Genomic DNA, 47,383 nt, shown 5'->3' on the forward strand with positions numbered 1-47,383 from the left:
CGTTTCGCGCCGAAGGGTGCGCCGCGCGGCCGTGTCGCCATGCTCTCCGGCTGCGCCCAGCCGGTGCTGAAACCGGAAATCAATGAGGCTACGATCAAACTGCTCAACGGTCTCGGCGTCGAGGTCGTCATTGCCGAGGGCGAAAGCTGCTGCGGCTCGCTGACCCATCACATGGGCCGCGAGGAACAGGCGCTCGCCTCCGTGCGCAACAATGTCGATGTTTGGACCCGCGAGATCGAAAAGGGCGGTCTCGATGCCATCATCATCACCGCGTCGGGCTGCGGCACGACGGTCAAGGATTATGGCCACATGCTCGCCCGCGACCCCGCCTATGCCGCCAAGGCCGCGCGCGTCGCATCGCTGGCGAAGGACATCACCGAATATCTGTCGACCCTCGACTTACCCCAGCTGCCTGCCAATGGCCGCACGGTCGCCTATCATTCCGCCTGCTCCATGCAGCACGGCCAGAAGATCACCATGCTGCCGAAACTGTTGTTGCAGAAGGCCGGCTACAAGGTGAAGGAGCCCGCCGAAGGCCATCTCTGCTGCGGCTCCGCCGGCACCTACAACATGCTGCAACCGGAGATTTCGGCCGAGCTGAAGGCCCGTAAGGTGAAGAATATCGAAGCGACGAGGCCCGACCTGATTGCGACCGGCAACATCGGCTGCATGACTCAGATCGGCAGAGGCACACGCATCCCGATCCGCCATACGGTTGAGTTGCTGGCGGAGGCGTATGGGTGAGGTGGCGGTGCAGCTCTTGTCGCCAGTGTGATATTATCCTACTATACGGGCCTGAATCAAACGCGGGAGCTCATCTTGCAAACGGCCGAAAAAATCAGCATCACCATGACGCCGGAAATGATGCGTCATATTCGTGAGAGCGTTGAGGCGGGCGAATATGCTTCGACAAGCGAGGTGCTACGCGACGCGATGCGTGCATGGCTGCGCGAACGTCGCGAAAACGAGGAGCGTCTGGAGGCTATTCGTGCCCGTATACGCAGGTCGGCGGAAGATCCGCGCCCTAGCCTGGACGCCGACGAAGCTGAGGCGGAAATGGCTCGCTTCATGAGCAGCCAGAGCTGATATCTGTGATGCGGCGCCATCCTGTCCGCTACAAGCCGGAAGCGGTGGACGATCTTCAGTCCATCTATCGTTACGTTGCTGCGGCGAGCGGCAGCAACGCTGTCGCACAAGCTTATGTTCAGCGTATCATGGCGCGTTGCCGGAGGATTGGCGATGTTCCCAATGGCGGCAGACCCAGAAATGACCTTTTACCCGGACTTCGCACAGTTCCGTTCGAAAGAGCGGTCGTGATCACCTATCGGGTATCCGATATGGTCGAGATATTGAACGTCTTCTACGGCGGACGTGATTTCGAGGCTCTTTATCTCGGATATGCCATCAAAGAAGAAAACGCCCCGGAGTAACCGGAGCGCTTCACTCTAACAATTGTCTCTTCCGGCGATCAGCCGCCGAGCGCCGTGAAAAGCGTCTTGAGAATATCCGTGCCGCGATCTTCCAGCACGACATTGCCCTGGCGGTTGCCGGGGCCGATGACGATGACCTTCGAGCCGACCGGCACACGCTTGTAGAGATCGGTCACGTCCTCGTTCATCATGCGGATGCACCCCGAGGAGAGATTGAGGCCGATCGACCAGGGCTGGTTGGTGCCGTGGATGCGGTAGCCGGAATCGCCCTTCTTACCGAAGAGATAGAGGGCGCGGGCGCCGAGCGGATTGTCCTTGCCGCCATCCATGCGGGCGGGCAGATAGTGCCCCTTCTTGGCCTCGCGGGCGATCATTTCCTTCGGCGGAACCCAGTCCGGCCATTCCGCCTTGCGGGCAACCTTGACGACACCGGACCAGCCGAAGCCCTCGCGGCCAACGCCGATGCCGTAGCGGATCGCGCTGGAGCCATCGAGAACATAGTAGAGGAACTTGTTGTTCGTATCGACGATGACCGTGCCGGGACGCTCACTCGTTCTCAGCGTCACGACATGTCGCTTGAATTTTTCCGGAACCTCCCGGTTGATCTTGCTGAGATAGATGACGTCTTCGCTCTGCTGCGCCTTGCGGTGCTTCGCTTCTGCGCTGGCGGAGCCAGCCGGAATGATGACGGCGGCAGCCAAAAGCGCGCCTACGAGATACTTTGTGCTCGACATGATGAAATCCCCATTCAGTGAGAGCGAAGCTATCGCAGATTTGGCAGTTGGCAAGACTAAAATAGGCTTTGCATCTATCAGGAGCGCATTAAAAAGGCCCCCGTTGCACAACGGAGGCCGAATTTTTTTGGGTCTTTCGACCACAGCCGGATTTTGTTCTTACTTGACGATGACGTTCGTCCCGACCTTGACGCGACCGTAGAGGTCCACGACGTCTTCATTGCGCATGCGGATGCAGCCGGAAGAGACGGCATAGCCGATGGTCCAGGGCGCATTCGTCCCGTGGATGCGGTATTCGGTGGAGCCGAGATACATGGCGCGCGCGCCGAGCGGATTGGCCTCGCCGCCTTCCATATGTGCAGGCAGGATGTGGCCTTTCTTGGCTTCGCGCGAGATCATTTCCTTCGGCGGCGTCCAGTCCGGCCACTCGGCCTTGCGGGTGATCTTGTGCTTGCCGGCCCATTCGAAGCCGGGTTTGCCGACGCCCACGCCATAACGCCGCGCGCTGCCGTTTTCGCCGACGAGATAGAGAAAGCGGTTGTTCGTATCGATGACGATCGTGCCGGGCTTTTCCTTGCCCTCATAGGCAACCCGCTGTGGCAGGAACATGGGATCGAGCTTCGTGGCGGCCGGGCGTTCGGCGCTCTGGTAATTGACGTTGACGGTCGAGGGGGCAGCATTGATGACCGCCGGCCCGAACAGCGGCTGGCGCGCCGGTCTCGTGATATAGATCGGCTGCGGCGCGCGCGGGGCGCTGCCAATCCGCGTATCAGATGTGGCGACGGGCGTGACGACACGGTAGCGTTCATCGGCAGAGGCGCCCTGCGCCAAGCCGGCGAGCGCGGAGGCCAACGCGGTCAGGAGAAGAAGCTTTTTCATCATGGACGGACTCGCAACAAAATGCCATTAGCTGGTGAGTATTGGTTGGGTCGAGATTGCCGCAAATGCGCGTTAGAATGGTAAACGTCCATTCATGAAAAGGCCGCGTTTTCGGGAAAGCTTTCGTCAGGGTTAGCACCCTGTTAGAAAAGACCGTTAATCCATCGTGAATTGGTTGAACGAGGGCATGCACGTGGCGACAGAAGGCATCATCGAAGGCCCGGACGGACGCGGGCGATGCTTCTGGCATCAGAACCTCCCCGATTATCTGGCCTATCATGACGCCGAATGGGGCCGCCCCGTCACCAGCGACCACCGGCTTTTCGAGAAGATTTGCCTTGAAGGTTTCCAGTCCGGCCTGTCCTGGCTGACCATCCTGCGCAAGCGCGAGAATTTCCGCGCCGCCTTCGCCGCTTTCGATTTCGACAAGGTCGCTCAGTTTGGCGAAGACGATATCGAGCGACTGGTTCAGGATGCCGGCATCATCCGGCATCGCGGCAAGATCGTCTCCACGATCAACAATGCCCGTCGGGCGGTGGCGCTGCGCGATGAATTCGGCTCTCTCGCCCGCTATTTCTGGTCGTGGGAGCCAAAGCCGGAAGAGCGGCCGGCCGTGTTCGACCTCGCAACGCTCCGCGCCAATCCGACAACACCCGCCTCGGTTCGGCTCTCGAAGGATCTGAAGAAGCGCGGCTGGACCTTTGTCGGGCCGACCACGGTCTATGCCTTCATGCAGGCCATGGGAATGGTCAACGATCATATCGAGGGCTGCTGCTGCCGGCAGAGCGTCGAAGAGGCCCGCAAGGCTTTCGTGCGCCCATGAAGACAATCTTCGCAGCCCTGACAACTCTCCTTCTCGGCGCCCTGCCGGCAGCGGCGGTCGAGCCTGTGCTTTATCGGGGTGAAAAGCTCGTCAAACTGACGCTTCCCGATGACGGACATCTGACGGAATCCGGCTGGACCCGGGCCGGGAAGGCGGTTGCCTATCGCTTGAAGGTGCCGGCCGGCGCGGAAATGACCGTCAACATGACCGCCTCTTCCGCGCGCTTCACCTACCTCGTCATCTTCGACCTCAACGATCCAGTGCCTGAAGATGCCATTTATTCTTCGGACAGCCGCCGCCTGCCCGCCCATATCTTCGCCGATGCCGAAAAGGACATGGACCTCCTGATCCGCCCCTTCTTCGCCAAACAGGCCCCGCGCCGGGGCCTGGGCTCGCATTTCGTGCTGGAATTCAAGCGGACGAAGTGATCAGTCTATGCTCATCCCGAGCACCCGGCTGATCTCGTTGAACGACCGGCCCGACTCCGCTTTCCATTGGTTGAACGCCGCCTGTACGGCATCCTTTTCCTTCTTCGAGCCCGGCGCCTTGTCGACGATGCCTTCGGCAATCAGCCGGTTCGTCACGCTCTGCGACAGGATGAAACTGTCGACGCCAGCAAAACGCAGGAAATACTGCCCCGTATTCCCGCCCAGCCGCGTGCCCCGCTTCTTCAGCACCTCCAGCAGCCCCATATAGTCGGAGGATGGCCAGCCGGCGAGGAAGGCCCCGACGGAGCCATGCTCTTCTGTCAGATCCGCAAAGAACCGCGCATTTTCCTGCACCGCGCGGATTTTTGGCCCGTGGCGCACGATCCGCGTGTCCGACACCAGCCGCCCGAAATCCTCGTCGTGCAGCATCAGGCAATGGCCGATGTCGAAACCTTCGAAGGCCGCCTCGAAACCCGGCCACATCGCCTCGACGACCTTCCAGTTGAACCCGGCCTGGAAAATGCATTTCGTGGCGAGTGACAGGATACCGGTCATCCGGCGTTGCCTTCAGTTCGTCTTGCGACTTCGGCTTCGAAAGCTGCGCCTCGAGGGCGGCGTCGCCGCCCTTGCGGCCGGAGGCTATGGTCCAGATTTCATCGAACGTTCGCATGTCAGCCTCAGTCGAATGTTTCGATTAGCGGGATCAGGTGGCTGAGATCGGGTATCTCGCGGAAGCGCGGGGCCTCGCGCGGCGGCTCCACCTGCTCATAGGCCCAGGTCAGCGGATGCGGCACATAAACGCCCCAGCTTCCCGCCGCAATCGCCGGCACGATGTCGGATTTCAGCGAATTGCCGACCATCACCGCGCGCTCCGGCCCGCCGGTCGCGTGATGGAAGATTCGGCGATAGGTGGTGGCGGATTTGTCCGAAACAATCTCGACCTGCGCGAAGAAATCGCCAAGGCCCGATTGCGCGAGCTTTCGTTCCTGGTCGAAGAGGTCGCCCTTGGTGATCAGCACAAGGCGGTAATCCGAGGCCAGCGCCTCCAGCGTATCCTGAACATGCGGCAGCGTCTCGACCGGATGCGACAGCATCTCGCGCCCGACACTCAGGATCTTCTCGATCGTCGCCGCCGGAACCTTGCCTTCGGTAATCTCGATCGCAGTCTCGATCATCGACAGGGTGAAACCCTTAATGCCGAAACCGTATTGACCGAGATTGCGCTTTTCCACCTCCAGCAGATGCTTGGAAATGTGCTCGGCCTCCGCATAATCTGCCAGCATCTCGCCGAACTGCGTTTCCGTGAAGCGAAAGAACTGCTCGTTCTGCCAGAGCGTGTCATCGGCATCGAAACCGATTGTCGTGATGGCGCGCGGGGTCATGCTTTTCTCCCAATCTCAAAGGCCCCTCCCCAACCCTCCCCACAAGGGGGAGGGGGAGTGGCTGTTGTGCCCGCTTGTGTTCCGTGCATTGCGACGCTGACTAAGTCGCAACAGCCAAGAGGGGCGAGCGGCGCGCCACGAATCGTCTCCCCCCTTGTGGGGGAGATGGCCGGCAGGCCAGAGGGGGTTTTCATCCGCCGAAAACCTACCCGCCCCAACCTCAAACCGCAATCACCCGATGCACCGTTTCCGTTTCCCGCGCCGCCTCCCCAAAAGGCGCCACCGTCCACTCCCACGCCCGAAACGCGGGAGGAGGGGGCTCGCCGCCGAGAAGGTCGCCTGTCCCGATTACCTCGCCTTGCCGGTTGCGCAGTTCAAACCCCGTATCGGTGATCAGACAGGGCACCCAAGGCCCGCCAAGCAGATCGGCCAGATGCCGACGCACGACCGTGCCCGGCTCCGGCGCATGAAGCGCCATCTGCGAAAGCAGGCAGGCGGAAATGACGAGATCCGGCGGCTCCGCCTTCAGGAAATCCAGCCCGTCCGACAGGTCGCGCTCAATGAGCCGCACATTCTCCCGCCCCAGCCGCCTTACCTTCAGCCGCGCGGAGGGGAGATGCACCAGATCGTAAAGCGTCACCGTCTGTAAGCTCTTCGCGAGATAATCCAGCGGCACATCGCGCAGCAGCCCAGAACCCAGCACGGTAACGCGTCTGCGCTCGATCACCTGCCCGACCTTCTCCTCGATAAAGGCCTGGCAATTCTCCTCATGCGGCGCCCACGCCTTGGCGCACCGCCGCGCCCGCGACCAGAGGCCGACAGAACCGGCAATCTCACGCGGCTTGCGGCGCGAGGAGGTGGCGAGGGCGGCGGTGAAATGGAGGGCTTCGAGGATCATGATCCTAACGATAGACCTGTTTGCGATGGTCAACATCGACGACGAGGACGACAAGCTTCTTGTCCTGAATGTCGCAAAGAACGCGATAGTCACCAACGCGGTAGCGCCAGAGGTGCCCGAGTTTCGGACCTTGAAGAGGAGTGCCCATGATCCTCGCATTGTCCGAAGGCTTTATACGCGTCGCGAGAAAGTCGCGGATCCGTCTCGCTTCGACGGTGCCAAGCTTCTTAAGTTGTTTGATGACTGCGGGTTCGAACTCAATCGTCCAAGCCAAGTTCCCGCTCCATCTCCTCCCAACTCACCACCTTGCTCTCGCCCGTGCGAATGCGCTCCAATGCAGCTTCCGCAAGGGCGATATCGTGCAGGTCTTCGAGCTTCTGGACGACGAGGTCGAGCACATAGGCGTCCGGCTCCACGCCACCGCGCGCGGCTTCCGCCGCCAACAGTTCGTGGATTTCCTCCGGCATTTCGATCGTGACGCGCTTGTTCATGGACGTGTTCCGTTGAAGTGGCCGCAGAGTAGCACTTTGATGCGTCTTTCGCCAGTCTGCGAAGACTTGCCGCAAGGCCCCCGATCCTCTAAGACACCGCCACTCCTTGATAAGATCAGAAAACGCAGGCAGACCCATGAGCGACAACAAGAAAAAGCCCCAAAAGCTGAAGGCCCGGCTGCCGCGTGGCTTTGTCGACCGCGAGGCCGCCGATATCCGCGCCGTCAACGAGATGACCGGCAAAATCCGCGAGGTCTATGAGCGCTACGGCTTCGACCCGGTCGAAACGCCGCTCTTCGAATACACCGATGCGCTCGGCAAGTTCCTGCCCGACAGCGACCGCCCCAACGAAGGCGTCTTCTCGCTGCAGGACGATGACGAGCAGTGGATGAGCCTGCGCTACGATCTCACCGCGCCGCTTGCGCGCCATGTGGCCGAGAACTTTCAGGAAATCCAGCTTCCCTACCGCACCTATCGCGCCGGCTACGTCTTCCGCAACGAAAAGCCCGGCCCCGGCCGCTTCCGCCAGTTCATGCAGTTCGACGCCGACACCGTCGGCGCACCGGGCGTACAGGCCGATGCCGAAATGTGCATGATGATGGCCGACACGCTCGAAGCGCTTGGCATCCAGCGCGGCGATTACGTGATACGGGTGAACAACCGCAAGGTTTTGGACGGTGTGATGGAAGCCATCGGGCTTAGCGGTGAGGAAAATGCGGGACGGCGGCTGAACGTGCTGCGGGCCATCGACAAGCTGGACAAGTTTGGTGTTGAAGGCGTTAAACTTCTGCTTGGGGAAGGCCGCAAGGATGAAAGCGGCGACTTCACCAAGGGTGCCGGCTTGAACAGTGAGCAAATTGCATGGGTTGAGAGGTTTTTGCGCGCCGACGAGATTGATAATGCTCTTCGCGCTGGTTTTTCTGCGCCTCAATGCACGCCGCGGGAATGGGAGCTCATACAGGCTCTGCCGAGCGACTATTTTGATCGCGACCCCACATTTTTTTGGGCAGCGCTTGAAGGAACGCCATTCCTGGGAAATGAAAAGTTTTGTGAAGGAAGAGCGGAGCTGCGCTTCATGCGTGACTTGTTTTTCCGGAGTACCGACAGTCACTACCACAATATACGAATTGATCCGTCCTGCGTCCGCGGCCTCGAATACTACACCGGCCCCGTCTACGAAGCCGAACTGACCTTCGACGTCACCAACGAAAAGGGTGAAAAGGTTGTCTTCGGCTCGGTCGGCGGTGGCGGGCGGTATGATGGTCTCGTCTCGCGCTTCATGGGCCAGCCAGTTCCGGCCACCGGCTTCTCCATCGGCGTCTCGCGCCTGATGACGGCGCTGAAGAACCTCGGCAAGCTCGGCGCTGATGACGTCATCGCCCCCGTTCTCGTCACCGTCATGGATGGCGATGCGGAGGCCATGGGGCGCTACCAGCGCTTCACGCAAGACTTGCGCAAAGCCGGCATCCGCGCCGAAATGTATCAGGGCAACTGGAAGAAATTCGGCAACCAGCTGAAATATGCCGACCGCCGCAACTGCCCCATCGCCATCATCCAGGGCGGCGACGAGCGCGCTGAGGGCGTCGTCCAGATCAAGGACCTGATCGAAGGCAAGCGCCTCTCCGGCGAAATCACCGACAACACCGAATGGCGCGAAGCCCGCGTGGCGCAGGAAGTCGTGCCGGAGGCCGAACTGGTCGCCAAGGTCAAGGCGATGCTGGCCGCGCAGGCGGAAGACAGGGCGCGCGGGAAGTGATGTTCAGCGTGCGGGATACCCCCCTCTGGCCTGCCGGCCATCTCCCCCTCAAGGGGGGAGATTGGATGCGGCGCGGCTCCTTGCTCCCCTCTCCCCCCTTGGGGGGGGGATGTCACGAAGTGACAGAGAGGGGGGGGCGACGCTTGCTCGCCGTTGACCCCTCATCCGGCGCTGCGCGCCACCTTCTCCCCAAGGGGAGAAGGGGAGGGCTCCGCTAATGCCCGTCGCCAAACTCCCAACCTTCGCGCCCGACCTGATCGCGCTTTTCGAAAAGCGCGGCACCAGCCGCATCGACACGCCGGTCATCCAGCCGGCAGCGCCCTTTCTCGACATGGCGGGCGAAGACCTTCGCCGGCGCATTTTCCTGACGGAGAGCGACACGGGCGCGAGCCTCTGCCTGCGCCCGGAATTCACCATTCCGGTCTGCCTCCAGCATATCGAAAGCGCCACCGGCACGCCGAAGCGCTATGCCTATCTCGGCCAGGTGTTCCGCCAGCGCCGCGAAGGGGCCAATGAATTCTATCAGGCCGGGATCGAAGACCTCGGCGATCGCGACGTGGCGAGCGCCGATGCCCGCGCCATCTCAGATGCCTTTGCAAGCCTGAAGCTGGCGCTGCCCGGCCGCGCCTTCACCGCCACGCTGGGCGACCAATCGGTGTTCGAGGCCGTCGTCAAGGCGCTCGGCCTGCCGAGCGGCTGGCAGAAGCGGCTGATCCATGCCTTCGGCAATGCCATGCAGCTGGAGATGCTGCTGGGCGAACTCGACGAGCCGCAGGCCGTTCAGCCGCTGGCGGCTGATATCGAGGCTATGTTGGCGAGCGGTAATCTCGATGCGCTCGCCGCCCATGTCGAAGAGACGATGCACGCGACCGGCTATCTCACCAATGCCAGCCGCACGCCGCGCGAAATCGCCGCCCGGCTTGCCGAAAAGCGAGCGCTCGCCGCCACCCGGCTCGACCCCAAGGCGCTCGATGTGCTGGAGGAATTCCTCTCGCTCGATCTGCCTTTTTCCGAAGCGGCTGCCGCCTTGGCAGGCTTCGCGGATGCGGCAGGCCTGAAGCTCGATGGCGCGCTCTCGCGCTTCGATGCGCGCGCCGCAGCGCTTGCAAATGCCGGCGTCGACCTCACGTCCATCACCTATCGCGCCGCCTTCGGCCGTCCGCTCGATTATTACACTGGCCTCGTCTTCGAGATCGCCGAAGTCGGCAAGCCGGCGGTGCTGGCTGGCGGCGGCCGCTATGACCGCATGCTGACGCTGCTGGGCGCCAAGGATCATATCCCTGCCGTGGGCTTCTCGCTCTGGCTGGACCGCATCGAGGCAACGAAGGGAGAGGCCGCATGACCATCACCATCGCGCTGCCCTCCAAGGGCCGGATGAAGGAAGATGCCTCTGCCATCTTCGCCCGCGCCGGCATGAACATCGTCAGCGTCGGCAATGACCGCTCCTATCGCGGTCGCGTCGAAGGCTGGGACGATGTCGAGATCGCTTTTCTCTCGGCGTCCGAAATCTCCCGCGAAGTCGGCAGCGGCCTCGTCGATTTCGGCGTCACGGGTGAAGACCTGATGCGCGAGGAATGGGCAGAAGTGGACCAGCGGGTGGAATTCGCCGCCCGTCTCGGCTTCGGACACGCCGATGTCATCGTCGCGGTGCCGGAAATCTGGCTGGATGTTGACACCATGGCCGATCTTGGCGATGTCGCGGCCGACTTCCGCGCCCGCCATGGCCGCCGCCTGGAAATCGCCACCAAATACTGGCGCCTCACGCAGCAGCATTTCTCCGCCACACACGGCATCCAGCTTTACCGCATTGTCGAGAGCCTGGGTGCCACCGAGGGCGCGCCGGCGGCGGGTCAGGCCGACATCATCGTCGACATCACCTCGACCGGCTCGACGCTGCGCGCCAACCATCTCAAGATCCTCTCCGACGGCGTGATCCTCAAGTCGGAAGCCTGTCTCGTGCGTGCCCGCAAGCCCGAGCATGAGGGCAACGAAACGGTCGCGAAGATCATCGCCGCCGTCCGCGCAGCGCTCTGAACAAACGCACATTCCCAGCCACGAAAAAACCCGCCGGATCGCTCCGGCGGGTTTTTCATCATGGGTGTCTTGGGAGACTTGACTTGATCAAGCGGATTTGAAGCCGTCGATGGAGAAGCGGCCAGCGCCAGCCACCATCAGGGAGAGGAAGCCACCGGCCATCGCCAGGTTCTTCATGAAATTGATCTGCTGGTTCATGTCCGCCATGGCCTGGGCCGGGTCATGCGTGATCGACATCAGGTGGAAGAGAACGCCCGAAACGACGCAGAAGCCGGCGAGCAGGAAGGCAACGATCTTCGTCTGGAAGCCGAAGAGAATGGCGAGACCGCCACCGAATTCGGTCAGGATGACCAGCGGCAGAAGGAAGCCGGGAACATGCATGGCTTCCATATAGGCGACCGTGCCGGCATAGCCGGTGATCTTGCCAAAGCCGGAGATGATGAAGATGACGGAAAGCAGGACTCGTGATACCAGGCTAATGTAATTGTTCATGATTTCGTTACCGTGGGGGTTGAAGTTGACAACGAGGTAACAGTTTTCATTGTAGCTAGAAAGATGAAAAATAATACACTGATTGTTCAATATTGATGAACGAATGCACCATCAAACTTTTGTGAGCGGCGATTGAATTTTAGGCGGTCCGGCTCCACATTGCGGCTCCCGCCGCATCAAAACTCCCCATGACCTCTCAGGAGATATCCATGACAAGCCTTGCCGATTTTCCCATCACCAAGCGCTGGCCGGCCACCAATCCCGATGCCGTCCAGCTCTATTCGCTGCCGACGCCGAACGGCATCAAGGTCTCTGCCATGCTCGAAGAAACGGGTCTTGTCTACGAACCGCATCTCGTCGATTTCGGCAAGAACGACCAGATGACGCCGGAATTCCTGTCGCTCAATCCCAACAATAAGATCCCCGCCATCATCGATCCGCATGGCCCGGGCGATAAGCCGCTCGGCTTGTTCGAATCCGGCGCGATCCTCGAATACCTCGCCGACAAGTCGGGCAAGTTCCTTCCTGCCGATCCGACGCTGAAATGGGAGACGATCGGCTGGCTGCATTTTCAGATGGGTGGCGTCGGGCCCATGTTCGGCCAGCTCGGCTTCTTCACGAAATTCGCCGGCAAGGAGATCGAGGATCCGCGCCCGCGCGAGCGCTATGTGGGCGAGGCCAAGCGTCTTCTCGCGGTGCTGGACAAGCGCCTCACGGGTCGGGACTGGATCATGGGTAGCGAATACACCATCGCCGACATTGCCAGCCTGCCGTGGCTGCGCGCGCTGACGGGCTTCTATGAGGCCGGAGAACTGGTCGGCATCGATAGCTTCCCGGCGGTCAAGGCGTGGATGGAGCGCGGCCTTGCGCGCCCCGCGATGGTCAAGGCCTTTAACATTCCGGCGCGTCCAGCGTGATCAGTCGCGGGAGGGATTGCGGCGAACCTCGTTCTCCAAAATCCCTTCCGGCTTTACTGATAGATCAGGCCGGGACCCGCCACGGCATCCTGATCGAGCGTAAAATACGGAAACAGGAAAACGCCGTAGATGGTGCCGGCATATTTCCGCTCCAGCCCGGTGGATTCGCCGATGCAGAAAACCGGCTGCCGGCGTCCGTTCAGCGGATTGTGGATGGTCGTTGAAAAGCAGAAGGACGATGAATGCGTCGTCGCCTGCTCGAAAAGTTCGAGCAGCTTGCTGCGGTCATTGGGGTCGTAGCGGCGCACGAGATTGAGAAGACCGCATTCGCTTCCGTCGAGGCCATGAATGGCAACCGCGCGCTCTCCAAGCCTCAGGAGCCCGGTGGACAGATCTCCCGACCAGGCTTCCGAAACACAAAACTGCGACAGCATCGGCAGGTCGTCCTTGCCCGGACCGGGTGACCGGGGGGCGGTGGACCTTGCGATCTTGAACACTGGGAGTTCTCCCGACAAAAGCAAATTGATTAAATGCAGATCTGATATCTGCCGTCATCCCGGTCTCAGGCAAGGACATGTCCGGGCATTCCAAAAACTCGTTTTCTCACCTTTGGCTATATCCGCGTGAGATCAGAAATGTGGTGTTGCCGGATTCGCCTCTATCCAGCGTTGAGCTGCCACATTCGTTCCTGTTTAAAATCTAATGAAGCAATTAAAGATGGCAAAAAAGTTAAATTTCGTTATCCGGGAAAAATTCTGATCCAAATCGGCACATTTTTGATCAGGAACCACTTATAAAATGCCGGTTGTCAGAAATTCGCGAGCCCCGATGGGTTCTGGCGCTCGTTCCGCTCGTCGTTGCCTCCTCCTGGCAATGACAACGAGACCGCCCGTCAGTCCGCTTGCCGCGCACAAGCAGCAAGGAAGCGCAGGCGGTCGGTAAACGTAAAAAGGGCGACCGTGAGGCCGCCCTTTCGTCAATCCCTTGGATGGGATGGATCACATCATGTCCATGCCGCCTGTTCAGCGCGCTTGACGCGCTGAACCAACAAGAGCCATTCGCGCGCTTGACGCGCTGAACCATCTTTGTTGATGGGCGGCTTTATGGACCTGTCGTGACCGGCCTTTGGCCGATCACATCATGTCCATGCCGCCCATGCCGCCCATGCCGCCAGGCATGCCGCCAGCAGCTTCCTTCTTCGGCAGTTCGGCAATCATCGCTTCCGTCGTGATGAGGAGCGAGGCAACCGAAGCAGCGTTCTGGAGAGCGGTGCGAACAACCTTGACCGGGTCAACGATGCCCATGGCGATCATGTCGCCATATTCGGACGTCTGAGCGTTGTAGCCGAAGTTGTCGTTGTCCTTGTCGAGGATCTTGCCGACAACGATCGAAGCTTCGTCGCCAGCGTTTTCAGCGATCTGGCGAACCAGAGCCTGAAGCGAACGGCGAACGATGTTGATGCCAGCTTCCTGGTCGTCGTTTGCACCCTTGACGGTGATCTTCGTGGACGAACGCAGCAGGGCGGTACCGCCGCCGGGGACGATGCCTTCCTGGACAGCAGCGCGCGTTGCGTTGAGCGCGTCGTCGATGCGGTCCTTGCGTTCCTTCACTTCAACTTCCGTTGCACCGCCGACGCGGATGACGGCAACGCCGCCAGCGAGCTTGGCGAGGCGTTCCTGCAGCTTTTCGCGGTCGTAGTCCGAAGAGGTTTCTTCGATCTGCGCCTTGATCTGGGCAACGCGGCCTTCGATTTCAGCCTTGGCGCCAGCGCCGTCGACGATCGTCGTGTTTTCCTTGGAGATCGAAACCTTCTTGGAACGGCCGAGCATGTCGAGCGTGACGTTTTCGAGCTTGATGCCGAGGTCTTCGGAGATGACAGTGCCGCCCGTCAGGATGGCGATGTCTTCCAGCATGGCCTTGCGGCGGTCGCCGAAGCCCGGAGCCTTGACGGCAGCGATCTTCAGGCCGCCACGCAGCTTGTTGACGACCAGCGTAGCAAGAGCTTCGCCTTCGACGTCTTCAGCGATGATGAGGAGCGGCTTGCCGGTCTGAACGACGGCTTCGAGAACCGGGAGCATGGCCTGGAGGTTCGAGAGCTTCTTCTCGTGGAGGAGAATGAAAGCGTCTTCGAGGTCGGCGACCATCTTTTCCGGGTTTGTGACGAAGTAGGGCGACAGGTAGCCGCGGTCGAACTGCATGCCTTCGACGACTTCGAGTTCGGTTTCGGCGGTCTTGGCTTCTTCAACCGTGATGACGCCTTCGTTGCCGACCTTCTGCATGGCTTCCGCGATGTCGCGGCCAACCTGCGTGTCGCCGTTTGCGGAGATCGTGCCGACCTGAGCAACTTCTTCCGACGTGTTGATCTTCTTGGCCTTGGCCTGGAGATCCTTCACGACTTCAGCCACAGCGAGGTCGATACCGCGCTTCAGGTCCATCGGGTTCATGCCGGCAGCAACAGCCTTCTGGCCTTCGCGAACGATAGCCTGGGCAAGAACCGTTGCCGTCGTGGTGCCGTCGCCGGCGATGTCGTTGGTCTTCGAAGCAACTTCGCGGACCATCTGGGCGCCCATGTTTTCGAACTTGTCTTCGAGTTCGATTTCCTTGGCGACCGATACGCCGTCCTTGGTGATGCGCGGAGCGCCGAAGGACTTGTCGATAACAACGTTACGACCCTTCGGGCCGAGCGTGACCTTTACGGCATCAGCGAGGATGTCGACGCCGCGCAGCATCTTCTCGCGTGCGGTGCGGCCGAATTTGACTTCTTTAGCAGCCATTTGAAAAACTCCCGGGCTTCCTGCCCAATTTCAAGACTTCTGGAAAGGGTGAAAGAGCTTCGGCCAGATCAGCCGATAACGCCCATGATGTCGGCTTCCTTCATGATCAGAAGGTCTTCGCCGTTCACCTTGACTTCAGTGCCGGACCACTTGCCGAACAGAACGCGGTCGCCAACCTTGACGTCGAGAGCGACGATGTCGCCATTGTCCTTGCGGGCGCCCGAACCGACGGCGACGATTTCGCCTTCAGCCGGCTTTTCCTTGGCGGTGTCCGGAATGATGATGCCGCCACGGGTCTTTTCTTCAGATTCGACGCGACGAACAACGACGCGGTCGTGGAGCGGACGGAAAGAGATGCTTGCCATTCTTGAATCCCTCGATCAAATGACAGAGAAGGTGTGTTACCTACCCGAATGTTATTAGCACTCGCACTCGGCGAGTGCTAGCGAGGGAGAAATAGGAAAGGGCCATCCTCGAGTCAAGGACAGCCCTTCCGAAATTTTCGCGAATTTTTGATGAAGGTTAAGGCATCGCCGACAGCGGGCGCGCCTTACTTCTTTTCGATCGAAACGCCCTGTTCGCCGATCTTCAGCTGAACGGTGTCCTCTTTCTGCTTCTCGTTATAGATGTAGGCACCCATGCCCACAACGGCGACAATAAGCGCGCCAACGATGACGTAGAGGAAGCTGTTTCTGTTCTGCAAGGGCAATGTCCTCATCAATATGTTGAACTTGATGCGCCTTAAATGATCCACGCGCCGATTTGTTCCTACCGATCCTTCGCGCTGCAGCGATAGGCCCTTGCCAAGTCTGCCCCGGTTTGCGATTTGACCGGGGGAGAATATTTGAGGTTTTACGAATGGCCGAACGGATTGGCGGGCTCGCGGACATCTCCGCCCGATATGATGTGATCCTCAGCGACGTCTGGGGCGTCCTGCATAATGGGGTCGATGCGTTTCCGGCTGCCGGCATTGCCCTGTCAGAGGCGCGCGCCCGCGGAACATCCGTGGTGTTGATTACCAACGCGTCGCGACCATCGGAGCGCGTCAAGCATATGCTGGATCAGCTTGGCGTTCCTGACACGGCTTACGACGCCATCGTGTCTTCCGGCGATGTCACGCGAAAGCTGATCGAAAAAGCGCCGCCGCGGGCTTTTCTGATCGGGCAGAGCCAGGATCTTTCGCTGTTTGCAGGGCTTGATGTCGAACTGGTTGCCGCTGAGGACGCAGATGTGATCGTTTGCACCGGCCTTTTCAACGACGAAGAGGAGCAGCCGGAAGACTATCGCAGCATGTTGGAGCGGCTCAGCCAACGGGCGCTGCCAATGATCGTCGCCAATCCGGATCTCATTGTCGAGCGTGGTCATAAGCTGGTCCCTTGTGCAGGTGCTCTGGCCGCCATCTATGCGGAAATGGGCGGCGAAACGCGCTATGCCGGCAAGCCGCATCGCCCGATCTACGAGGCGGCGCTTGCCGAGGCGAAGGCCCTGCGCGGCGATTTTGACAAAGCCCGCGTTCTCGCCATCGGCGACGGCATGCCGACCGACGTGCGCGGCGCGCTTTCCGCCGGCTTCGATCTCCTCTATATCAGCGACGGAATCCATGCGGGCGAATATGCCAAGGCCGGTCGTACCGACGAGGCCGCGATGCATGCCTATTTTGAACGCGAACAGGTATCGCCGACATGGTGGATGCCGAGACTGGCTTGACGCGCATGACAGTGTTCCATCGCAACGAGAAACGCGAACCCTTGCCCGATGCGCTGAAGGGCGGCGTTGTGGCGATCGGCAATTTCGATGGCGTTCATCGCGGCCATCAGGCCGTTCTAGGACGCGCGCTGGAAGAGGCGGAAAAGCGCGGCGTGCCTGCGCTGGTGCTCACCTTCGAACCGCATCCGCGCACCGTCTTCAATCCGGACAAGCCGCTCTTCCGCATCACGCCGGCGCCGCTCAAGGCGCGGCTGATCGAAATGCTCGGCTTCCGCTCGGTGGTCGAATATCCTTTCGACCACGCCTTTTCGCAGCGCTCGGCGGAGGACTTCGTGACCTCCATTTTGCAGGAGTGGCTGCATGCCTCGCATGTTGTCACCGGCTTCGATTTCCATTTCGGCAAGGGCAGGGAAGGCGGTCCGGCTTTCCTGATGGAAGCCGGCAAGCGTCATGGTTTCGATGTCACGCTGGTCGATGCTTTCCGCGATGAAAACACCGACATCGTCTCCTCGACGCGCATTCGCGATCTGCTGTCCAATGGCGATGTCGTCGAGGCTGCCGGTCTGCTCGGCTTCCGTTACACGGTCGAGGCGGAGGTCTGCCATGGCCAGAAGCTCGGCCGCACGCTGGGTTTCCCGACCGCCAACATGGAACTGCCGCTCGAAAATCCGTTGAAGCCCGGTATCTATGCCGTGCGCTATCGCCGCCCGAATGGTCAGCTGTATGACGGCGTCGCGAGCTACGGTTTCCGCCCGACGGTGACGAGTAATGGCCGGGCCCTGCTCGAGACCTTCCTGTTCGACTTCGAAGGCGATCTCTACGGCGAAGTCGCCTCTGTCTCGCTCTTCGGCTTCCAGCGGCCGGAACTGAAATTCGATGGCCTCGACCCGCTCGTCGAGCAGATGAAACGCGACAAGGAAGAGGCCAAGGCGCTGCTGTCGGGTGTGCGTCCTCTCAGCGAGCTCGATCTCAAGCTCTGTTTCTGAAAAGGGAATGGCCGCCCTGCGAAAGTGGCGGCCAACGGAAAAGCATTCCTGAAACAGGATCCAGAACATAATCAAAAATCTATGTTTTGTCGGCTGCCGGACTATCCTTTGATAATTGGTTTTTAAGCTTCGGAAACGCCCATGACCGAGTTCACCCCCATCATGTCCTTTGCAGGCGGTCTGCTGATCGGACTTTCTGCCGTCACGCTCATGCTGTTCTGGGGACGCATCGCCGGCATGACGGCGATCCTCGGGGGCATCCTGCCCCCGCTTGACCGCGACTGGGCGTGGAAGGCGACCTTCCTGGCGGGCGCCATTCTCGCCCCGGCGGCGCTGGCCGTCTCCGGCGTCAAGGTGGAGTTCGACGTTCCCGTTCCGCTCGCCGCCCTCATCGTCGGCGGTGTCGTCACCGGTATCGGCGTCACATTTGGCTCCGGTTGCACGTCTGGCCATGGCATCTGCGGGCTTGCGCGCTTCTCGAAGCGCTCGGCGGTCGCGACGGTCACGTTCATGGCCTTCGCCTTCGCCACCACCTTTGTTATTCGCCACGTTTGGGGAGGCTTCTGATGCGCTACGTCACGGTCTTTCTGATCGGTGCAGTCTTCGGAACGGGCATTGTCCTGTCCGGCATGGCCAATCCCGCCAAGGTGCTGAACTTCTTCGACCTCGCGGGAACTTTCGATCCGAGCCTCATCTTCGTGATGGCGGGCGCGCTTTCCGTCGCGGTTCCGGGCTACGCGCTGATCTTCCACCGCCGGCAGAAGCCGGTCTTCGGCGAAACCTTCGTCCTGCCCAAGGCCAAGCTCGTTGATCGCAAGCTAGTGGGCGGCTCGGCTGTCTTCGGTATCGGTTGGGGCATTGTAGGTTTCTGCCCGGGTGCAGCCATTCCCGCGCTGGGTCTCGGTCATTCGAGCGCGCTCATCTTCGTCGTTGCGATGCTCGCTGGCATCTTGGTGGCGCGGTTTGTCAGCCAAGCCGATTTCTTCGCCGCCCCTGCAAAGCCGACCCCGGGGAGCACGCCTTGATGTGAGCATTTTGTTCACTCTGCGGGTGGTAATCGCGAAAGCATAGAGAGATAGAGATTGTTTTAAGCCGTCGATGGTTGTCTACTGGCAATAATCAGGGGGCTGATCGATTAGATGCTCGATTTCACAACCGTTTTTGTTTTCTCGACAGCCATTTCCGTGTTCGTATGCATCGTCTGCGGACTCGCCTGGTGGAACGACGCGACCGGGCTGGAAACGCGCCACTGGTTCATCGCCAGCCTGTTGCAGCTCACAAGTGGTTTGCTGATCATCTTGAACGATGTGATCCCGCTGGACATTGGCGGTTACATTGGCGCCATCATATCCAATGCTGCGAGCGGCTATCTCGCCCTGGGCTACCGCCAGCTTTATGGGCAGGACGCACGTGCGCGAGGAATTCTGTTTGTATCCTTCTGGACAGGGACTGCGGTTTATCTGACGAAGTTCCTCTCTGGCGGGCACCAAGACGGCATATGGCTGCTCTATCTGGGCGGGTCCGTCAATCTGATCGTCGCGGCGCAGGCCGTCTGTCGGGGGCTGCGTACGGAAAAGCTGCGGGGAGAAAATCAACGATGCCGTTATGGTCGCTTCGCGGCCTACATCCTGATCGGCTACGCTTCCGCTTATATCATCATCTCGCCGCTCGCATTTTTTGATCCCGTCCAGTTCGTGGACGGGAAGCCGGTTTCTCTATGGCTGCAGGTCACGACGATTCCGCTCGTGCTGCTCAATATGGCGGCTTATCTGGTGACGCTCGTGGTCAAGCTGGAACGCGCGACAGAGCGGCAGCGGCATCTGGCGAGCCATGACGGCCTGACCGGGGCGCTTAATCGCAAGGCCTTCTACGATGCATGGTCGCACCGCGCCGGGCAAAGCGGCGTACTCGTCGTGATCGACATCGATCATTTCAAGTCGGTCAACGACAGCTATGGCCACCATGCGGGCGACGATGCTTTGAAGGCCTTCTCCGAGGCGGTAAAACAGGCCTTGCCGCCCGGCGCCGTGTTCGGCCGGGTCGGCGGCGAAGAGTTCGCACTTCTTCTGACCAGTTCTGATGCCCGCGAAGCGGAGAATCTGCTCCAGGACTTGCGGAACGTCGTAACTGGTATGTCCGTCAAAGCCCGTGACGATCGCGCCTTCTCCATCAGCTTTTCAGCAGGCTATGTCGGCTTCGATCCGAGCGAGACTGACATGGACCGGATTTTTGCCGCCGCCGACCGCGCGCTCTATGCCGCCAAGAACGGTGGCCGCGACCGTGTCGTGGGCATTGATCCGGGCTCGCTTCTGTGGCGTGATGTCGGTCATCTGCGCTCGGGAGAAGGATCGCCTGCCAATCCCGCTCAGATGAGTGCCTGAGCGGATCTCAACGACGCCCGATATTCTTCGCCGCCGCCCCTTTCATTTTCCGCCAAAAACGCCTAGAAAGCGCCCGCTATGATGCCGCGCCGGTGGAACTTGATCATCCGAATTATTGGCCCGGCCCTTTGAGGCGCTCGTGACGCGAGCCTGCCCGAGGGTCCGGGATTTCGGCGCTTCTCTCCCGCGCCAGACTTTCACACCACCCGCAGATTTCATGCGTGGGCTGCTCCCGCGCTACTCAATGAGTGACAGACGTCCATGACCGACACCGCTGAAAAAGTTGACTATTCCTCGACCCTCTATCTGCCGCAGACGGAATTCCCGATGCGCGCCGGCCTGCCCCAGAAGGAGCCGGAAATCGTTGCCCGCTGGCAGAAAATGGAGCTCTACAAGCGCCTGCGCGCCTCCGCCGCCGGCCGCGAAAAGTTCGTCCTCCATGATGGCCCGCCCTATGCGAACGGCAACATCCATATCGGCCACGCGCTAAACAAGATCCTCAAGGATGTCATCACGCGCTCGTTCCAGATGCGCGGCTATGACTCGAACTACGTTCCCGGCTGGGACTGCCACGGCCTGCCGATCGAATGGAAGATCGAGGAAGCCTATCGCGCCAAGGGCAAGAACAAGGACGAAGTCGACATCAACGAATTCCGCCGCGAATGCCGCGAATTCGCTCAAGGGTGGATCGACGTGCAGTCGGCCGAGTTCAAGCGCCTCGGCATCGAGGGCGACTTCGAAAACCCCTATACGACCATGGCCTATCACGCCGAGTCCCGCATCGCCGGCGAACTCCTGAAGATCGCCAAGTCCGGCCAGCTCTATCGCGGCTCCAAGCCGATCATGTGGTCGGTCGTCGAGCGCACGGCGCTCGCTGAGGCGGAAGTGGAATATGCCGAGGTCGAGAGCGACACGATCTGGGTGAAGTTCCCGATTGTTGATGTTGCTTCCGTAATGCTGAACGAGGGGCCGACTTACGGCGCGGGTCCTGCTTCGGATCAGGCGTTCGAAGACGCTAAGAAGCGGACGGAACAGTATCGTTCCGATCTCGAGTCGGCCTTCGTCGTTATCTGGACGACCACCCCATGGACCATCCCCGGCAACCGCGCCATCTCCTTCTCCTCGCGCTTCGCCTATGGCCTTTATGAGGTGGAAACCGCGCAAAACGATTTTGGACCGCAGCCGGGTGAAAAGCTGATCTTTGCTAAGCGCCTTGCCGGCGAGTGTTTTGCAAAAGCAAAGCTGACATATCGCGAGGTTCGCGATGTCGAGGCCGAAGAACTCGCGGCCATCACCTGCGCCCACCCGCTCGCAGCCCTCGGCTACGACTTCGATGTCCCGCTTCTCGATGGCGATCACGTCACCGACGATGCCGGTACGGGTTTCGTCCACACCGCCCCCGGCCACGGTCGCGAGGACTTTGACGCCTGGATGGCGTCCGCGCGCGAACTGGAAGCGCGCGGCATCTCGACCAAGATCCCCTTCACCGTCGACGACGCCGGCTTCTACACCGAGGACGCCCCTGGCTTCGGCCCCTCCGCACCGGAAGGTCCGGCTCGCGTCATGGACGATAACGGCAAGAAGGGCGACGCGAACAATCGTGTCATCAAGGCGCTGATCGACGCGAACAACCTCTTCGCCCGTGGCCGCATCAAGCATGACTATCCGCATTCCTGGCGCTCCAAGAAGCCGGTCATCTTCCGCAATACGCCGCAATGGTTCGTCTACATGGACAAGGACCTCGGCGATGCCTCGACGCTGCGTTCGCGCGCGCTGAAGGCCATCGACGAGACCCGTTTCGTCCCCGCCGGCGGCCAGAACCGCCTGCGCGGCATGATCGAGCAGCGTCCGGACTGGGTTCTTTCCCGTCAAAGAGCATGGGGCGTGCCGATCGCCATCTTCGCGAAGGAAGACGGCACGGTTCTGGTCGATGACGAGGTCAACGCCCGCATTCTTGACGCCTTCGAAAAGGAAGGCGCCGATGCCTGGTTCGCACCCGGTGCCGCAGAGCGCTTCCTCGGCAGCAAGTATGATCCGTCCGAGTGGAAGCAGGTCCGCGACATTCTCGACGTCTGGTTTGACTCGGGCTCGACGCATACCTTCACGCTGGAAGACCGTCCGGACCTGAAATGGCCGGCCGATGTCTATCTGGAAGGCTCCGACCAGCATCGCGGCTGGTTCCATTCCTCGCTGCTCGAAAGCTGCGCCACGCGCGGTCGTGCGCCCTATAACGCCGTCGTGACGCATGGCTTCACGATGGCCGAAGACGGCCGCAAGATGTCGAAGTCGCTCGGCAACCAGGTCTTCCCGCAGGACGTCATGGCGCAATCGGGTGCGGATATCCTGCGCCTCTGGGTCATGAACACCGACTATTGGGAAGATCAGCGCCTCGGCAAGACGATCATCCAGACCAATATCGACGCCTATCGCAAGATCCGCAACACGATCCGCTGGATGCTCGGCACGCTCGCCCACGACAAGGGCGAAGAGATCGCCTATGCCGATCTGCCGGCGCTCGAAAAGCTGATGCTGCATCGTCTGGCCGAACTGGATGAGATCGTCCGCAAGGGGTACGACGAATTCGACTTCAAGCGTGTCGTGCGCTCGCTGTCGGACTTTGCAAACGTCGAACTCTCGGCCTTCTACTTCGACGTCCGCAAGGATGCGCTCTACTGCGACGCCCCGTCGTCGCTGCGCCGCCGCGCGGCGCTGCATGTCATCCGCAAGCTCTTCGAAAGCCTTGTGCTGTGGTTCGCGCCCATGCTGCCCTTCACGATGGAAGAGGCATGGCTGTCGCGCAAGCCGGACGCCGAGTCGGTTCACCTCGAACAGTTCCCGGAGATCCCGGCCGACTGGAAGAACGAGGCGCTGGCCGCCAAGTGGGCGAAGATCCGCGAAGTCCGCAAGGTCGTCACCGGTGCACTCGAAATCGAGCGCCGCGAGAAGCGCATCGGCTCTTCGCTGGAGGCAGCTCCGGTCGTGCATGTCACGAATGCCGAGCTGCTTGAGGCGCTGAAGGGCGAGGACTTCGCCGAGATCTGCATCACCTCGGATATCTTGGTGGACGGCTCGGAAGGCCCCGCTGAGGCGTTCCGTCTCGATGACGTCTCGGGCGTCTCCGTGGAGCCGAAGCTGGCCGAAGGCAAGAAATGCGCGCGTTCCTGGAAGGTCACTAAGGATGTCGGGTCCGACCCGGATTATCCCGAAGTTTCCGCCCGCGATGCCGCCGCTCTGCGCGAGCTGGGCGTAAAGGCCTGAACGATCTTGGTATAAATACCGGATGAGGTTTGCCTTTTGGCGATCCATCCGGTATTTTCCGCCCGAAATTGGCCGGAATTTCGGTTAATGGCTTTTAAATTCAGGTGACAAGCCGTAGTAAAGGCCGTGTGAACTATACGCCTCAGGCATCAGGGACAATCAGCAACATGACCTCTTGGTTTCGAGTAGCAGTCGGTATTCTTGGCATGACGGTCTGCGGGACAGTGCTGACCGGCTGCATCAGCAGCCCGACTTACGGGACCAACAAGACGGCTGCTGAGCATCTGGTGGACGACGTCGGCAGCGTTCTCGATGTCACGCCCGACACAAAGAACGACAAGATCGCCTATCAGCCGAACCCCAAGCTGGTCGTGCCGGCGCGCAAGGATCAGCTGATCCCGCCGCAGCAGTCCGTCACCGACGGCCAGAACTGGGTGGAAAGCCCGGAACAGACACGTCAGCGCCTGCGCGCCGAAGCGGATCAGGGCGGGCAGGGCTATCGCTCGCCGCTTCTGGGGCAGACCGCAGCGAACCAGACGCAGACTCTGGCCGAGCAGCGTCAGGCCTACCGCGAAGGCCGCAAGATCCAGCAGGGCATTGCATCCGACAAGCGCCGCTTCCTCAGCGACCCGCCGCTCGACTATCGCAAGGTCGATCAGAGCGAGCTGGGCGATCTCGGGACGCCCGAGAAGGTCAAGGAGCGCGAGCGCAAGAAGGAAGCAACCGCTGCCAAGCAGACCAAGGGCAACTGGTGGGACATTTTCGACTGATCCTGTCAACGCAGATAAAAAGAAAGCCCGGAGCGTCCACGTTCCGGGCTTTTTTGTTGGCCGAACCTCTGCGGCGATTGCCGCCGGGTTCTTTGTTGGGCATATCTTGAGTCGCATCTAATATTTGCGAGCGCCGCCCCATGCCTGGTCTTTATCGGTTCGTAATCGCGCGCGCAGCGCTGACGGCGTTTCTGTCGCTCGTCGCCTCCTTCTGCATTTCCTATCTCGTCGTGCCGTTGCTCGGCGGGCGGCTGGAAGGCGCCGGCTTGATCATGACGCTGGTTCTGCCGGTCGTCATCGCCTTTCCCGCCAGTGCCGTGCATTTCTGGCAGTTCGAAACCACACGTCGGCTCAAGAACAGTCTCTGCGCCGCCCTGAAGGAAATCGACGAGGTGAACGCGAAACTGATCAGCGCCAATGTGGCGCTGATCGCCGAGCGCAGCCATGATCCGCTGACGCGTCTGCTGACCGAGGATGTCTTTCGGGCGCGGATGCAGGATCAGACGGAGCAGGCGGATATCGGTCAACTGGTGAAGCTGCGCGTCGACGGTGTGGCGCTCCTGCGCAAGAGCCACGGCATTGCGCTGGCTGAAACGGCGATCTTTGCCGTCGCCGCTGCCATTCGCCGCGCCCTGCGTCCATCTGCCGGGTGTGGGCGAAGCGGCCATGCCGGTGACGATTTCTGCCGGCGGCGTCGAATGTGCGCCCAGTTTCGCCATCGATGCCGCCTTTGCCGCGGCCCAGGCCGAGCTTGAACAGTCGCTGGCTCAGGGCGGCAATTGCAGCCACTGGGGCAGCCTGCGCCATTCCGTCGGCCTGCCGCGCAAAGCCTGACTCCCATCAAAACCAGGAGACCTCGATGCCCGCCACGATTCGAACGGCGACGATTGCCGATACGCCGACCATCTTCCGTTTCATCTCAGAACTGGCCGAATTCGAGAAGGCCGCCGATCAGGTCGAAACCAGCGTGGAGCAACTGGAGCTGACTGTCTTCGGCCCCGATGCGGTCGTCGATACGCTGATCTGCGAAGAGGATGGCAACCCGCTCGCCTTCGCGCTCTGGTACTACACCTTCTCCACCTGGCAGGGTCGGCCGGGCATCTATCTCGAAGACCTCTATGTCACGCCCGCCGCGCGCGGCCGTGGCATCGGCACGATGGTCCTGAAACATCTCGCCAATTTCGCGCTGGAGAACGGCTATGGCCGTTTCGAATGGAGCGTGCTCGACTGGAATACGCCGGCCATCCGCACCTATGATGCAACCGGTGCAAAGCCGCAAAGCGAATGGATTCGCTATCGTCTGTCGGGCGACGAGCTTGAGAGTTTTGCTAGGCGCTGAGCCTCAGCGCCTCCCGGCGAAGAAGTCTCTGAGAATGGTCGCAGCTTCCTGTTCCGCAATCCCTGAATAGACTTCCGGCGCATGATGGCAGGTCGGCTGCGCATAGAAGCGCCCGCCATGATCCACGCCGCCGCCCTTCGGGTCCTCGGCCCCGTAATAGAGCCGGCGGATGCGGGCAAAGGAAATGGCCGCCGCGCACATGGCGCAGGGCTCCAGCGTCACATAGAGGTCGGCATCGATCAGACGCTCGGACCCGAGCTTGGCGGAGGCCTCGCGGATCGCCAGGATCTCGGCATGCGCCGTCACGTCATTGAGCTCGCGCGTGCGGTTTCCGGCGCTCGCGATGACCTCTCCGTCGAGGACAATGACCGCGCCGACGGGCACTTCGCCGCGCGAAGCCGCTGCCCGCGCCTCTTCAAGCGCCCTGTCCATGATGCGTTTTGACCCGTTCACGCGAGAAACCTCTTAACGTCGTGATTGCGACCTGATAAGGGACGCCAAACGAATAGGCAAATTCAGGATCAAGTCCAGCGAAAGCGTTTGTGCTTTCAGTGCGGATTTGGGTGTCGGGTGACACGAGACAGCCTGTTTGCGGCTCAAGAATAAGTGGACAGCCTCTCATGGCATTCGATGACGAAAAGAAGCGCCCGGCCCGCAAGCCGGCCGGCGGCGCAGGCAAACGAGATTCCGCAGCGGGCGGCCCGAGCAGCAAGGGCGGAAAGCCTTATGGCAAGCCCGCAGGCAAGAGCTTTGGCAAGCCCGGCGAAGGCCGGAGCTTCTCCAAGGGGGCCGAAGGCGGCGCGGAGAAGCGTTTCGGCAAACCGGCTGGCAAGAGCTTCGCGAGAAGCGATGAGACTGTCGGCGAAAAGCGTTTCGGCAAGTCCGAAGGACGCTCCTTCGACAAGCCAAAATATGACAAGCCCGCTGGCAAGTCGTTTGGCAAACCGGGTGGCAAACCCGCGTTCAAGTCCGACCGTCCAAAGACTGACGGCAAGTTTGCAGCTCCCAAGCCGGCCACCGAAACCGCAGGCCTCGAGCCCGAGCGCGTTTCCAAGCTGCTTGCCCGCGCGGGCGTCGCCTCGCGCCGCGATGTCGAGCGCATGATCATGGAAGGCCGCATTCGCCTCAATGGCGAAGTGCTCACCGCGCCGGCCGTCAACGCCACCTATGCCGACAATATCGAAGTCGACGGCGAGCGCATCCGTGGGCCGGAGCGCACACGCCTCTGGCTCTACCACAAGCCGGCTGGCCTCGTGACCACGAATGCCGACCCGGAAGGCCGCCCGACGGTGTTTGACAACCTGCCGGAAGGCCTGCCGCGCGTCATGTCCATCGGCCGCCTCGACATCAACACCGAAGGCCTGCTGCTGCTCACCAATGACGGCGGTCTCGCCCGTGTGCTCGAACTGCCCTCGACCGGGTGGCTGCGCCGCTATCGCGTCCGCGCCCACGGTTCCGTCGATCAGGCCAAGCTCGACCAGCTGAAGGACGGCATCGCCGTCGACGGTGTCCTCTATGGCGGCATCGACGCGATCCTCGACCGCGAGCAGGGCCATAATGCCTGGATTACGATGGGTCTGCGCGAAGGCAAGAACCGCGAAATCAAGAACGTGCTCGGCGCCATCGGCCTCGACGTGAACCGCCTGATCCGCATTTCCTACGGCCCCTTCCAGCTCGGCAACCTGCCGGAAGGCCAGGTGATGGAAATCAAGGGCCGCATGCTACGCGACCAGCTCGGCCCGCGCCTGATCGAAGAGGCCAAGGCCAATTTCGATGCGCCGATCTTCGACCACACAGGCGCGCTCGTCGCCGACGAAGACGATGCCCGTCCGGCCGTCCGCAAGCCGCGCGACCAGCAGGACCGTGCGCCACGTGCCGACTGGAGCGATCGTGGCGATCGCCCGCAGCGCGACCGCTCCTTCGGCGACAAGCCCTTTGGCGGAAAGCCAGCGCGCAGCGGCGACCGCAAGACTGGCGACCGCGAAGAGCGTTCCGACAAGAAGATCCCGCCGCGCAATGTCCGCAACGCCAATGTCTGGATGGCGCCCGGCGCCCGTCCGCTCGGCGAAAAGGAAGCCGCCAAGGTTGCCAAGGTAACCGCCAAGCGCGGCCCGCGTCCGGAACCACGCAAGCCCGAAGCCACGGTTTCCGACCGCGTCGTGCGTCCGACGGTCCTCAAGGTCCGCGACGATGAGGGCCAGTGGATCCGTGCCACCGGCGATGCCGACAAGAAGCGGGAAGGCGAGGGTGGACGCGACCGCAAGCGCGGCTTCGGCGACCGTCCCCGTGATGATCGTCGTGATGACAGGCCCCGCGGCGAGCGCTCCTTCGGTGACCGCCCGTTTGGCGACCGTCCGCCGCGCGAACCCCGCGAAGGCGGCCGCGACGCGGCGCGTCCCGCTCGCGCCTTCTCCGGAAAGCCACGCTCCGATCGCGATGGTGCCGACCGTCCCTTCGGCGACAAGCCGAGAGGCAAACCCTTCGGCAAGCCTTCGGGTGACAAGCCCTTTGGCGCACGCGGCGGCAAGCCGGGTGGCGGCAAGGGCTTTGGTGGAAAGCCCGGCGGCGGTAAGGGTTTCGGTGGCAAGCCTTCGGGCGGCCGCACTGGCGGCCCGCGTGGTGGTGGTAAGCCGAAAGGCTGAGGCTTTTTGAGGGAGTGGGCTCCATCGCGTGAAACCCTCATCTGCCTGCCGGCATCTTCTCCCCGAGGGGAGAAGAGGAAGTGCCGCAGCGCTGCCGGCCTCCTCGCCCCTTGGGGAGAGGTCCGCCGAGCGAAGCGGAGGCGGGGTGAGGGGTGAGCCAGGAACTCATGCGTGAAAAGCCGTGCACCGCGCAGGCGATTGCGGTCACGGCATGTGAGTAAGAGGAACAACCGATGCGCATCGTCGGCGGTGAATTTCGCGGCCGGGCTCTGGCCGCGCCGAAATCCAACGAGATCCGCCCGACCACGGACCGGACGCGCGAGAGCCTGTTCAACATTCTCGCGCATAGCTATCCGGAAGCGCTCTTGAAAACGCGGGTGATCGACGTCTTTGCCGGCACGGGCGCCGTCGGCCTTGAGGCGATTTCGCGTGGCTGCCAGCAGGGCCTCTTCGTCGAGACGAGCGTCGAGGGCAGGGGGCTGCTGCGCCAGAACATCGAGACGCTGGGGCTTCAGTCCCGCGCCCGCATCTTCCGCCGTGACGCGACCGATCTCGGTGTCGTCGGCACGATGGAGCCCTTTCATATTCTCTTCGCAGATCCACCGTATGGAAAGGGTTTGGGCGAGAAGGCAATTGCAGCTGCTATTCGTGGTGGCTGGCTGGTTCCCGGTGCGCTGGTCATTCTGGAAGAACGAGCCGATGTCGCGCCCGTGATCCCGCCGGGCCTGACGTTTATCGAGGAGCGCGCCTTCGGAGACACGAAGATGCACTTTTATCGTTTCGGCGCGTGATGGCTGACAAGAGCAAGAAGAAAAAGAAGAAGAAAGACAAGGACCGCGAAAAGGTCGCCCCGCAGACCTCGCCGACCATTGCGCTGGCGCTTGGCGGCGGCGGCGCACGCGGCATTGCCCATATTCCCGTTCTCGAGGCGCTGGACGAACTCGGCCTGGCGCCGGTCGCCATAAACGGCTCGTCAATCGGCGCACTGATGGGCGCTGGCCGCGCCGCCGGCATGACCGGCCGCGAAATCCGCGAATACACACTCGCAACCGTTGGAAACCGCAATCAGGTCATCAACCGGCTCTGGAAGCTCCGTCCGGAAAACATGCGCAAGGGCTTCCGCTTCGGCCAGTTCAATCTGGAACGCATCCTTCGCGCCTTCCTGCCCGACGCCATTCCGGAAGATTTCTGCCAGCTCGACATTCCGCTGCAGGTCACGGTCACGGATTACTACGGCCAGTGCGGGCTGCTGGTGGGCGAGGGCGAACTCTTCCCGGCGCTCGCGGCTTCAGCAGCCATCCCCGCGCTTTTCATGCCGGTGACCATGGGGGGGCGCGTGATGATCGATGGCGGCGTCTTCGATCCGGTTCCCTACGAGAGCCTCATCGGCAAGGCCGATATCGTGATCGGTGTCGATGTCGTCGGCGCGCCGGAGGGCGATGGTGTCACCATTCCCAACCGCATCGACAGCCTCTTCGGCGCATCGCAATTGATGATGCAGTCTCTGATCGCCACCAAGATGCGCAGCAGCCCGCCCGACATTCTGCTGCGGCCGGAAGTGAACCGCTTCCGTGTGCTCGATTTCATGCGCGCCGGCGAAGTGCTGGAAGCGGCAAATGGGGTGAAGGACGAAGTGAAGCGCCTGATCGATGCCGAGATCGCGTTCCGGCAGAAGCCGTGACGCTTAGAGCGATTTCAGGAAAAGTGGAAACCAGTTTTCCGTCCAAAATTGCGTAAAAACAAACGGATAGAGCATTTCAATGTTTCTATGAAACGGTGAAACGCTCTAGCAGTTTCAATCCTGCTCTTCGCGCTTGCGCGGCTTGACCAGCGGTTCCGGATTGACCGGACGCGTATGTAGCATGTCGCGGCCCGCCGTGATGCCTTCTGCCGCCTGCAGTGCCAGACGTGCATAGTCGCGCTCGCGCGTCTCGTCCGCCAGCTCCACCGCGGTCGTTTCATCGACGCCCAGACCTTCCAGCGTTTTCGCACCGAATTTCAGGCCGCCCTCGAAGGTCTCGCGCTCGCCATAGTCGATGCCGCGCGCCTGGAGCGAGAGGAGATGCACACGGTCATAGGCGCGCACGAAAAGCCGCGTCTGCGGGAATTCGTCGAGGACCAGATCGACGATCCGGTCGGTGATTTCCTTTTTCTGCGTACACACCGCGACGATCTTGGCGCGCTCCACGCCGGCCGAGCGCAGCACGTCCTTGCGCGTGCCGTCGCCGAAATAGATGCGGAACCCGAAATTCGCGGCTTGGCGGATACGGTCTGCCGATTGGTCGATGATGGTCACGTCGCGACCGCTCGCCAGCAGCACCTGCGCAGCAACCTGGCCGAAACGCGAGAAACCTATGATCAGGACGTCCGAGCCCGCGCCCTCGAAATCCTCGTCCAGCTCTTCCACAGGTCCATCTCTCAGCAGGAACGGGACGAGCGCCACGCCGAGAGGCGTCGCGGCCATGGTCAGAGTCACGGTCGCAATCAGCAGCGAGGCGGTCGAGGGCGGAAACAGGAAGGCGGCAGTGGCGGCGGAAAAGAGCACGAAGCCGAATTCGCCGCCCTGCTGCAAAAGCCCCGCGATTTTGACCGCATCGTTATGCGACGAGCCTGTAATGCGACAGGCGGCATAGATGGTGAGCGCCTTGACGATCATGACGGCGGGAACGGCCACCAGCACGAGGATCCAGTTCTGCTCGATCACCTGCAGATCGAGCGACATGCCGACTGCCATGAAGAACAGGCCGAGCAGAATGCCACGGAACGGCTCGATATCCGCCTCCAGCTCATGCCGGAAGCTCGATTCCGACAGCATCACGCCGGCGAGGAAGGAGCCCATGGCCATGGAGAGCCCGGCCAGCTCCACCGTCACGGCCGCAGCCATCACGACGAAAAGGGCCGCTGCAATCATTGCCTCCCGTGCGCCGGTCCGCGCAATCACCTGAAAGAGCGGATTGAGCAGGTAGCGCCCGGCCACCAGAACGGCGACGATGACGGCAATCGCGATGGCGAAGTTCTGCAGCCGGTCGGGGGCCGCGACATCGCCCTGCTGGCGGGCCAGAAGCGGGATAAGCGCCAGCAGCGGCACGATGGCGAGATCCTGGAACAGCAGCAGCGAGAAGGTGCGCTGCCCGTGCTTGGTCGAGCGCTCGCCATTGTCCTCGAGGATCTGCAGCGCGAAGGCGGTCGAGGATAGCGCGAGGCCAAAGCCCGCGACCAATGCACCCTGCCAGTCGAGAAGCCCCGTGACGATGCAGATCGCAGACAGTGTTGCACCGCTCAGGCCCACCTGCAGCATGCCGAGCCCGAAAATGTCCTTGCGCATCTGCCAGAGCCGCGAGGGCTTCAGTTCCAGTCCGATGACGAAGAGCAGGAAGACGACGCCGAGTTCGGCAACGCCGAGGATGTCTTCTGCTCCGCGAATGAGATGCATGACCGGCCCGATCACCACGCCGGCGGCGAGATACCCGAGAACAGTGCCAAGACCGAGCTTCTTGAAAATGGGCGAGGCGACGACGGCGCCCCCCAGAAGAATCAGTGCTTCCTCGAACAGACTATGGGCGTTCGTCATGGCATTCCTACATCGGACGGGCGTGAAACGGGGCGGAAAGATCGAATCGACATCAGGTGGGCTTGATGCTTCTGGAAGGGAACAATAAATGGAGCTGAAAGAAAGGACAAATCATGTCATCGACGTCCGATTCGGAAAATCTCCTTTCACGCGCTTCAGAGCTGATCGATCTTGCCCGCGCCGCAGGTGCCGACAAGGCCGATGCCGTGGTCATGCGCTCCCGCTCCTCCTCCGTCTCGGTGCGTCTCGGCAAGGTCGAGGGCACGGAAAGCTCGGAGAGCGACGACTTCTCGCTGCGTGTTTTCGTCGGCCAGAAGGTCGCGACCGTCTCCGCCAATCCGGGCTTCGACCTGAAGGCGCTGGCCGAACGCGCGGTCGCCATGGCCAAGGTCTCGCCGGAAGACAAGTTCGCCTGCCTCGCGGATGAAAAGGATCTGGCGCGGTCCTTCCCCGATCTCCAGCTCTTCGATGCGACGGAAGTGAGCGCCGCCGACCTGACGGACAAGGCGCTTGCCGCAGAAGCCGCAGCGCTTGCCGTCAGCGGCGTCAGCAATTCCGTCGGCGCCGGCGCCTCCGCCGGCATGGGCGGACTGGTGCTCGCCACCTCGCATGGCTTTTCCGGGGCCTATCAGGCCAGCCGCTTCGGCTTCTCGGTCAGCGTCATTGCCGGCGAAGGCACCGGCATGGAGCGCGATTACGACTATTCCAGCGAACTCTTCTACTCGGAACTCGAAGACCCAGCGCAAGTCGGCCGCCGCGCCGGCGAACGGGCCGTCAAGCGCCTCAATCCGCGTCAGGTCCCGACGGCCAAGGGCCTGACGGTCGTCTTCGACCCGCGCGTCTCGCGCGGCATCGCCGGCCATATCGCTGGCGCGATCAATGGCGCATCAGTCGCCCGCAAGACCTCCTTCCTGCGCGACCGCATGGGCAAGCAGGTGCTGAAGGCCGGGCTCACCGTCACCGACGATCCGCTCATCGTGCGCGGCTCCTCCTCGCGTCCCTTCGATGGCGAGGGCGTGACGGGCGAGAAGCTCACCATGATCGAGGACGGCGTGCTCAAGCACTGGTTCCTTTCGACCTCGACTGGCCGAGAACTGGGCCTGCCGACCAACGGCCGCGGCGTCCGCGGCGGCTCCAGCGTGACCCCGGCTTCGACCAATTTCGCACTTGAGCCGGGTGATATGTCCCCGGAAGATCTGATCCGCTCGATCGGCAACGGCTTCTACGTCACCGAAGTCATCGGCCAGGGCGTCAACATGATCACAGGCGAATATAGCCGCGGCGCGTCCGGCTTCTGGATCGAGAATGGCGAATTGACCTTCCCGGTTTCGGAGGTCACGATTGCCTCGAACCTGAAGGACATGTTCATGGCGCTGACGCCAGCCAGCGACATCGACCGCAGCTACGGCACGGCTGCGCCGACCATCGCCATCGAGAACATGACGCTGGCGGGTAAGTAAAAAAGGAAGACGCGGATATGGCGGAGAGCGGCGCGGGACAGTGGGACGATGATCTCGATCTGCTCGTCTCTGCCGCCACCGAAGCCGGAGAGGCCGCCATGGGCTATTTCCGCAACTCGCCCGAGACATGGTGGAAGAACGAGGGACGCTCCCCTGTCACGGCCGCCGACTATGCAGCCAACGATATTCTGATCGACCGGTTGCGGCTCGCCCGGCCGAGCTACGGCTGGCTCTCTGAGGAGACGGAAGACGACGGCGCACGCCTCGGCTTCGAAACGCTCTTCGTCATCGATCCCATCGACGGCACCCGTGCCTTCATGAACGGGCTCGCGACCTGGTGTGTCAGCGCCGCTGTCGTCCATCGCGGCCGCCCTGTTGCCGGCGTTCTGGTCGCGCCGGCGTTGGGCGAGACATTTACCGCCGCGCACGACGGCGTTGCGCTGAAGAACGGCTTCCCGATTTCCGCCCGCCAGCCTTCCGATGCCGTCGCGATTGCAGCACCCGCGGAGGCGTTCCGGCGTCTGAAGCCCGACTATCTCGCCCGCGCCCGCCGGGTCGAACATATCCCGTCGTTGGCCTATCGCCTCGCCATGATTGCCGATGGCCGCATCGATGCGACACTGGTCTATGCCAATTCGCATGATTGGGATCTTGCTGCGGCCGAACTCATTCTGGAGCGCGCCGGCGGCAGGCTGTCGAGCCTTGATGGCAGGCCGCTGGGCTATAACGGAGCAGCCGTCACGCATCCGGCGCTCTGCGCCGCGCATGAAACAGGCCTCAAGAGCCTATCCAGCGCTGCACAAACCGCTTTCAGCCATTGACCTTTCTCTCCAAATTGAGCACATCGCTCTGACGGAGGAACCTGCTGAACAGGAACGATCCCAGGAGACATCATGTCTGAAGAAACAGGCGGCAAACAGCTACTTCACCTCGTCTTTGGCGGCGAACTCAAGGACCTCGGCGAAATGCAGTTCCGTAATCTCAAGGAACTCGACATTGTCGGCATCTTCCCCGATTACCAGTCGGCGCTGACCGCCTGGCGGGGCAAGGCCCAGTCAACCGTGGACAATGCGCATATGCGCTACTTCATCGTCCACATGCACAGGCTTCTCGATCCGACCCACAAGGATTGATTGGCAACAGCCGGGCATGAAATCGACAAGGATTGCCGCTAGGGCGGCGTTCCTTGGGCGTTGTCTCGCTGAGAAGGGCTCGGAGCGAGCCGAAGCCCGAAGACGGGAAGGTTAAGCATGTCAAACACGATGGCGCGTTTCGCACTATCCGCCTACAAGTGGGCGGGTTTCGCGCTGTTTCCGTTGTTGACGCCCTATCTTGCTGTCCGTTCGGCCAAGGGCAAGGAAGACGCCGCGCGCCGCCGCGAGCGCTTCGGCCACCCGGGGCGCGATCGCCCGGGCGGCCCGGTCGTCTGGTTCCATGCGGCCAGCGTCGGCGAAACGACGGCAGTCATCCCGCTGATCCGTGAAGTGCGCAAGCGCGACATTCAGGTCGTGCTGACGACCGGCACGGTGACATCCGCCAAGGTCGCGAGCGAGCGGCTGGACGAAAGCGTCATCCACCAGTTCGTTCCCCTCGACATCAAGCCTGCGGTTGGCCGCTTCCTTGATTACTGGAAGCCGGATCTCGCCATTATCGCGGAATCGGAAATCTGGCCGGTCACGCTGATGGAGCTGGGCGAGCGCCATATTCCGCAAATCCTGGTCAACGGCCGTCTCTCCGACCGGTCCTTTGCCCGCTGGCGGCGTTATTCGGGTCTCGCGGAAGAGCTGTTCCGCAATCTTGCTCTGGTGATTGCGCAGTCCGAATCCGATGCAGCCAAATATACGGAACTCGGCGCATTGCCGGTCACCGTGTCGGGCAATCTCAAGGTCGATAATGACACGCTGCCCTATGACGCAGATGCATTGGCGCGCTACAGGAGCCAGCTCGGGGCTCGCAAGACCTGGGCCGCCATCTCCACCTTCGACAAGGAAGAAGCCGCTGCCGGCCGGGTGCATCAGCGCCTGAAGGCGGCCAACGGCCTGCTGACCATCATCGTGCCGCGCCATCCCGAGCGCGCCGACGAGATCGAGAAGGAACTGAACGAACAGGGCCTGAAGGTCGCCCGCCGCACGCGCAAGGACCCGATCACGCCCGATACGGATATCCTGCTTGGCGACACCATCGGCGAAATGGGCCTTTATCTCCGCCTGACGGAAATCGCTTTCGTCGGCCGCTCGCTCTATGCCGAGGGCGGACAGAACCCGATGGAGCCGGCGGCCATCGGCTGCGCGGTGCTCTCGGGCGGCAATGTCCAGAACTTCCGCGACAGCTACCAGCGGCTTGCCGCCAATGGCAGTGCCAAGATCGTGCGCGACGAGGACATTCTGGCCAAGGGCGTACATTACCTGATGAACAACGACCCGGTTCGCCGCAAGATGATCGAGGCCGGCTTCGACACCGTGCAGGGCATGCGCGGCGCGCTGACCGCCACGATGAAGAGCCTTGAACCCTATATCAGCCCGCTCGCCATGAAGGCGCGGCTGGATTCCCGCTGAGGCTGCGACACGATGGCGATTGCCGGCATACTCTTCGACAAGGACGGCACTCTGCTCGATTACTTCGAGAGCTGGTCGCCGGTGAACCGCAAGCTGGCGCTTCTGGCGGCCGAGGGCGATCAGGCGCTCGCTGACCGGCTCCTGCGCGCCACGGGCATGGACCCGGAAACCGGGCATGTCGTCGCCGACAGCCTGCTGGCTGCGGGAAACACGCAAGAGATTGCCGAAGGCCTCGTCGCGGCGGGGTCGACACTCTCGGCCCGCCAACTGGTCGAGGATCTGGACTGGCTGTTTGCCGAAGCCGCCGAAAACGCCGTTCCCGTCACCGATCTTGCCGTCTTTCTCGGCCGTCTCAAGGCGCGCGGCTTCAAGCTCGGCGTGGCCTCCAGCGACAACGAAATCTCGATCCGCCGCACTGCCGAGCGCCTTGGCTTCGCCCCCGTGCTGGACTACATCGCCGGCTACGACACGGGCTATGGCTGCAAGCCGGAGCCGGGCATGGTTCTGGGCTTTGCCGAGGTCGCCGGGCTTGTGCCTTCGGAAATCCTTGTCGTCGGCGACAACAGCCACGACATGATGATGGGTCGCAACGCCGGCGCCGGTATGACGATCGGCGTTCTGACGGGGACCGGAACGCGCGAAACGCTGGGCCCGCTCTGCGACTATTGCCTCAATGACATCACCGAGATCGAGACGGTCATTTAAGCGGGGCCTTGCCAACGGGCGGGAATCGCGGTTTTGGTGAGGCAATCGGCAAACGCGGGGGAGTGAGCGACCATGGTTTCCGAATCCCCGCCCTTCTGGTGGACGAAAATCGGCTGGCAGGCGGCGCTGCTTTCTCCCGTCAGCCTGATCTATGGAGCCATTGCCGGCCGCAACATGCGCCGCGCGCGCCGCGCGCCGGTCGATTGCCCGGTCATCTGCGTCGGCAATTTTACGGTCGGCGGTGCCGGCAAGACACCGACGGCAATCGCGCTTGCACATGCCGCAACGGCGGCCGGCTACAAGCCTGGTCTTCTGAGTCGCGGTTATTCCGGCCTCATCTCCAAGCCGACGATTGTTGATCCGCATCATCATCGTGCCGTCGATGTCGGCGACGAGCCGCTGCTTCTGGCGCGTGCAGGGCTGACGGTCGTGGCCCGCAACCGTCTGGAAGGCGCAAAGACGCTGATCGCCGAAGGGGCCGATATCATCATCATGGATGATGGCTTTCAGAGTGCCCGCATTGCCATCGATTATGCGCTGGTCGTGGTGGATGGAAAGCGCGGCATCGGCAACGGAATGGTCATCCCCTCAGGCCCCGTGCGTGCGCCGCTCAAGGAACAGATCCGCCATGTGACGGCCTTGCTCGCCGTCGCGGGCGGCCCGGCGGCCGATCCCTTCATTCGCCGCATGGCCCGCTCCGGCAAACCGGTGCTGGAGGCGCAGGTCGCTCCGGTCAATGCAACGGACCTGGCTGGCAAGAGGGTCCTTGCCTTTGCCGGCATTGCCGACCCGTCGAAATTCTTCAAGAGCCTGGCCGATGTCGGGGCCGATGTGGTCGCCACCCGGCCCTTTCCCGATCATCATCATTTCGCCGAGGATGAAATCCGATCCTTGGTGGAGGATGCCTTGCGCGATGGTTTGATGCTCGTGACGACGGCCAAGGACCGCGTACGCCTTTCCGGGCATCACGGAATTGCCGACGCGCTCCTCGAACGGCTGACGGTTCTGGAGATCGAGATGGTTTTCGACGATCCCGCAGCGCCCGGCTTGATCGTCGATCAGGCGTTTGCAAACTTCCGCAAGCGCAAGTTCCCCTTGAAGGCGCTTAAGTGAATGTCAGCGGGGCCGGGCTCAGCGATGCTGGTTCGGCAGCGCGCCGGCGCGCTTCTCGGCCTCGAGCGAGGCGGCTGCATCGCAATAGGCTTCCTGCCGCGCAACGCTCCAGTATTTCATCTCGTCGATCGGGATATGCTTGCCGGTAATGGCGCAGATCACATAGGAGCCCGGCGCGAGAATCTGGAAATCGCCATCCAGAAAACGAATCCGCGCCTCGCGCCCACCGGGTCCTTCAAAGCGGTTCATCCTCTGTCTCCTGAACAGTTTGCCTAAAATACGTCGTCCGCGCATCCCTTCGCCATACCAGACTTGCGTAAGGCGAACAATGCGGACGGCCCGGATATCAACTCCGCCCGAATAGCCGTTCGATGTCGGCGAGCTTCAGCTCTATATAGGTTGGCCGCCCGTGATTGCACTGGCCGGAGCCCGGCGTCGCCTCCATCTGGCGAAGCAGTGCATTCATCTCCTCCGGCCGCAGCCGCCGGCCGGACCGGACCGATCCGTGACAGGCCATGGTCGCGGCGAGATGGTCGAGTCGCGAGGCAAGCGTATCGGCTGTGTCCCATTCCGCGATCTCGTCGGCCAGTTGCCGGATGAGCCCGCCAGCGTCGATCTCGCCGAGCATGGCCGGCGTTTCACGCACCGCAATCGCGCCGGGGCCGAAACGCTCATAGGCGAGGCCAAATGTGTCGAGCGCTTGCGCATGCTCCATCAGCCGGTCGCAATCCTCCTCCGGGAGATCGATGATTTCGGGGATCAGCAACGCCTGAGAGGGAATGCGCCGCGACCGCATCGCCTCGCGCATGGCCTCGAATACCAGCCGTTCATGGGCGGCATGCTGATCGACGATCACGAGCCCGTCTTCCGTCTGCGCCACGATATAATTTTCATGCACCTGCGCCCGCGCGGCGCCGAGATGAAACCCGGCGGCGGTCGGCCCGGCGGAGTGCGGAGCAGGGGCCGGCGCCTGTTCGGCGGTTTCGGCTCTGGCTGAAGGCGTCGCAAAGGCCTCGAACCCCGCCTGCAGCGCTTCTGCAAAGCCCGGCCCACGCTCTTCGCGCAACGGACGGAAGGGAGAGGACTGCGGCGTCCAGCCGGCGTTCGGCGCGCGATAGGCCGCGCCACTGCCGAAGCTGCCGGACTGGCTCGCCGGCCGGAAGGCCTGCATCATCGCGGCCGTGCCCGTGGTCGAGGCGCGCGCGCCGTCGCGCTGCAGTGCCTCGCGGATCGCGCCGATCAAAAGTCCGCGGACAAGCCCCGGATCGCGAAAGCGCACGTCCGACTTGGCCGGATGCACGTTGACATCCACCAGCGCAGGATCGAGCGTCAACCAGAGAACGGCAACCGGATAGCGGCCCGATGGCACGGTTTCGGCGTAAGCCGCGCGCAGGGCCGAGAGAAGCTGGCGGTCCTGCACCGGCCGCCCATTGACGAAGAGATACTGATGCGCGCTATTGCCCCGGTTGAAGGTCGGCACACCCGCAAAGCCGGAAAGCGCGATATCCTCGCGCTCCGCATCGATCTCGATGGCATTGTCCTTGAAGTCGCGGCCCAGCACCTGCGCGATGCGTGCCAGCCGGTCGTCGCCGGCACCGGCAAATTCGAGCGTCGTGCGGTCCTGGCCCGAGAGCGTGAAGCGGATTGCGGGAAAGGCGATCGCCATGCGCTTGACGACTTCGGTGACGGCGGCGGCCTCTGCCTTCTCCGTCTTCAGGAATTTCAGCCGCGCAGGCGTGGCGAAGAAGAGATCGCGAACTTCCACGACCGTGCCCTTGTTCGCGCCCGCCGGACGGACCGGCTCGACCTTGCCGCCGGTGATGCGGATTTCCGATCCTGCCTCCGCACCTTGGGTGCGGCTGGTGATCTGCACGCGCGCGACCGAGCCAATGGATGGCAGCGCCTCGCCGCGAAAGCCGAGCGTGCGGATATCGTCGAGCCCGGTGTCGATCTTTGATGTGCAATGCCGGCGAACGGCAAGTTCCAGATCGCCTGGCCCCATGCCGCAGCCATTGTCGATGATGCGCAAGAGGCTCTTGCCGCCGCCGGCAGTGGCGATTTCGATGCGCGTCGCACCGGCGTCGATGGCGTTCTCGATGAGCTCCTTGGTGGCGCTCGCCGGACGCTCGATCACCTCGCCGGCAGCGATCTGGTTGATGAGCGTATCTGGCAACTGTCTGATGGCCATGGTCTGGGAGAATCGTCGTGCTTTGGTTGGAATGGCTTTGCTCTTAGCGCAAATCCGCGCCTGACCAAAGCCGCAAGCCATGTTCAGGGTCGGCATAAATTGACCACAAGCCGATTTATGTCCCGAGATATTAAACCGTCCTTAAGGTCTTGCTGCCATCGTCTATCCCATTGGAATGAACACGTGTTTCCCCCTTTATGGGTGGGTATCTGTACATCGTTGCCGGACGTGTACCCCATGATATCCGCTAGGAAAACGCTCCAATCTGCACCGGCATGATCAAGGAAAGTCCAATCATGCCTGCATGCGGGTACAGAGGTCCTAATGGGTCATGTTGCGCCCATCGGCAGCGACATCGCAAACATCCTCTTCGAGACGTGCACTGACGCGCTCGAGACGGGCATCCTTGTCTTTTCCAAAGATGATCGCATCCTGTCAGCCAGCCGGAACGTCACCACCTTTTTCCCCGTATCCGAGGAATTTCTCAAGCGTGGAACAAGCCTTCGGGCCTTTCTGATCGCCCTCTTCGAAGTTGGGGGTCTGCCGAAGTCTTCTTCATCCTTCATCAACCCGCTCTCGTCGCGAGACCAATGGGTGTCGGAACGCATCGCGGCCATGTGGCACGAGCGCGGCGAGCACGAGATGCGGCTTGGCCGAGACCGGGTTCTCGAACTCACGACGCGGCGTCTGGCAAATGGCGCCGGTATCCTGATGGTGCGCGATCTCTCCGCCCGCCGCAAGATGGAGGATCGCTGGAGGGCCGATCTCGAGCGTGTCGCGATGACCGAGGAGATTCTCGACAATCTGCCTTCGATGCTCTTCGTGGTTGATCGCAACCTGACCTATGTTGCAGCCAACAAGGCCTATGGCCGATTCTTTGGAGTTTCGCCCGAAAACCTGCTCGAGCGGCGGCTGATCGATGTCGTAGACCCCGAGCGTGTGGAGCGTCACGAGGCCGAGATACGCGGCGTGCTGGCCACGGGAAAACCATCCGTGACGCGCGAATATGCCGAGCGCCATGGTGAAGAGGTTCTCCTTCTCACGCACCGCTTCCGGCTCGGCAATCCCGGCAACTATTTCGTCGTATCCCTGAAGCAGCCGGTTTCGGAAACCGATGGTGCAGAACTGGATTTGCAGGATGCGCTGAAGCCTGAAGCTCTCGCTACCGATCTCCATCCGCTCTGCGACGAACTGGAGGAATCGCGCATGCCGGAGCCGGCGCAGACCGGCGCAAGCACCGTCATTCTGCTCAGCAGCGACAACCGGTTTGGAAGCGCGCTCAATGAGGCGCTGCACGCATTCCGCTTCGATGCCTGCCATGCGGCAAGTCTCGAAGAGCTTCGCGATATTGCCGCAGCCGCACGCGAAGAGGGGCTGGTGATTGACCTGATCATGGCGGACGATGCGGATGTCGATGCTGCGGCTCTCGCGGCTCTCGGGATCACCGTTTTGCCGATCAGCCGAATGCGCCCGGTTCATTTCGCGGTTGCCGAGGCCGCAGCCGCCGTCGCGCATCGGTCGCGCTCGGTTTCCATCGAGATCGACACCGATTATCTGCCGGAGTTTCCCGAGCCCGACCATGTCCCCGAGACCGTGGGTTTCGATGTCGATCTGCTGGTGGTGGAAGACAATCCGGTCAATCAGGAAGTCTATGCGCAGATCCTTGGCGGACTGGGCGTCAGCTATGAACTTGCAAGGGACGGTGCCGAGGCCATTCGCCTTTGGGATATCCTGCGCCCCTCGCTCATGCTGATCGACCTTGGCTTGCCCGACATGGATGGCTCGGAGGTTGCCCAGCGCATCCGTTCATTGGAAACCGACCGCGTACCGTGCACGTCCATCGTCGGCGTCATGCCGAAGCTTTCCCAGGAAAGGCACGAGACATGCCTCGCGGCCGGCATGGACGAGACAATCGTCAAGCCGCTCTCGGTGGAGGCGATAGAAATGCTCTACAAGCGCCACATCCTCTCCCAGCTCGACAGACATCAGGAAATGGTGGCCGGCGGTTGATTCACTGTCTCGCGATGAAGCCCAGATGCCTTCTCATTCTATGAAATGTCAGCGGCAATTTCTGGTAGGAAGCCACTATCCATTTCTTAAACAATTTGTCTGCAAATGATTAACAACGACGTTCTAACCTAAAAAGACCTTCCCGGGAGATAGAGGTTTGGTGAAATCTGCCAACGCAGAGGCCATCCTGCCAGGAGAGCAGGCTGAAGGTTTCACCGATCTCCTGACTGGACTCGGAAATCGTAACCGTCTGTGTGAAAAGGTGAAGCAACTCGCGCTGGAACGTGCGGACGATCCGGCTCCCTTTACCATCGGCATCGCCAATCTCGACGGTTTTCGTCCCATCAACGATCTTTTCGGCCGGGAGGCGGGCGATGAAATCCTCTGCCAGGTCGCGCACCGCCTGAGCGCCTGCATGCCGAGCGGGGCGATTGTCACCCGGCAGGCCGGCGACGAATTCGCTTTCGTGCTGCCGCTTGTATTCGAACGCAACGGTGCGGAGCGCATCGGCGCCATGTTCAAGGAAGTGCTTTCCGCACCCTATGATCTCGGCGATCGCCACGTCCGCCTGTCCGCCTCGTTCGGTTTTGCGGTCTATCCCTTTGCCGGGGAGGATTTTCCCGATCTCTTGAAGAGTGCCGAGACGGCGCTTTATCGATCGAAACGCAAGGGCACGGGCCGCGTTACGGTCTATTCCAGCGAGATTGCCGACGAGATGCGGCGCTCGACGCAGATCGAACAGGCCCTGCGGAACGCGATTATCGCTGACGAGGTGGATGTTCACTTTCAGCCGATCGTCAATCTCGCCGGCGACGAGATCGTCGGCTTCGAGGCGCTGGCCCGCTGGACGGATGCCGATCTCGGCTTCGTTTCGCCCGCCATCTTCGTGCCCCTGGCTGAAGAACGCGGTTTTATCGATATTCTGACGGAAACGCTGTTGCGCAAGGCGGCAGCGGCGGCGGTCGCCTGGCCGCACGACCTTTTCCTGTCTTTCAATCTGTCCTCGGCGCAATTGACCGACCTCCGTACCAGCCAGAACGTCATGTCGATCATCAATCGCGTCGGTCTGGATCCGCGCCGGCTCGAACTCGAGATCACCGAAACCGCCGTGGTCGCCGATCCCGAAACGGCTGCCAAGATCATCACGAACCTGCGTGCCGAAGGCATTCGCGTCTCGCTCGACGATTTCGGCACCGGCCAGTCCAGTCTCGGGCGGCTGATGGACTTCAATTTCGACAAGCTGAAGATCGACCGGGCCTTCGTCTGCCGGATCACCCAGGACCCCGCCGCGGAACACATCATCAAGGCGATTATCGCGATGTGCGAAGGCCTGGGCCTGGAAGTCGTTGCCGAAGGCGTCGAGGATTTCGCGGAAGCGCTCAAGCTCAAGGCACTCGGCTGCGCCATGGCGCAGGGCTATTTCTATGGCAAGGCGATGGACCGCAAAGCGGTGAAGGCCTTCCTGGCCGAAAAATATGTCGATTTCACCGGGCAGTTCGTCCGCTACTGATCCCCGATCCTGGCGCGATCCCCAAAAACACAAAAGCCCGGCGCGAAGGCCGGGCTCAGTCTTTGAACGATACCGTTGCGCACCTCATGAATGGGGCTTGCCGGTCGGTGTGGCATGGCGAAGCTCTTCGTTGATTGCGTCCTGATGATAGGACGAGCTGCAATCCACGTAATTCTTGATCCGTTCGATATCCTGACTGCTGACGCCGCCTCGCTGGGCAAGGCGCGGAGACAACGGGAACATGTAGATCGTCGCAGACTTGCGATGATGATCCGTATGCATTGTTTGGCCTTTCACGGTTCGGTTGTGGGGTGTGCCCCGGGTATGGCAAGAATATAATCGAACTCGCAGCGGAATGCACATGAAATATCCTGAAAATGCAAAAAAAGTAATCTATTGCATATTATTTAGGCATAAAATCTCCGTCGGAATGGTTTTAAATCGGGTGGCGAAATTTTAATCGCGGTTTTAGGTCGTTTTTTCTGTTTCCAAGGTGCGGGATTAAGCCTTTGAGAATCATTCACTTCGCGCTCGCAGCAGAAAAAATGGCGCTGCCGGAGGCGTCTTTTTGCGCCGCAAAATCGAAGTTTTCCGGATTTTTTCGGCATGGGCGTCGAACTTGGCACGGTGTGTGCATGGAGACTGTCGGCCTGTGGCGGCGGCATGAAGCCGGAAGCCTGACCTGTAGCGGTTTCAAGACCGATCACATTTCAAGGATGAGAGAAACACAAATGACCAAGTTTAAGCTCGAGTATATCTGGCTCGACGGTTACAAGCCGGTTCCGAACCTGCGCGGCAAGACACAGATCAAGGAATTCGACGAGTTCCCGACGCTCGAACAGCTCCCGCTCTGGGGCTTCGACGGCTCGTCCACCCAGCAGGCTGAAGGTCACAGCTCGGACTGCGTTCTGAAGCCGGTTGCGATCTATCCGGATCCGGTCCGCACCAACGGTGCTCTCGTCATGTGCGAAGTCATGATGCCCGATGGCGTCACGCCGCATCCGTCGAACGCCCGCGCCACGATCCTCGACGACGAAGGTGCATGGTTCGGCTTTGAACAGGAATACTTCTTCTACAAGGACGGCCGCCCGCTCGGCTTCCCGGAACAGGGCTACCCGGCTCCGCAGGGCCCGTACTACACCGGCGTCGGCTACAAGAACGTCGGCGACGTTGCCCGCGAGATCGTTGAAGAGCATCTCGACATCTGCCTCGAAGCCGGCATCAACCACGAAGGCATCAATGCCGAAGTGGCCAAGGGTCAGTGGGAATTCCAGATTTTCGGCAAGGGCTCCAAGCGCGCCGCCGACGAAATCTGGATGGCTCGTTACCTGCTTGAGCGCGTTTGCGAAAAGTACGGCATCGACGTCGAATACCACTGCAAGCCGCTCGGCGATACCGACTGGAACGGCTCGGGCATGCACTGCAACTTCTCGACCAAGTACATGCGCGAAGTCGGCGGCAAGGCCTATTTCGAAGCGCTCATGGCCCAGTTCGCCAAGAACTGGAAGGAGCACATCGACGTGTACGGTCCGGACAACGACAAGCGCCTGACCGGCAAGCACGAAACGGCTCCGTGGAACAAGTTCTCCTACGGCGTTGCCGACCGTGGCGCCTCGATCCGCGTTCCGCATTCCTTCGTCAAGAACGACTATCGCGGTTACCTGGAAGATCGCCGTCCGAACTCGCAAGGCGACCCCTACCAGATCGCATCGCGCGTTCTCCAGACGATCGCCGAAGTTCCGTTGCCGGCTTCCGCAGCAGCCTGAGTTTTCAGCACCACATAATATTTGAGGGGAATAATACAGGCCGGGGCAGGTAACTGCCCCGGCATTTTTATGCCGGCTCCCCCCTTCGTGGAAGGTCACGCGGTCCATTCGGAAAACCGCGATACGATCGTGTCGCGAACATCGCGGACCGACCTGTCGCGCAACGCGTCGAAGCGCCAGCTCAATCCGAACGCATAGCGTGGGAAAGGATAGGGCGTTTCGCAAATGGCCAATTGGGACGAACTCGAGATCGCCAGCGCCGCATGGCTTGGGATCGTCGCTACCGCCTCCGTGCCGGCAATCAGAAACGGCAGGGCGGAAAAATGCGTGGTTGCCGCCCGAATTCTCCGCCGCCGGCCATGCTCGGCCAGAACGTCGTCTGTGACGCCCGTCAGCCCGGAATAGGATACGAGCAGATGCTCCATCTCCAGATAATCGTCTACGGTCAACGGCATCGTGCTTCCGCGCACGGCGGGATCGAAAATAGCGAGGTAATGCGAGGAGCCCAGCGACCGATGGCGGATACGGCTGTCAGTGAAACCCCCGGCGGTGATTGCGAGATCGATGTCACGTGCGTTCAGGGCCTCGACGGCCATAAGGCTGTTCGTCTGCCGGAACACAAGGCGGATTTCCGGACGCTCGACGTGGATTGCGTCGATGATACGATTGCCGAACGCGATTTCAAAATCATCGGAGAGACCGAGCCGCACAACCGAAGGCCTTTCCGCTGCTGCATTCTCCTCCGTGCCGAGCGTTCCCGCGACCATGGCAAGAGCGGCCTCTACCTGCTGCGCGATCACCACCGCTCGCGGAGTCGGGGTCAGTCCGCGTTGCGTCCGGTCGAAAAGAGGGTCGTTATAGGCGTTGCGCAAGCGTTTCAGTGACGCGCTGACAGCCGCCTGGCTGACACCCAGCCGGTGCGCTGCGCGTGTGGCATTCAACTCTTCCATGAGCGCCTTGAATACCCTCAGAAGGTTGAGATCGAAACGCTTGTCATCAATCATGTTGATAGCTGAATTTAGTGTAAGTTGTTTCATTTATGCCATGGAAGGGCGTATGACAAAAGAACGATAGCAGCAACAGGAGAAGCATGATGAGACCGCGCGAAATTCTGTTGGCGCTTTTCGTCGTCGTCGCCTGGGGCGTCAATTTCGTCATCATCGAGGTGGGGCTTGGCACCATGCCGCCGCTTCTTCTGGCGGCGCTGCGTTTCGCCGTCGCAGCCTTGCCGGCCATCTTCATCCCGCGTCCGCAGGTGCCATGGCCGCGCTTCATTTTCCTCGGCATCGTGCTCTTCACGGGGCAGTTCGGCCTTCTCTTTCTCAGCATGAAGGTCGGCATGCCGGCCGGGCTTGCCTCGGTCGTGATCCAGTCGCAGGCCTTTCTGACCGGCCCCATCGCCGCCCTCGTGCTGGGCGAAAAGATCGGCATCCGCCAGATGAGCGGCACGGGGATCGCCTTTCTCGGCCTTGCAGCCATCGCGACCACCGCCGGGGGTGGCGGGGTCACGCTTGCCGGCCTGCTCCTCTGCCTCGGCGCGGCGCTGTGCTGGGCCGTCGGAAACGTGGCGCTTCGCGGCGCGGGCAAGATCGACATGTTCGCCATGGTGACATGGCTCAGTATCGTCCCGCCGCTGCCGCTGCTGATCCTCTCCTATCTGTTCGAAGGTCCGCAGGCGATCGAGGCCGCCTTCCTCCACATGGGTTGGGCCGGTATCGGCGCGGTTGCTTATATCGCGATTGTCTCCACCAATATCGGCTATGGCATCTGGGCCTATCTGCTGAAACTCTATCCGGCAGCGCAGGTCGCCCCGTTCTCGCTCCTTGTCCCCATTGTCGGCATCGTCTCGGCAGCTTTGCTCCTTGGCGAACAGTTCGGCCCCGTTCGCCTTGCCGGCATGGTGCTTGTCTTCGCCGGCCTGATCGTTGCGGTCTTCCCCTTTGGACGGCTCGTGTCCCGCGGCAGCAGAATGTCAGGCTGACGCATCTGGAATGAGCAGGAGGCTTCCGGTCGTCCGGCCGGCCTCCATGTCCTCATGGGCCCGCCGTGCCTCGGAGAGCGGATAGGTGCCGCCAATGGAGCCCGCGACGCCTTGCGTCATCATGTCGAAGACGGAGGCCGACGCCTTTGCATAGGCCTCTGGATCGTTGATGAAGGCGATGACGCTGGGACGGGCGAGTGCCGCCGCCCGCGCGCTCAGCGCCGCGACGGGAACCGGGGGAATGGGCCCGGCCGGCTGGCCGAGGCTGGCAACCAGCCCGAAGGGGACCGTTGCAAAATTCGGGTGATGTGATTCACTTGGTTTGCAGCGGTTTGGAGAGGATGCGATGTCGGTTCGAGGGTCTGGGCAGTTCAGTTTTGTGGATGCGCTGATGCCGCAGGGC

50 protein-coding genes (1 of these 50 cut by a window edge) are annotated in these 47,383 nt (G+C 61.5%); 31 read left to right on the plus strand and 19 right to left on the minus strand.

Annotated features, from left to right (window positions below):
* From glcF to LQK83_RS14980, 3 genes are all read left to right on the plus strand, one after another.
* Positions 1-744, plus strand: partial view of a glycolate oxidase subunit GlcF gene (gene glcF, locus LQK83_RS14970; protein ID WP_230838185.1) — the 3' portion only. 531 nt of this gene lie to the left of the window's left edge; only the last 744 of its 1,275 coding nucleotides appear in the window; its start codon lies beyond the left edge, outside the window; it ends in the stop codon at positions 742-744.
* Positions 745-819: 75 nt separating this feature from the next.
* The gene (locus LQK83_RS14975; RefSeq protein ID WP_230838186.1) at positions 820-1,086 is read left to right on the plus strand and encodes a type II toxin-antitoxin system ParD family antitoxin; all 267 of its coding nucleotides are present in this window, start codon (positions 820-822) and stop codon (positions 1,084-1,086) included.
* 8 nt (positions 1,087-1,094) lie between these two features.
* Positions 1,095-1,430 carry a type II toxin-antitoxin system RelE/ParE family toxin gene (locus LQK83_RS14980; protein WP_230838187.1) on the plus strand — a complete coding sequence of 112 codons (336 nt, stop codon included), beginning with the start codon at positions 1,095-1,097 and terminating at the stop codon, positions 1,428-1,430.
* Between the two features lie 38 nt (positions 1,431-1,468).
* Here LQK83_RS14980 and LQK83_RS14985 read toward each other — a convergent pair whose 3' ends face one another.
* Positions 1,469-2,164, minus strand: coding sequence for a L,D-transpeptidase (locus tag LQK83_RS14985; RefSeq protein ID WP_230838188.1), 696 nt, complete (start codon positions 2,162-2,164; stop codon positions 1,469-1,471).
* Between the two features lie 159 nt (positions 2,165-2,323).
* Positions 2,324-3,046, minus strand: coding sequence for a L,D-transpeptidase (locus LQK83_RS14990; protein WP_230838189.1), 723 nt, complete (start codon positions 3,044-3,046; stop codon positions 2,324-2,326).
* A 190-nt stretch (positions 3,047-3,236) separates the two neighbouring features.
* Here LQK83_RS14990 and LQK83_RS14995 point away from each other — a divergent pair, with 190 nt between their 5' ends.
* Positions 3,237-3,866 (plus strand): DNA-3-methyladenine glycosylase I, encoded by a 630-nt coding sequence (locus tag LQK83_RS14995; protein WP_230838254.1) that lies wholly within the window; start codon positions 3,237-3,239, stop codon positions 3,864-3,866.
* Complete coding sequence (locus LQK83_RS15000) at positions 3,863-4,294, plus strand: hypothetical protein (protein WP_230838190.1); 432 nt, start codon at positions 3,863-3,865, stop codon at positions 4,292-4,294. Before LQK83_RS14995 ends, LQK83_RS15000 begins: the two co-directional genes overlap by 4 nt.
* Here the strand turns inward: LQK83_RS15000 and LQK83_RS15005 are convergent, their stop codons facing one another.
* The 5 genes from LQK83_RS15005 to relB all read right to left on the minus strand — a co-directional run bounded on the left by LQK83_RS15005 (position 4,295) and on the right by relB (position 7,065).
* Positions 4,295-4,849 (minus strand): DNA-3-methyladenine glycosylase I, encoded by a 555-nt coding sequence (locus tag LQK83_RS15005; RefSeq protein ID WP_330166287.1) that lies wholly within the window; start codon positions 4,847-4,849, stop codon positions 4,295-4,297.
* Positions 4,850-4,971: 122 nt separating this feature from the next.
* A complete protein-coding gene (locus LQK83_RS15010) occupies positions 4,972-5,676 on the minus strand; it encodes an HAD family hydrolase (protein ID WP_230838191.1) in 705 nt (234 codons plus the stop codon).
* A gap of 220 nt (positions 5,677-5,896) precedes the next feature.
* Positions 5,897-6,574 carry a hypothetical protein gene (locus LQK83_RS15015; protein WP_230838192.1) on the minus strand — a complete coding sequence of 226 codons (678 nt, stop codon included), beginning with the start codon at positions 6,572-6,574 and terminating at the stop codon, positions 5,897-5,899.
* Positions 6,575-6,578: 4 nt separating this feature from the next.
* Positions 6,579-6,848: a type II toxin-antitoxin system RelE family toxin gene (locus LQK83_RS15020; protein WP_230838193.1), complete on the minus strand. Its 270-nt coding sequence runs from the start codon at positions 6,846-6,848 to the stop codon at positions 6,579-6,581.
* Positions 6,832-7,065 (minus strand): type II toxin-antitoxin system RelB family antitoxin, encoded by a 234-nt coding sequence (relB, locus tag LQK83_RS15025; protein WP_230838194.1) that lies wholly within the window; start codon positions 7,063-7,065, stop codon positions 6,832-6,834. The genes LQK83_RS15020 and relB overlap by 17 nt, the downstream gene beginning before the upstream one ends.
* A 136-nt stretch (positions 7,066-7,201) precedes the next feature.
* Between relB and hisS the strand changes: the two genes are divergently transcribed.
* The 3 genes from hisS to hisG all read left to right on the plus strand — a co-directional run bounded on the left by hisS (position 7,202) and on the right by hisG (position 10,855).
* The gene (gene hisS, locus LQK83_RS15030) at positions 7,202-8,821 is read left to right on the plus strand and encodes a histidine--tRNA ligase (RefSeq protein WP_230838195.1); all 1,620 of its coding nucleotides are present in this window, start codon (positions 7,202-7,204) and stop codon (positions 8,819-8,821) included.
* 217 nt (positions 8,822-9,038) lie between these two features.
* A complete protein-coding gene (locus LQK83_RS15035) occupies positions 9,039-10,163 on the plus strand; it encodes an ATP phosphoribosyltransferase regulatory subunit (protein WP_230838196.1) in 1,125 nt (374 codons plus the stop codon).
* Positions 10,160-10,855, plus strand: coding sequence for an ATP phosphoribosyltransferase (gene hisG / locus LQK83_RS15040; RefSeq protein WP_230838197.1), 696 nt, complete (start codon positions 10,160-10,162; stop codon positions 10,853-10,855). The genes LQK83_RS15035 and hisG overlap by 4 nt, the downstream gene beginning before the upstream one ends.
* Before the next feature lie 87 nt (positions 10,856-10,942).
* On the opposite strand, the gene LQK83_RS15045 is transcribed toward hisG, so the two are convergent.
* A complete protein-coding gene (locus LQK83_RS15045) occupies positions 10,943-11,347 on the minus strand; it encodes a DoxX family protein (RefSeq protein ID WP_230838198.1) in 405 nt (134 codons plus the stop codon).
* Between the two features lie 209 nt (positions 11,348-11,556).
* On the opposite strand from LQK83_RS15045, the gene LQK83_RS15050 reads away from it, so the two are divergent.
* On the plus strand, positions 11,557-12,264 hold the full coding sequence (locus LQK83_RS15050; RefSeq protein WP_230838199.1) for a glutathione binding-like protein: 708 nt from the start codon (positions 11,557-11,559) through the stop codon (positions 12,262-12,264).
* Between the two features lie 53 nt (positions 12,265-12,317).
* Here LQK83_RS15050 and LQK83_RS15055 read toward each other — a convergent pair whose 3' ends face one another.
* From LQK83_RS15055 to LQK83_RS15070, 4 genes are all read right to left on the minus strand, one after another.
* Entirely contained in the window at positions 12,318-12,761 is a 444-nt protein-coding gene (locus LQK83_RS15055) for a hypothetical protein (RefSeq protein WP_230838200.1), read from the minus strand.
* 636 nt (positions 12,762-13,397) lie between these two features.
* Positions 13,398-15,038, minus strand: coding sequence for a chaperonin GroEL (gene groL, locus LQK83_RS15060; protein ID WP_230838201.1), 1,641 nt, complete (start codon positions 15,036-15,038; stop codon positions 13,398-13,400).
* A gap of 68 nt (positions 15,039-15,106) precedes the next feature.
* Positions 15,107-15,403, minus strand: coding sequence for a co-chaperone GroES (gene groES, locus LQK83_RS15065; RefSeq protein WP_230838202.1), 297 nt, complete (start codon positions 15,401-15,403; stop codon positions 15,107-15,109).
* Positions 15,404-15,588: 185 nt separating this feature from the next.
* Entirely contained in the window at positions 15,589-15,741 is a 153-nt protein-coding gene (locus tag LQK83_RS15070) for a hypothetical protein (RefSeq protein WP_230838203.1), read from the minus strand.
* Between the two features lie 155 nt (positions 15,742-15,896).
* On the opposite strand from LQK83_RS15070, the gene LQK83_RS15075 reads away from it, so the two are divergent.
* The 9 genes from LQK83_RS15075 (at position 15,897) to LQK83_RS15115 (ending at position 25,479) form a co-directional block, all read left to right on the plus strand.
* Positions 15,897-16,745 carry a TIGR01459 family HAD-type hydrolase gene (locus LQK83_RS15075; protein ID WP_230838204.1) on the plus strand — a complete coding sequence of 283 codons (849 nt, stop codon included), beginning with the start codon at positions 15,897-15,899 and terminating at the stop codon, positions 16,743-16,745.
* A 5-nt stretch (positions 16,746-16,750) separates the two neighbouring features.
* Positions 16,751-17,731, plus strand: a complete 981-nt coding sequence (locus LQK83_RS15080) for a bifunctional riboflavin kinase/FAD synthetase (protein WP_230838255.1) — start codon at positions 16,751-16,753, stop codon at positions 17,729-17,731.
* Positions 17,732-17,872: 141 nt separating this feature from the next.
* Positions 17,873-18,298: a YeeE/YedE family protein gene (locus LQK83_RS15085; RefSeq protein ID WP_230838205.1), complete on the plus strand. Its 426-nt coding sequence runs from the start codon at positions 17,873-17,875 to the stop codon at positions 18,296-18,298.
* The gene (locus LQK83_RS15090) at positions 18,298-18,756 is read left to right on the plus strand and encodes a YeeE/YedE family protein (protein WP_230838206.1); all 459 of its coding nucleotides are present in this window, start codon (positions 18,298-18,300) and stop codon (positions 18,754-18,756) included. The genes LQK83_RS15085 and LQK83_RS15090 overlap by 1 nt, the downstream gene beginning before the upstream one ends.
* Before the next feature lie 114 nt (positions 18,757-18,870).
* The gene (locus tag LQK83_RS15095) at positions 18,871-20,112 is read left to right on the plus strand and encodes a GGDEF domain-containing protein (RefSeq protein ID WP_230838207.1); all 1,242 of its coding nucleotides are present in this window, start codon (positions 18,871-18,873) and stop codon (positions 20,110-20,112) included.
* A 261-nt stretch (positions 20,113-20,373) separates the two neighbouring features.
* Positions 20,374-23,370, plus strand: coding sequence for an isoleucine--tRNA ligase (ileS, locus tag LQK83_RS15100; RefSeq protein ID WP_230838208.1), 2,997 nt, complete (start codon positions 20,374-20,376; stop codon positions 23,368-23,370).
* A gap of 167 nt (positions 23,371-23,537) precedes the next feature.
* The gene (locus LQK83_RS15105; protein ID WP_230838209.1) at positions 23,538-24,140 is read left to right on the plus strand and encodes a hypothetical protein; all 603 of its coding nucleotides are present in this window, start codon (positions 23,538-23,540) and stop codon (positions 24,138-24,140) included.
* A 140-nt stretch (positions 24,141-24,280) separates the two neighbouring features.
* Positions 24,281-24,895 (plus strand): hypothetical protein, encoded by a 615-nt coding sequence (locus LQK83_RS15110; protein WP_230838210.1) that lies wholly within the window; start codon positions 24,281-24,283, stop codon positions 24,893-24,895.
* Positions 24,896-24,999: 104 nt separating this feature from the next.
* The gene (locus LQK83_RS15115) at positions 25,000-25,479 is read left to right on the plus strand and encodes a GNAT family N-acetyltransferase (protein WP_230838211.1); all 480 of its coding nucleotides are present in this window, start codon (positions 25,000-25,002) and stop codon (positions 25,477-25,479) included.
* Positions 25,480-25,482: 3 nt separating this feature from the next.
* Here LQK83_RS15115 and LQK83_RS15120 read toward each other — a convergent pair whose 3' ends face one another.
* Positions 25,483-25,911, minus strand: coding sequence for a nucleoside deaminase (locus LQK83_RS15120; RefSeq protein ID WP_230838256.1), 429 nt, complete (start codon positions 25,909-25,911; stop codon positions 25,483-25,485).
* A gap of 188 nt (positions 25,912-26,099) precedes the next feature.
* On the opposite strand from LQK83_RS15120, the gene LQK83_RS15125 reads away from it, so the two are divergent.
* The 3 genes from LQK83_RS15125 (at position 26,100) to LQK83_RS15135 (ending at position 29,802) form a co-directional block, all read left to right on the plus strand.
* On the plus strand, positions 26,100-28,121 hold the full coding sequence (locus LQK83_RS15125; protein WP_230838212.1) for a pseudouridine synthase: 2,022 nt from the start codon (positions 26,100-26,102) through the stop codon (positions 28,119-28,121).
* Positions 28,122-28,354: 233 nt separating this feature from the next.
* Positions 28,355-28,912, plus strand: a complete 558-nt coding sequence (gene rsmD / locus LQK83_RS15130) for a 16S rRNA (guanine(966)-N(2))-methyltransferase RsmD (RefSeq protein ID WP_230838213.1) — start codon at positions 28,355-28,357, stop codon at positions 28,910-28,912.
* A complete protein-coding gene (locus LQK83_RS15135) occupies positions 28,912-29,802 on the plus strand; it encodes a patatin-like phospholipase family protein (protein ID WP_230838214.1) in 891 nt (296 codons plus the stop codon). The genes rsmD and LQK83_RS15135 overlap by 1 nt, the downstream gene beginning before the upstream one ends.
* Positions 29,803-29,916: 114 nt before the next feature.
* On the opposite strand, the gene LQK83_RS15140 is transcribed toward LQK83_RS15135, so the two are convergent.
* Positions 29,917-31,692 (minus strand): monovalent cation:proton antiporter-2 (CPA2) family protein, encoded by a 1,776-nt coding sequence (locus LQK83_RS15140; protein WP_230838215.1) that lies wholly within the window; start codon positions 31,690-31,692, stop codon positions 29,917-29,919.
* A gap of 113 nt (positions 31,693-31,805) precedes the next feature.
* Here LQK83_RS15140 and LQK83_RS15145 point away from each other — a divergent pair, with 113 nt between their 5' ends.
* From LQK83_RS15145 to lpxK, 6 genes are all read left to right on the plus strand, one after another.
* Positions 31,806-33,152, plus strand: coding sequence for a TldD/PmbA family protein (locus LQK83_RS15145; RefSeq protein WP_230838216.1), 1,347 nt, complete (start codon positions 31,806-31,808; stop codon positions 33,150-33,152).
* Between the two features lie 17 nt (positions 33,153-33,169).
* On the plus strand, positions 33,170-33,973 hold the full coding sequence (locus tag LQK83_RS15150; RefSeq protein ID WP_230838217.1) for a 3'(2'),5'-bisphosphate nucleotidase CysQ: 804 nt from the start codon (positions 33,170-33,172) through the stop codon (positions 33,971-33,973).
* 72 nt (positions 33,974-34,045) lie between these two features.
* Positions 34,046-34,285: a DUF4170 domain-containing protein gene (locus LQK83_RS15155; RefSeq protein ID WP_230838218.1), complete on the plus strand. Its 240-nt coding sequence runs from the start codon at positions 34,046-34,048 to the stop codon at positions 34,283-34,285.
* A gap of 117 nt (positions 34,286-34,402) precedes the next feature.
* Positions 34,403-35,707, plus strand: coding sequence for a lipid IV(A) 3-deoxy-D-manno-octulosonic acid transferase (gene waaA, locus LQK83_RS15160; RefSeq protein WP_230838219.1), 1,305 nt, complete (start codon positions 34,403-34,405; stop codon positions 35,705-35,707).
* Positions 35,708-35,719: 12 nt separating this feature from the next.
* Positions 35,720-36,412 (plus strand): HAD family hydrolase, encoded by a 693-nt coding sequence (locus LQK83_RS15165; RefSeq protein ID WP_230838220.1) that lies wholly within the window; start codon positions 35,720-35,722, stop codon positions 36,410-36,412.
* A 72-nt stretch (positions 36,413-36,484) separates the two neighbouring features.
* The gene (gene lpxK / locus LQK83_RS15170; protein WP_230838221.1) at positions 36,485-37,525 is read left to right on the plus strand and encodes a tetraacyldisaccharide 4'-kinase; all 1,041 of its coding nucleotides are present in this window, start codon (positions 36,485-36,487) and stop codon (positions 37,523-37,525) included.
* Between the two features lie 18 nt (positions 37,526-37,543).
* Here lpxK and LQK83_RS15175 read toward each other — a convergent pair whose 3' ends face one another.
* Together LQK83_RS15175 and mutL are read right to left on the minus strand one after the other, a co-directional pair.
* Positions 37,544-37,774 carry a DUF2093 domain-containing protein gene (locus LQK83_RS15175; protein ID WP_230838222.1) on the minus strand — a complete coding sequence of 77 codons (231 nt, stop codon included), beginning with the start codon at positions 37,772-37,774 and terminating at the stop codon, positions 37,544-37,546.
* 97 nt (positions 37,775-37,871) lie between these two features.
* Positions 37,872-39,713: a DNA mismatch repair endonuclease MutL gene (mutL, locus tag LQK83_RS15180; protein ID WP_230838223.1), complete on the minus strand. Its 1,842-nt coding sequence runs from the start codon at positions 39,711-39,713 to the stop codon at positions 37,872-37,874.
* Positions 39,714-40,037: 324 nt separating this feature from the next.
* Here mutL and LQK83_RS15185 point away from each other — a divergent pair, with 324 nt between their 5' ends.
* Positions 40,038-41,723: a response regulator gene (locus LQK83_RS15185; protein WP_230838224.1), complete on the plus strand. Its 1,686-nt coding sequence runs from the start codon at positions 40,038-40,040 to the stop codon at positions 41,721-41,723.
* A 157-nt stretch (positions 41,724-41,880) separates the two neighbouring features.
* Positions 41,881-43,233, plus strand: coding sequence for a putative bifunctional diguanylate cyclase/phosphodiesterase (locus LQK83_RS15190; protein ID WP_230838225.1), 1,353 nt, complete (start codon positions 41,881-41,883; stop codon positions 43,231-43,233).
* An 84-nt stretch (positions 43,234-43,317) separates the two neighbouring features.
* On the opposite strand, the gene LQK83_RS15195 is transcribed toward LQK83_RS15190, so the two are convergent.
* Entirely contained in the window at positions 43,318-43,515 is a 198-nt protein-coding gene (locus tag LQK83_RS15195) for a DUF2735 domain-containing protein (protein WP_230838226.1), read from the minus strand.
* Positions 43,516-43,964: 449 nt separating this feature from the next.
* Here LQK83_RS15195 and LQK83_RS15200 point away from each other — a divergent pair, with 449 nt between their 5' ends.
* Positions 43,965-44,999 (plus strand): glutamine synthetase beta-grasp domain-containing protein, encoded by a 1,035-nt coding sequence (locus LQK83_RS15200; protein WP_230838228.1) that lies wholly within the window; start codon positions 43,965-43,967, stop codon positions 44,997-44,999.
* Between the two features lie 95 nt (positions 45,000-45,094).
* On the opposite strand, the gene LQK83_RS15205 is transcribed toward LQK83_RS15200, so the two are convergent.
* A complete protein-coding gene (locus tag LQK83_RS15205; RefSeq protein ID WP_230838229.1) occupies positions 45,095-46,003 on the minus strand; it encodes a LysR family transcriptional regulator in 909 nt (302 codons plus the stop codon).
* Between the two features lie 86 nt (positions 46,004-46,089).
* On the opposite strand from LQK83_RS15205, the gene LQK83_RS15210 reads away from it, so the two are divergent.
* On the plus strand, positions 46,090-46,980 hold the full coding sequence (locus LQK83_RS15210; RefSeq protein WP_230838230.1) for an EamA family transporter: 891 nt from the start codon (positions 46,090-46,092) through the stop codon (positions 46,978-46,980).
* Here the strand turns inward: LQK83_RS15210 and LQK83_RS15215 are convergent.
* A partial coding sequence (locus LQK83_RS15215) for a zinc-binding dehydrogenase (RefSeq protein ID WP_230838231.1) occupies positions 46,972-47,383 on the minus strand: 412 nt, incomplete at its 5' end. The genes LQK83_RS15210 and LQK83_RS15215 overlap by 9 nt on opposite strands.

Origin of the sequence: Rhizobium sp. C1, from assembly GCF_021026335.1 — a bacterium.
Classification (GTDB): domain Bacteria; phylum Pseudomonadota; class Alphaproteobacteria; order Rhizobiales; family Rhizobiaceae; genus Ensifer_A.

Coding starts and splice junctions, on each gene's coding strand:
- LQK83_RS14980 (WP_230838187.1), top strand. CDS start 1,095: ATGCGGCGCCATCCTGTCCGCTACAAGCCGGAAGCGGTGGACGATCTT.
- LQK83_RS14985 (WP_230838188.1), bottom strand. CDS start 2,164: ATGTCGAGCACAAAGTATCTCGTAGGCGCGCTTTTGGCTGCCGCCGTC.
- LQK83_RS14990 (WP_230838189.1), bottom strand. CDS start 3,046: ATGATGAAAAAGCTTCTTCTCCTGACCGCGTTGGCCTCCGCGCTCGCC.
- LQK83_RS15000 (WP_230838190.1), top strand. CDS start 3,863: ATGAAGACAATCTTCGCAGCCCTGACAACTCTCCTTCTCGGCGCCCTG.
- LQK83_RS15005 (WP_330166287.1), bottom strand. CDS start 4,849: ATGACCGGTATCCTGTCACTCGCCACGAAATGCATTTTCCAGGCCGGG.
- LQK83_RS15010 (WP_230838191.1), bottom strand. CDS start 5,676: ATGACCCCGCGCGCCATCACGACAATCGGTTTCGATGCCGATGACACG.
- LQK83_RS15015 (WP_230838192.1), bottom strand. CDS start 6,574: ATGATCCTCGAAGCCCTCCATTTCACCGCCGCCCTCGCCACCTCCTCG.
- relB (WP_230838194.1), bottom strand. CDS start 7,065: ATGAACAAGCGCGTCACGATCGAAATGCCGGAGGAAATCCACGAACTG.
- hisS (WP_230838195.1), top strand. CDS start 7,202: ATGAGCGACAACAAGAAAAAGCCCCAAAAGCTGAAGGCCCGGCTGCCG.
- LQK83_RS15035 (WP_230838196.1), top strand. CDS start 9,039: ATGCCCGTCGCCAAACTCCCAACCTTCGCGCCCGACCTGATCGCGCTT.
- hisG (WP_230838197.1), top strand. CDS start 10,160: ATGACCATCACCATCGCGCTGCCCTCCAAGGGCCGGATGAAGGAAGAT.
- LQK83_RS15045 (WP_230838198.1), bottom strand. CDS start 11,347: ATGAACAATTACATTAGCCTGGTATCACGAGTCCTGCTTTCCGTCATC.
- LQK83_RS15050 (WP_230838199.1), top strand. CDS start 11,557: ATGACAAGCCTTGCCGATTTTCCCATCACCAAGCGCTGGCCGGCCACC.
- groL (WP_230838201.1), bottom strand. CDS start 15,038: ATGGCTGCTAAAGAAGTCAAATTCGGCCGCACCGCACGCGAGAAGATG.
- groES (WP_230838202.1), bottom strand. CDS start 15,403: ATGGCAAGCATCTCTTTCCGTCCGCTCCACGACCGCGTCGTTGTTCGT.
- LQK83_RS15075 (WP_230838204.1), top strand. CDS start 15,897: ATGGCCGAACGGATTGGCGGGCTCGCGGACATCTCCGCCCGATATGAT.
- LQK83_RS15080 (WP_230838255.1), top strand. CDS start 16,751: ATGACAGTGTTCCATCGCAACGAGAAACGCGAACCCTTGCCCGATGCG.
- LQK83_RS15085 (WP_230838205.1), top strand. CDS start 17,873: ATGACCGAGTTCACCCCCATCATGTCCTTTGCAGGCGGTCTGCTGATC.
- LQK83_RS15090 (WP_230838206.1), top strand. CDS start 18,298: ATGCGCTACGTCACGGTCTTTCTGATCGGTGCAGTCTTCGGAACGGGC.
- LQK83_RS15095 (WP_230838207.1), top strand. CDS start 18,871: ATGCTCGATTTCACAACCGTTTTTGTTTTCTCGACAGCCATTTCCGTG.
- ileS (WP_230838208.1), top strand. CDS start 20,374: ATGACCGACACCGCTGAAAAAGTTGACTATTCCTCGACCCTCTATCTG.
- LQK83_RS15105 (WP_230838209.1), top strand. CDS start 23,538: ATGACCTCTTGGTTTCGAGTAGCAGTCGGTATTCTTGGCATGACGGTC.
- LQK83_RS15110 (WP_230838210.1), top strand. CDS start 24,281: ATGCCTGGTCTTTATCGGTTCGTAATCGCGCGCGCAGCGCTGACGGCG.
- LQK83_RS15115 (WP_230838211.1), top strand. CDS start 25,000: ATGCCCGCCACGATTCGAACGGCGACGATTGCCGATACGCCGACCATC.
- LQK83_RS15120 (WP_230838256.1), bottom strand. CDS start 25,911: ATGGACAGGGCGCTTGAAGAGGCGCGGGCAGCGGCTTCGCGCGGCGAA.
- LQK83_RS15125 (WP_230838212.1), top strand. CDS start 26,100: ATGGCATTCGATGACGAAAAGAAGCGCCCGGCCCGCAAGCCGGCCGGC.
- rsmD (WP_230838213.1), top strand. CDS start 28,355: ATGCGCATCGTCGGCGGTGAATTTCGCGGCCGGGCTCTGGCCGCGCCG.
- LQK83_RS15135 (WP_230838214.1), top strand. CDS start 28,912: ATGGCTGACAAGAGCAAGAAGAAAAAGAAGAAGAAAGACAAGGACCGC.
- LQK83_RS15140 (WP_230838215.1), bottom strand. CDS start 31,692: ATGACGAACGCCCATAGTCTGTTCGAGGAAGCACTGATTCTTCTGGGG.
- LQK83_RS15145 (WP_230838216.1), top strand. CDS start 31,806: ATGTCATCGACGTCCGATTCGGAAAATCTCCTTTCACGCGCTTCAGAG.
- LQK83_RS15150 (WP_230838217.1), top strand. CDS start 33,170: ATGGCGGAGAGCGGCGCGGGACAGTGGGACGATGATCTCGATCTGCTC.
- LQK83_RS15155 (WP_230838218.1), top strand. CDS start 34,046: ATGTCTGAAGAAACAGGCGGCAAACAGCTACTTCACCTCGTCTTTGGC.
- waaA (WP_230838219.1), top strand. CDS start 34,403: ATGTCAAACACGATGGCGCGTTTCGCACTATCCGCCTACAAGTGGGCG.
- LQK83_RS15165 (WP_230838220.1), top strand. CDS start 35,720: ATGGCGATTGCCGGCATACTCTTCGACAAGGACGGCACTCTGCTCGAT.
- lpxK (WP_230838221.1), top strand. CDS start 36,485: ATGGTTTCCGAATCCCCGCCCTTCTGGTGGACGAAAATCGGCTGGCAG.
- LQK83_RS15175 (WP_230838222.1), bottom strand. CDS start 37,774: ATGAACCGCTTTGAAGGACCCGGTGGGCGCGAGGCGCGGATTCGTTTT.
- mutL (WP_230838223.1), bottom strand. CDS start 39,713: ATGGCCATCAGACAGTTGCCAGATACGCTCATCAACCAGATCGCTGCC.
- LQK83_RS15185 (WP_230838224.1), top strand. CDS start 40,038: ATGGGTCATGTTGCGCCCATCGGCAGCGACATCGCAAACATCCTCTTC.
- LQK83_RS15195 (WP_230838226.1), bottom strand. CDS start 43,515: ATGCATACGGATCATCATCGCAAGTCTGCGACGATCTACATGTTCCCG.
- LQK83_RS15200 (WP_230838228.1), top strand. CDS start 43,965: ATGACCAAGTTTAAGCTCGAGTATATCTGGCTCGACGGTTACAAGCCG.
- LQK83_RS15205 (WP_230838229.1), bottom strand. CDS start 46,003: ATGATTGATGACAAGCGTTTCGATCTCAACCTTCTGAGGGTATTCAAG.
- LQK83_RS15210 (WP_230838230.1), top strand. CDS start 46,090: ATGATGAGACCGCGCGAAATTCTGTTGGCGCTTTTCGTCGTCGTCGCC.